52 protein-coding genes and 1 pseudogene (1 of these 53 cut by a window edge) are annotated in these 56,773 nt (G+C 71.5%); 30 read left to right on the forward strand and 23 right to left on the reverse strand.

Features of this window, described 5'->3' with window-relative positions; translation table 11 throughout:
* Positions 1-463 precede the first annotated feature (463 nt).
* The 3 genes from TR49_RS24150 to TR49_RS24155 all read left to right on the forward strand — a co-directional run bounded on the left by TR49_RS24150 (position 464) and on the right by TR49_RS24155 (position 3,125).
* Positions 464-2,404 (forward strand): glycoside hydrolase family 9 protein, encoded by a 1,941-nt coding sequence (locus TR49_RS24150; RefSeq protein ID WP_042385109.1) that lies wholly within the window; start codon positions 464-466, stop codon positions 2,402-2,404.
* A 68-nt stretch (positions 2,405-2,472) separates the two neighbouring features.
* Complete coding sequence (locus TR49_RS44380) at positions 2,473-2,619, forward strand: hypothetical protein (RefSeq protein WP_162484685.1); 147 nt, start codon at positions 2,473-2,475, stop codon at positions 2,617-2,619.
* A complete protein-coding gene (locus tag TR49_RS24155; RefSeq protein ID WP_042385110.1) occupies positions 2,616-3,125 on the forward strand; it encodes a DinB family protein in 510 nt (169 codons plus the stop codon). Before TR49_RS44380 ends, TR49_RS24155 begins: the two co-directional genes overlap by 4 nt.
* 22 nt (positions 3,126-3,147) lie before the next feature.
* Here the strand turns inward: TR49_RS24155 and TR49_RS24160 are convergent, their stop codons facing one another.
* The 5 genes from TR49_RS24160 to TR49_RS24180 form a co-directional block, all read right to left on the reverse strand.
* Positions 3,148-5,166: a glycosyl hydrolase family 28-related protein gene (locus TR49_RS24160; protein ID WP_052434591.1), complete on the reverse strand. Its 2,019-nt coding sequence runs from the start codon at positions 5,164-5,166 to the stop codon at positions 3,148-3,150.
* A 51-nt stretch (positions 5,167-5,217) separates the two neighbouring features.
* Positions 5,218-6,846 carry a glycoside hydrolase family 13 protein gene (locus tag TR49_RS24165; protein WP_042385113.1) on the reverse strand — a complete coding sequence of 543 codons (1,629 nt, stop codon included), beginning with the start codon at positions 6,844-6,846 and terminating at the stop codon, positions 5,218-5,220.
* Positions 6,847-7,005: 159 nt separating this feature from the next.
* Positions 7,006-7,896 (reverse strand): carbohydrate ABC transporter permease, encoded by an 891-nt coding sequence (locus TR49_RS24170; protein ID WP_042385115.1) that lies wholly within the window; start codon positions 7,894-7,896, stop codon positions 7,006-7,008.
* Between the two features lies 1 nt (position 7,897).
* Positions 7,898-8,842 (reverse strand): carbohydrate ABC transporter permease, encoded by a 945-nt coding sequence (locus TR49_RS24175; protein WP_042385118.1) that lies wholly within the window; start codon positions 8,840-8,842, stop codon positions 7,898-7,900.
* A gap of 109 nt (positions 8,843-8,951) precedes the next feature.
* Positions 8,952-10,382 carry an extracellular solute-binding protein gene (locus tag TR49_RS24180; protein ID WP_042385120.1) on the reverse strand — a complete coding sequence of 477 codons (1,431 nt, stop codon included), beginning with the start codon at positions 10,380-10,382 and terminating at the stop codon, positions 8,952-8,954.
* Positions 10,383-10,632: 250 nt separating this feature from the next.
* Here TR49_RS24180 and TR49_RS24185 point away from each other — a divergent pair, with 250 nt between their 5' ends.
* The 3 genes from TR49_RS24185 (at position 10,633) to TR49_RS40295 (ending at position 16,901) form a co-directional block, all read left to right on the forward strand.
* Positions 10,633-11,637: a LacI family DNA-binding transcriptional regulator gene (locus tag TR49_RS24185; RefSeq protein WP_042385122.1), complete on the forward strand. Its 1,005-nt coding sequence runs from the start codon at positions 10,633-10,635 to the stop codon at positions 11,635-11,637.
* Between the two features lie 163 nt (positions 11,638-11,800).
* Positions 11,801-16,087 carry a discoidin domain-containing protein gene (locus tag TR49_RS24190; RefSeq protein WP_042385124.1) on the forward strand — a complete coding sequence of 1,429 codons (4,287 nt, stop codon included), beginning with the start codon at positions 11,801-11,803 and terminating at the stop codon, positions 16,085-16,087.
* A gap of 319 nt (positions 16,088-16,406) precedes the next feature.
* A complete protein-coding gene (locus tag TR49_RS40295) occupies positions 16,407-16,901 on the forward strand; it encodes a DUF2690 domain-containing protein (protein WP_052434592.1) in 495 nt (164 codons plus the stop codon).
* A gap of 83 nt (positions 16,902-16,984) precedes the next feature.
* On the opposite strand, the gene TR49_RS24200 is transcribed toward TR49_RS40295, so the two are convergent.
* Entirely contained in the window at positions 16,985-18,178 is a 1,194-nt protein-coding gene (locus TR49_RS24200; protein ID WP_236653507.1) for an ROK family transcriptional regulator, read from the reverse strand.
* A gap of 147 nt (positions 18,179-18,325) precedes the next feature.
* Between TR49_RS24200 and TR49_RS24205 the strand changes: the two genes are divergently transcribed.
* From TR49_RS24205 to TR49_RS40300, 8 genes are all read left to right on the forward strand, one after another.
* Positions 18,326-19,801 (forward strand): APC family permease, encoded by a 1,476-nt coding sequence (locus TR49_RS24205; protein WP_042385129.1) that lies wholly within the window; start codon positions 18,326-18,328, stop codon positions 19,799-19,801.
* Between the two features lie 85 nt (positions 19,802-19,886).
* Positions 19,887-20,969 (forward strand): ROK family protein, encoded by a 1,083-nt coding sequence (locus TR49_RS24210; protein ID WP_236653508.1) that lies wholly within the window; start codon positions 19,887-19,889, stop codon positions 20,967-20,969.
* Positions 20,966-22,024: an SIS domain-containing protein gene (locus TR49_RS24215; RefSeq protein WP_052434593.1), complete on the forward strand. Its 1,059-nt coding sequence runs from the start codon at positions 20,966-20,968 to the stop codon at positions 22,022-22,024. The genes TR49_RS24210 and TR49_RS24215 overlap by 4 nt, the downstream gene beginning before the upstream one ends.
* A 256-nt stretch (positions 22,025-22,280) precedes the next feature.
* On the forward strand, positions 22,281-22,625 hold the full coding sequence (locus tag TR49_RS24220) for a luciferase domain-containing protein (protein ID WP_063770160.1): 345 nt from the start codon (positions 22,281-22,283) through the stop codon (positions 22,623-22,625).
* Between the two features lie 216 nt (positions 22,626-22,841).
* On the forward strand, positions 22,842-23,747 hold the full coding sequence (locus tag TR49_RS24225; protein ID WP_084725357.1) for an alkaline phosphatase family protein: 906 nt from the start codon (positions 22,842-22,844) through the stop codon (positions 23,745-23,747).
* Positions 23,748-23,750: 3 nt separating this feature from the next.
* On the forward strand, positions 23,751-24,941 hold the full coding sequence (locus TR49_RS24230) for an EfeM/EfeO family lipoprotein (protein WP_052434594.1): 1,191 nt from the start codon (positions 23,751-23,753) through the stop codon (positions 24,939-24,941).
* 2 nt (positions 24,942-24,943) lie between these two features.
* Entirely contained in the window at positions 24,944-26,206 is a 1,263-nt protein-coding gene (locus tag TR49_RS24235) for a Dyp-type peroxidase (RefSeq protein WP_042385136.1), read from the forward strand.
* Between the two features lie 347 nt (positions 26,207-26,553).
* Positions 26,554-27,285 (forward strand): rhomboid family intramembrane serine protease, encoded by a 732-nt coding sequence (locus TR49_RS40300; protein WP_052434595.1) that lies wholly within the window; start codon positions 26,554-26,556, stop codon positions 27,283-27,285.
* 22 nt (positions 27,286-27,307) lie between these two features.
* On the opposite strand, the gene TR49_RS24245 is transcribed toward TR49_RS40300, so the two are convergent.
* The 4 genes from TR49_RS24245 to TR49_RS24260 form a co-directional block, all read right to left on the reverse strand.
* On the reverse strand, positions 27,308-27,862 hold the full coding sequence (locus tag TR49_RS24245) for a DinB family protein (protein WP_042385138.1): 555 nt from the start codon (positions 27,860-27,862) through the stop codon (positions 27,308-27,310).
* Between the two features lie 12 nt (positions 27,863-27,874).
* Positions 27,875-28,210, reverse strand: coding sequence for an antibiotic biosynthesis monooxygenase family protein (locus TR49_RS24250; protein ID WP_042385142.1), 336 nt, complete (start codon positions 28,208-28,210; stop codon positions 27,875-27,877).
* 72 nt (positions 28,211-28,282) lie between these two features.
* Complete coding sequence (locus TR49_RS24255; RefSeq protein ID WP_042385144.1) at positions 28,283-29,014, reverse strand: thiaminase II/PqqC family protein; 732 nt, start codon at positions 29,012-29,014, stop codon at positions 28,283-28,285.
* Positions 29,015-29,124: 110 nt separating this feature from the next.
* Complete coding sequence (locus tag TR49_RS24260) at positions 29,125-30,159, reverse strand: methyltransferase domain-containing protein (protein ID WP_042385145.1); 1,035 nt, start codon at positions 30,157-30,159, stop codon at positions 29,125-29,127.
* A gap of 266 nt (positions 30,160-30,425) precedes the next feature.
* Here TR49_RS24260 and TR49_RS43990 point away from each other — a divergent pair, with 266 nt between their 5' ends.
* Complete coding sequence (locus TR49_RS43990) at positions 30,426-30,968, forward strand: NUDIX domain-containing protein (RefSeq protein ID WP_052434596.1); 543 nt, start codon at positions 30,426-30,428, stop codon at positions 30,966-30,968.
* 23 nt (positions 30,969-30,991) lie between these two features.
* Here TR49_RS43990 and TR49_RS24270 read toward each other — a convergent pair whose 3' ends face one another.
* A complete protein-coding gene (locus TR49_RS24270; RefSeq protein ID WP_042385148.1) occupies positions 30,992-31,909 on the reverse strand; it encodes an AEC family transporter in 918 nt (305 codons plus the stop codon).
* Between the two features lie 93 nt (positions 31,910-32,002).
* A complete protein-coding gene (locus TR49_RS24275) occupies positions 32,003-32,926 on the reverse strand; it encodes a helix-turn-helix transcriptional regulator (RefSeq protein ID WP_042385150.1) in 924 nt (307 codons plus the stop codon).
* A 40-nt stretch (positions 32,927-32,966) separates the two neighbouring features.
* Here TR49_RS24275 and TR49_RS24280 point away from each other — a divergent pair, with 40 nt between their 5' ends.
* On the forward strand, positions 32,967-33,839 hold the full coding sequence (locus TR49_RS24280; protein WP_042385153.1) for a sterol desaturase family protein: 873 nt from the start codon (positions 32,967-32,969) through the stop codon (positions 33,837-33,839).
* An 81-nt stretch (positions 33,840-33,920) separates the two neighbouring features.
* On the opposite strand, the gene TR49_RS24285 is transcribed toward TR49_RS24280, so the two are convergent.
* Complete coding sequence (locus tag TR49_RS24285) at positions 33,921-34,805, reverse strand: alpha/beta fold hydrolase (RefSeq protein WP_042385157.1); 885 nt, start codon at positions 34,803-34,805, stop codon at positions 33,921-33,923.
* Between the two features lie 57 nt (positions 34,806-34,862).
* On the opposite strand from TR49_RS24285, the pseudogene TR49_RS45790 reads away from it, so the two are divergent.
* Positions 34,863-35,274, forward strand: a pseudogene (locus TR49_RS45790) (class I SAM-dependent methyltransferase); the annotation flags it as partial.
* Between the two features lie 27 nt (positions 35,275-35,301).
* Here TR49_RS45790 and TR49_RS24295 read toward each other — a convergent pair.
* Entirely contained in the window at positions 35,302-36,966 is a 1,665-nt protein-coding gene (locus tag TR49_RS24295; protein ID WP_042385160.1) for an MFS transporter, read from the reverse strand.
* 231 nt (positions 36,967-37,197) lie between these two features.
* On the opposite strand from TR49_RS24295, the gene TR49_RS24300 reads away from it, so the two are divergent.
* The gene (locus TR49_RS24300; protein WP_042385163.1) at positions 37,198-37,596 is read left to right on the forward strand and encodes a nuclear transport factor 2 family protein; all 399 of its coding nucleotides are present in this window, start codon (positions 37,198-37,200) and stop codon (positions 37,594-37,596) included.
* Positions 37,597-37,604: 8 nt separating this feature from the next.
* On the opposite strand, the gene TR49_RS24305 is transcribed toward TR49_RS24300, so the two are convergent.
* Positions 37,605-38,171 carry a PadR family transcriptional regulator gene (locus TR49_RS24305; protein ID WP_042385165.1) on the reverse strand — a complete coding sequence of 189 codons (567 nt, stop codon included), beginning with the start codon at positions 38,169-38,171 and terminating at the stop codon, positions 37,605-37,607.
* An 88-nt stretch (positions 38,172-38,259) separates the two neighbouring features.
* Here TR49_RS24305 and TR49_RS24310 point away from each other — a divergent pair, with 88 nt between their 5' ends.
* Positions 38,260-38,862 carry a C39 family peptidase gene (locus TR49_RS24310; protein ID WP_369405337.1) on the forward strand — a complete coding sequence of 201 codons (603 nt, stop codon included), beginning with the start codon at positions 38,260-38,262 and terminating at the stop codon, positions 38,860-38,862.
* Positions 38,863-38,898: 36 nt separating this feature from the next.
* Here TR49_RS24310 and cynS read toward each other — a convergent pair whose 3' ends face one another.
* Positions 38,899-39,369: a cyanase gene (gene cynS / locus TR49_RS24315; RefSeq protein ID WP_042385167.1), complete on the reverse strand. Its 471-nt coding sequence runs from the start codon at positions 39,367-39,369 to the stop codon at positions 38,899-38,901.
* A gap of 41 nt (positions 39,370-39,410) precedes the next feature.
* Positions 39,411-40,004 (reverse strand): carbonic anhydrase, encoded by a 594-nt coding sequence (locus TR49_RS24320; protein ID WP_042385169.1) that lies wholly within the window; start codon positions 40,002-40,004, stop codon positions 39,411-39,413.
* A gap of 127 nt (positions 40,005-40,131) precedes the next feature.
* On the opposite strand from TR49_RS24320, the gene cynR reads away from it, so the two are divergent.
* Positions 40,132-41,043, forward strand: a complete 912-nt coding sequence (cynR, locus tag TR49_RS24325) for a transcriptional regulator CynR (protein WP_042385171.1) — start codon at positions 40,132-40,134, stop codon at positions 41,041-41,043.
* 12 nt (positions 41,044-41,055) lie between these two features.
* Positions 41,056-41,574, forward strand: coding sequence for a DinB family protein (locus TR49_RS24330; protein ID WP_042385174.1), 519 nt, complete (start codon positions 41,056-41,058; stop codon positions 41,572-41,574).
* 72 nt (positions 41,575-41,646) lie between these two features.
* Here the strand turns inward: TR49_RS24330 and TR49_RS24335 are convergent, their stop codons facing one another.
* The gene (locus TR49_RS24335; protein ID WP_052434599.1) at positions 41,647-43,512 is read right to left on the reverse strand and encodes a carbohydrate-binding module family 20 domain-containing protein; all 1,866 of its coding nucleotides are present in this window, start codon (positions 43,510-43,512) and stop codon (positions 41,647-41,649) included.
* A gap of 397 nt (positions 43,513-43,909) precedes the next feature.
* On the opposite strand from TR49_RS24335, the gene TR49_RS24340 reads away from it, so the two are divergent.
* The 4 genes from TR49_RS24340 (at position 43,910) to TR49_RS24355 (ending at position 47,945) form a co-directional block, all read left to right on the forward strand.
* Positions 43,910-45,208, forward strand: coding sequence for a YhgE/Pip domain-containing protein (locus TR49_RS24340; protein ID WP_042385176.1), 1,299 nt, complete (start codon positions 43,910-43,912; stop codon positions 45,206-45,208).
* 60 nt (positions 45,209-45,268) lie between these two features.
* Entirely contained in the window at positions 45,269-46,294 is a 1,026-nt protein-coding gene (locus tag TR49_RS24345; protein WP_042385178.1) for an LLM class flavin-dependent oxidoreductase, read from the forward strand.
* Between the two features lie 66 nt (positions 46,295-46,360).
* Positions 46,361-47,011 carry a DsbA family oxidoreductase gene (locus TR49_RS24350; protein WP_042385181.1) on the forward strand — a complete coding sequence of 217 codons (651 nt, stop codon included), beginning with the start codon at positions 46,361-46,363 and terminating at the stop codon, positions 47,009-47,011.
* Between the two features lie 139 nt (positions 47,012-47,150).
* Positions 47,151-47,945 (forward strand): hypothetical protein, encoded by a 795-nt coding sequence (locus TR49_RS24355; protein ID WP_042385183.1) that lies wholly within the window; start codon positions 47,151-47,153, stop codon positions 47,943-47,945.
* Between the two features lie 271 nt (positions 47,946-48,216).
* On the opposite strand, the gene TR49_RS24360 is transcribed toward TR49_RS24355, so the two are convergent.
* From TR49_RS24360 to TR49_RS24375, 4 genes are all read right to left on the reverse strand, one after another.
* Positions 48,217-48,657, reverse strand: a complete 441-nt coding sequence (locus TR49_RS24360) for a VOC family protein (protein ID WP_042385341.1) — start codon at positions 48,655-48,657, stop codon at positions 48,217-48,219.
* Between the two features lie 71 nt (positions 48,658-48,728).
* Positions 48,729-49,133 (reverse strand): helix-turn-helix transcriptional regulator, encoded by a 405-nt coding sequence (locus TR49_RS24365; RefSeq protein ID WP_084725375.1) that lies wholly within the window; start codon positions 49,131-49,133, stop codon positions 48,729-48,731.
* Positions 49,134-49,391: 258 nt separating this feature from the next.
* Positions 49,392-50,294, reverse strand: a complete 903-nt coding sequence (locus TR49_RS24370; protein ID WP_042385185.1) for an arylamine N-acetyltransferase family protein — start codon at positions 50,292-50,294, stop codon at positions 49,392-49,394.
* A gap of 337 nt (positions 50,295-50,631) precedes the next feature.
* Complete coding sequence (locus TR49_RS24375; protein WP_052434600.1) at positions 50,632-51,852, reverse strand: LLM class flavin-dependent oxidoreductase; 1,221 nt, start codon at positions 51,850-51,852, stop codon at positions 50,632-50,634.
* A gap of 193 nt (positions 51,853-52,045) precedes the next feature.
* On the opposite strand from TR49_RS24375, the gene TR49_RS24380 reads away from it, so the two are divergent.
* The 5 genes from TR49_RS24380 to TR49_RS24400 all read left to right on the forward strand — a co-directional run bounded on the left by TR49_RS24380 (position 52,046) and on the right by TR49_RS24400 (position 55,862).
* On the forward strand, positions 52,046-53,140 hold the full coding sequence (locus tag TR49_RS24380) for a hypothetical protein (RefSeq protein ID WP_042385187.1): 1,095 nt from the start codon (positions 52,046-52,048) through the stop codon (positions 53,138-53,140).
* Positions 53,141-53,254: 114 nt separating this feature from the next.
* Positions 53,255-53,674, forward strand: a complete 420-nt coding sequence (locus tag TR49_RS24385; protein ID WP_042385188.1) for a YciI family protein — start codon at positions 53,255-53,257, stop codon at positions 53,672-53,674.
* Positions 53,674-55,029, forward strand: coding sequence for an RNA polymerase sigma factor (locus TR49_RS24390; protein WP_042385191.1), 1,356 nt, complete (start codon positions 53,674-53,676; stop codon positions 55,027-55,029). The genes TR49_RS24385 and TR49_RS24390 overlap by 1 nt, the downstream gene beginning before the upstream one ends.
* A gap of 61 nt (positions 55,030-55,090) precedes the next feature.
* The gene (locus tag TR49_RS24395; protein WP_042385194.1) at positions 55,091-55,282 is read left to right on the forward strand and encodes a hypothetical protein; all 192 of its coding nucleotides are present in this window, start codon (positions 55,091-55,093) and stop codon (positions 55,280-55,282) included.
* Between the two features lie 151 nt (positions 55,283-55,433).
* Positions 55,434-55,862, forward strand: coding sequence for a hypothetical protein (locus TR49_RS24400; RefSeq protein ID WP_152627435.1), 429 nt, complete (start codon positions 55,434-55,436; stop codon positions 55,860-55,862).
* A gap of 79 nt (positions 55,863-55,941) precedes the next feature.
* Here TR49_RS24400 and TR49_RS24405 read toward each other — a convergent pair whose 3' ends face one another.
* Positions 55,942-56,773: the 3' portion of an MFS transporter gene (locus TR49_RS24405; RefSeq protein ID WP_042385203.1), read on the reverse strand. It continues 557 nt past the right edge of the window; the window shows 832 of its 1,389 coding nt (coding positions 558-1,389); the start codon falls outside the window, past its right edge; it ends in the stop codon at positions 55,942-55,944.

Genomic DNA, 56,773 nt, shown 5'->3' on the forward strand with positions numbered 1-56,773 from the left:
AGCGTGGGCCGACGCAGCCTGCGCAGGAGCGGCGGCCATGAGGGCCGAGACGCCGAGAGCGACGGCGGTGGCAGCGGCGGATATCGACGAGGTGCGCAACGTACAGCCTCCAGTGGGGAGTTCGGGCCTGTTCGCGGCACGTGCGCACGACGTGCGTGCCACCTGCGCGAACGCAATGACGTAGCGAGAAACCTCTGAACACCCCCTTAAGGGGTGTCAGCTGGCGAGAACGCTAGCGATGGTGTCCGGGGACTGACAAGGGATGGTCGCTGGATGAAATTCACGTTTACCGGCCCGCAACAAAGCGCCGCGTGCACCTTCACACCGAATGCGCAGCAACCCCTACGAACTGCCGGAAACGGGCTCAGGACTACCGCCCTCGGCGACCACAACACTTGACCCACCGTCAGGCCGGCTCTACCTTCAGCGCGGTAAGGAAACTTTCCTAACAGAGGAGCCGTCGATGCCCCACTCCCGCAGGCGTCGCCGCACCACCGGCCTCGCAGCGCTGGTCGTGAGTGCCGCCGTCGCCGCCGTGCCGCTCGGGCTCGGCGCGCCCGCCGCCGACGCCGCGAGCGCCGCGCAGATCCGCGTCGACCAGGCCGGCTTCCTTTCCGGCGAGGTCAAGCAGGCCTACCTGATGACCGGTGCCGCAGCCTCCTCGGTCACCTTCCACGTCGTCGACTCAGCCGGCGCGACGGTGCTCAGCGGCGCCGTGGGCGGCACCAGTCGGGGCTCGTGGAACAAGGCCTACCCGGACGTCTACCCGATCACCTTCTCGGGCCTGACGGCTCCCGGCACCTACCGGCTCACCGTCAGCGGCGACGCCAAGGCGACCTCCCCGGCCTTCCGCGTCGAGGCTCCCGCCGCCCTCTACGGCAAGCTCGTCACCGACGGGGTCGGCTTCTTCCAGAACCAGCGCGACGGATCCGCCGTCATACCCGGCGCACTCAAGCGTCAGCCGTCCCACCTGGACGACGCGCACGCCGACGTCTACGCCTGGCCGAAGTTCGCCGCGGGCGGCTCGGACACGATCACCGACGGCGACCTGAAGCAGATCGCCGGTCCGGTCGACGTCTCCGGCGGCTGGTTCGACGCGGGTGACTTCCTCAAGTTCACACACACCGCCGCCCTCGGCGACACCCTGCTGTTGGCCTCGCAGCGGGCCCTCGGCTCCGCCGCACCCGCGTCCCTCGACGCCGAGGCGCACTTCGGCGAGCAGTGGCTGGACAAGATGTGGGACCAGCCCACCAAGACGCTCTACCTCCAGGTGGGCATCGGCTCGGGCAATGCGGCGGGCACCTTCCACGGCGACCACGACCTGTGGCGGCTGCCGCAGAAGGACGACGGCGACACGGCCACCGCCGACCGCTACGCAGCCGCCCACCGGCCTGTCTTCGAGGCCGCCGCACCCGGCAAGCCCATCAGTCCCAACGTCGTCGGCCGCGTCAGCGCCGCCTTCGCGCTGGCCGCCCAGGTGGACGCGAAGAGCGACCCGGCCCGGGCCGCCGCCGAATTCCAGGCCGCCACCTCCCTGTACGCCCAGGCGAACACGGCGAGTCCGCCGAAGCCCCTCACCACCGCGCTGCCGAACGCCTACTACCCCGAGTCGACCTGGCACGACGACATGGAGCTCGGCGCCGCAGAGATCGCGCTCGCCGCGCAGGCACTGGACCGCAGCGCCGCGGCGTACCTCGGCCAGGCCGCCACCTGGGCCAAGGACTACCTCGCGAGCGACACCGGCGACACCTTCAACCTCTACGACACCTCCGCCCTCGCCCACGCCGACCTGCTGAAGGCGATGGCGGGAGCCGGGAACCCCTCCGGGCTCGCCGTCACTCCGGCCGCGCTGGAGGCCGACCTCAAGCGCCAGGTCCAGGCCGGCGCGACCAACGCGGGCAAGGACGTCTTCCACGCCGGCGGCGACTACAGCGACTTCGACGTCGACGCGCACACCTTCGGCTTCCTCACGACCGAGGCCCTGTACAAGCAGGCCACCGGCGACGCCTCCTACGACGCCTTCGCCACCGAGCAGCGCGACTGGCTGCTCGGCGCGAACGCCTGGGGCACCAGCTTCATGGTCGGCGAGGGCAGCACCTTCCCGGACTGCATGCAGCACCAGGTCGCCAACATCTCCGGCAGCACCGACGGCAAGGGCCCGATCGACGTCGGCGCGGTCGTCAACGGGCCCAACAACCCGAGCAACTTCACCGGCGGGCTGGGCGACTACCAAACCGGCATGACCGCCTGCCCTCCCGGTGGCGCCGACCCGTTCAACGCCTTCACCGGCCACAACAGCCGGTTCTCGGACGACGTCCGCTCCTGGCAGACGGACGAACCGGCCCTCGACATGACCGGCTCGGCCGTCCTCGGTGCGGCGCTCCAGGAGTCGGTCGCCCGGTGACCCCGTTGCCCCGTCAGTGCCCGGGTGTAGCGTCCGAACCGCAGTCACCTCGGAACGGAGGCACGCGGATGACCGGTACGACGACAGGCGCGGCAAAGGTGACGGCATCCCGGCGCGTCGAGGCTCCGCCCGCGGTGGTCTTCCGGCCGCTCACCGACCGCACACGGCACCTGGACACGCTGAAGCGGCTCGCGGCCCTGTGCGTTCCTGCGTGAACGCCGAACTCGAGGCCCTCAGGGGTGCGTTGGACCGCCAGCGTGCGCATGTCACCGGGGTCCTCGACGGGCTGTCCGAGGAGCAGCTGCGGCGTCCCGTGCTACCGAGCGGCTGGAGCTGCCTGGCGTTGCTGCGGCACCTCACTCTCGACGTCGAGCGCTTCTGGTTCCGCGGGGTGATCGCGGGCGCGCCCGCTGTGGCCGGAGGGCTCACAGCGGGCGCGCGGACGCACTGGTACGTGCCCGAGGGCATGGGTCCGAAGGAGGTGTTCGCCGACTACCGGGCGGCCGTCGCCCGCTCGGACGCCGTCCTCGCCACCGTCACCGCCGATCAAGAGCCGGCCGCCTGGCCGACGGGGATCTGGCCGACCTGGCGACTGCCCGACGTGCGGCACGTGCTGCTGCACGTGATCACCGAGGTCGCCTGCCACTGCGGTCATCTGGACGCGGCCCGCGAGCTCCTCGACGGCACCACCTGGCTCGGCGGCGATCCCTACGCCGGCTAGCCGGGCCGGCTGAGCCCAGGGGCTACTTCCAGGGGCTCGGCGCGGGTGGTGGAACGACCGTGGGGCGGTCGTCGCAGGTGATCGTGTTCGGCAGCTCCCACGGCGCGAGCCAGGCGCCGGTCGTCCCGCCGCCGGTGTTGCCGCCGAGGTCGGTGAGGGTGAACTCCGAGCCGAACGGGGTGAAGTGGAACGACCCGCAGTTGTTCACCCCGACGGCGCCCACGTTGCGGGCCACCACGTCCTGGAACGTGGCGCTGCCCGCGGCGCGGGCGCTCACCACGTCCGTGCCGGTGCCGTCGACACGGATGTGGCTGAAGTGCACATTGCTGATGCTGTACTGGTCCTTCACGCTCCAGTCCGAGACAAGCATGATCGCGTCGTAGGTGTTGTCCAGGAAGTCGTCCCCGGTGACCTGGACGTCCGCGTCGATGCTGTGCTCGAGTGCGTAGAGCCAGATCGCGCCCAGCCCGATCTTCCAGTTCAGCTCGAAGGTCCCCGCCCGGACGGTGGTGTTGTCCGCCACCGAGATCCGGCCCGCGAACGGCACCGCGCCGAAGCGGGTGCCGAGCTGGATCGCGCTGCCCTCGCGGATCGGGTCCGCGACCAGGTTCCCCGCCACCGTCAGATCCGAACCGCCGTACAGCGCGATGCCGTTGGCCAGCACCGGCGTCTGCACGGTGTTGTCCGCGACGACGTCGTGCGCGTCCGCGGCCGGCGCGGACCAGAGCGCGATCCCGTCGTCCCCGGTGTTCCGGACGAAGTTGTTCGCCACGACCGAGTTCGTCACGCCCCCGTGGAAGTTGATCCCGTCGGCGATCTGGTCGGCGATCTGGTTGCCGGTGATCCGCAGGTCGTTCATCGGCCCGTCCAGCCAGATGCCGACCTTGGTGTGGTGGATGTACAGCCCCTCGATCGAGGAGTCGCTGAGCGCACCGCCGACGCCGTTGACCTGGTCGGTGTCGATCCGCTCGCGTACGTCGCCTTCGATGGCGAAGTCCCGCAGGTGCACGTCGTGGCTGCCGCCCGCGGAGGCGTCCTTGCCGTAGAACCCGACCCCGGTGTGGATCGACCCGTCCGGAGCCGGGGACGACAGCGTCACCTGGTGGCCCTTGATGACGGTGTACCAGTTGCCCGCGCCCTGGATGGTGACGCGGTCGACGATGATGTGCCGGTTCACCTGGTACGTCCCCGGCGGCACCCAGACCGTCCGCCCGCTGCGCTGCGCGGCGGCGACGGCCGCGTCGAAGGCGTCGGCGGAGTCCTTGACCCCGGTCGGGTCCGCACCGAAGTCCCGCACGTCGAGCGCGTTCCGGGGCGCGGGCAGCGGCGGCGCGACGTGCTGCGTGTCCAGCACGTCGATCGTCGTGGTCGCGGCCGGGCTCCCCGCCGGGACCGCGAGCCGGATCACCTGCCCCGCACGGTAGGTGTGGTCGAGCAGCAGGCGCTGCTCGTCGTAGAAGTGGCTCGGCCGGAACGGCGTCGGGAAGACGGGCGCGGGCGTCGTCTGGTCCGGCACGCAGTCGCACTCGGTGGTCCACCAGTCCGGGTTCAGCGGGCCGGCACCGGGGTCGTTGCTGAACGGGTACTCGTTGTAGAGCCAGGCGTACTGCGAGGTCAGCGTCATGGTCTGCCGGTGGTGCCCGTCGACGCTGACGTCCAGCGGCGCGGTGACGCCGCCACCGCCCGGTGCGTCCGGGATGCTGTAGCGGACGGTGATGGCGTTGGTGTCGGCGGGCAGGGTGAAGTCGACGTACTGGCCCGGCCTCAGCGAGACGGCCTGACGGCCGGTCGCCTCGGACGCGAGGGTGTAGGGCGTCGTGTCGGGCGCGAGCACCGTCCCGTCGGTCCGCGCGTCGAACGCGTTCTGCTCGGCGAACCCGAGGTTCGCTCCGCGCCCCCGCAGCAGTGACGGATCGACTCCGGCCCGCGTCACCACGGGCTGCGGCCCCCGCACGGTGGCATGCGCGGCGCCGGTCCCTCCGACGGCGGCGAGCATGCCTACGGCGACGGCGAGGGAGAGTTGTCTCTTTCTGTGTGACATCGGTTGCCCTTCCTTGGAGATGGAGTTGCACTCACCCACGAGCGCAACTTCTCAGACCCTGAGCCAGACGGCCGTGTCGGCCGGGAGGACGGACTGACCGTGCAGCTCGTCGCTGGCCAGCAGCACGGTTCCGGTGAGGGGGAGGGCGACGGCCTCGGCGGAGAGGTTCACGACGCAGGCGAAGCCCTCCCCCCTCCGGAAGGCCAGCACCCCCTGTGGTGTTCCTTCCAGCCACTGGAAGCCGCCGTCGCCCAGCTCGCGTCGGAGTCGCAGCGCCTGGCGGTAGAGGGCCAGCATCGACCCCGCGTCAGCGGCCTGCGCCTCGACCGTGTACTCCTTCCATGCCTCCGGCTGCGGCAGCCACGGCACGCCGCTCCCGCCGGACGGCGAGAAGCCGAACGGCGGCTCGCTGCCCGACCAGGGGAGCGGGACCCGGCAGCCGTCCCGCCCCGGGTCCGCCGGGTTGCGACCCTTCCGCTCCCACATCGGGTCCTGCCGCAGCTCGTCGGGGATGTCCTCGACCTCCCACAGGCCGAGCTCCTCGCCCTGGTAGACGTAGACCGCGCCGGGGAGCGCCTGCGTCAACAGGGCCGCGGCCCGGGCGCGGCGCGTGCCGCGGGCGAGGTCCACAGGGCGGCCGTGCTGCCGGGCGTAGATCGCGAACGAGGTGTCCTCACGCCCGTAGCGGCTGACCACCCGGTCGACGTCGTGGTTGGACAGCACCCAGGTGGCCGGCGCGCCGGCCTCGCGGTGGAAGCGCAGGGTGTCGTCAATGACGCCGCGCAGCCGCTCCGCCTCCCAGGCGCACTCCAGATAAGGGAAGTTGAAGACCGTGTGCATCTCGTCGGGGCGCAGGTAGCGCGCCATCCTGGCGGCGTCCGGCAGCCAGACCTCGCCGATCAGGACGAGCCCGCCCCCGTAGGACTCGGCGACGCGCCGCCATGCGCGGTAGACCTCGTGGACCTCCTCGCGGTCGGTGAAGGCGTGCTCCTCGGGATCGCTCACGGGCAGGTCCGCATCCTTGACCAGCAGCGCGGCGGAGTCGATGCGGAAGCCGTCCGCGCCGCGGTCGAACCAGAAGCGCAGCACGCTCTCGAACTCGGCCCGGACATCGTCGTGCTCCCAGTTGAAGTCGGGCTGCTCGGGGGCGAACAGGTGCAGGTACCACTCCCCCGGCCGACCGTCCGGCTCGGTGACGCGGGTCCAGGTGGGGCCGCCGAAGAAGCCCTGCCACTCGGTCGGCGGGTCCTCCCCGTCCGTGCCGCGTCCCGGCCGGAACCAGAACCGCGCGCGTTCCGGGGAGCCCGGGCCTGCCGCCAACGCTGCCTGGAACCAGGGGTTCTGGTCGCTGGTGTGGTTCGGGACGATGTCGATGACGACGCGGATTCCGAGCCCGTGCGCCTGGCGGATCAGCTCCTCCGCGTCGGCCAGCGTGCCGAACAGCGGATCGATGGCGCGGTAGTCGGCGACGTCGTAGCCGGCGTCGGCCTGCGGCGAGGCGTACCAGGGGTTGATCCAGATGGCGTCGACGCCGAGCTCGGCGAGGTAGGGCAGGCGCGCGCGCAGCCCGGCCAGGTCGCCCACCCCGTCGCCGTCGCCGTCGGCGAAGCTGCGGGGGTAGATCTGGTAGATGGCGGCGTTCCGCCACCACGGGAGCTCGCGCTCTCCGGTTTCGGGCACGACGAACCTGCTTTCTGGAAGTCATCGAGATGACGTCATCGGTGAGGGGGAGCCGCCGTCCCGGCCCGCCCCCGGTCAGGGCGGGCGACGGGCCGGGACGACGGGGATCGCGTCGGACAGGCCCGGGCACCCCGCTGGACCTGGGCCCTGTCCGGCGGCCTAGCCCTTGAGGCCGCCCGCGGTGAGACCGGCCATGATGTTGCGCTGGAAGACCAGGAACAGCGCGATGGTCGGGATCGACGCCAGGAACAGGCCGGCGATCAGGGAGTTCTCCGGCATCGAGGTCGCCGCGGTGTTGACGCCGACGTTGAGCGTCTCGTGCGAGGGGACGGTGATCAGCGGCCAGAGGAAGTCCTTCCAGACCGCGACCACGCCGAAGATGGACACGACGCCGAGGATCGGCCGCGACAGCGGCAGCACCACGGACCAGAGCACGCGCAGCGGGCCGGCGCCGTCGATGGCCGCCGCGTCGAGGAGCTCGTTCGGGATCGAGTCGAAGAACCGCTTCAGCAGGAAGATGTTGAAGGCGTTGGCCACCGTGGGCAGCCAGATGACCCACGGGGTGTCCTGCAGGTTCCAGTGGACCAGCGGCAGGTCGAGCACGGTGAGGTACTGCGGGATGACCAGCGCGGCGGCCGGGATCATCATCGAGGCCAGCATCATGCCGAGGATCACATTGCCGAGCACCGGTCGCAGCTTGGACAGCGCGTAGGCGGCGGCGACGTCGAACAGCAGCTGGAAGAGCAGCGCTCCGCCTGCGTAGACGACGGTGTTGAGCAGCAGCCCGCCCATGCCGAGCCGGGACCAGGCCTCGGTGAAGGCGTGCGTGGCGGGATGGGTCGGGAAGAGCGTCGGCGGGGTGCGCACCAGTTCCTGGGAGGACTTGAAGCCGCCGGTGGCCATCCAGTACAGCGGGCCGACGAAGGCGATCGTCGTGACGAGCAGCACCAGCGCCAGCACGAGCCGGTAGAGGAGGCGTCCGCGTGGCTGGGCCAGCCGGACCGGGGAGACGAGCGTGCGGGTCGCGCCGGAGTGGGCGGCGTTCGTCATGTCACTCCTCCCGTCCGCGGCGTTCCAGCCACAGGTAGAGCGCCGAGAAGCAGCCGAGCACCAGCAGCATGATCACGCCGAGGGCGGCCGCGGTGTTGAACTTGTCGTAGTTGAACGCGTAGTTGTAGAGCAGGTAGACCACGGTGGTGGTCGATCCCTCGGGGCCGCCGCCGGTCAGCACGAACGACTCGGTGAACATCTGCATGGTGGCGACCACCTGCAGCATCAGCATCAGCGAGAGGATCAGCCGGGTCTGCGGCACGGTGACGTGCCAGATCCGCTGGAGCAGGTTGGCGCCGTCCAGCTCGGCGGCCTCGTATAGCTCGCCGGGGATGCCCTGCAGGGCGGCGAGGTAGACGAGCGTGGCGCTGCCCATGTTGCCCCAGGTCGAGACGAGCACCAGCGAGGGCATCGCGGTGCTCTTCGACGCCAGCCAGGAGGAGGTGGGCAGGTGCACCGCGTGCAGGATCTGGTTGAACAGGCCGTATCCGGGGTCCATGAAGTACTTGAAGAGCAGGATGCCGGCCACCGGGGGCAGCATCACCGGGAGGTAGACCAGGACCCTCAGGTAGCCCTGGGCGTGGCGGAACTCGTTGATGACGATCGCGGCCACGAAGGGCGCCGCGAAGCCGAAGAACAGGGCGATGCCGGTGAATTCCAGCGTGTTGCGCCAGGCCGTCCAGAACTCCGGGTCGGCGGTGATCTGCCGGTAGTTGGCGAGGCCGACCCACTGGGTCTCGCCGTAGTGGACCCGCTGGAACGACATCACGATCTCGCGGATCATCGGGTACCAGGTGAACAGCACGAAGCAGAGCAGCGCGCCGATCAGGAAGGCGTGGGCGCGCAGGTTCCGCACCAGCGAGCGGCGCAGGGCCGCGAACCGGTCGTGCGGTCCGGCGCCCGCCGCGTCGACGCGGGAGGGGCCGCGTGTCAGCGTGACAGCCATGGGTGACTCCTCGTCAAGTGCCTGAGCACTGGGTGTCGGCCGTCCGGCCGGACCGCGGCGGGGTTGGGAGGCGGTCCGGCCGGACGACACGTCACTGGTCGGCCAGACGTCACTGATTCGCGAGAATCTGGTTGGCCTGGGTCTCGGCGGTGGACAGCACCTGGTCCAGGTTGGCGTTGGGGTCGGTCATCGCCGCCGACATCGCCGTGTCCAGGACCTTGTACAGCTGCTGCGCCGCCGGGGGCTCGTTGACGCTGCTGGTCGGGTTGTCGACGTAGGGGCCGTAGTTGGACAGCGGCAGGTTGCCGTTGGTCTTCAGCGAGGACGTGATCTGGCTGATCTGCGGCGAGTTCGAGGCCCAGAAGTAGGGCTCCGGGATGGCGATCGCCACCGGGTCCTTGCTGGAGGCGGCGAGCGTCGCGGCCCGCGCGAAGTTGAACTGGCCCGCGTCGGGCGTCAGGTACTCGAAGTCGATCCAGGCGATCTCGGCCTTGATCTGGTTCGGGGTCTGGCCCTTCTTGAAGTAGTAGAGGTCGCCGCCGCCGAGGCTGTTGCCGGGGCCGGTGGCGCCGGGCATCGGGCCGAGGCCGAAGGCGTTCTTGTCCGCGCCGAGCACCTCGATCAGGTGCTTGACCACGTCCGGGGCGCCGATGAACATGCCGACCTTGCCGGTGGCGAGCGGTGGGAAGGCGTCGGCCCACTGGGTGACCGGCGTGGCGCCGATGCTGTGGTCGACGAACCGCATGTCGTGCAGGCGCTGCAGGACCTGCTTGCCCTGCGGGGAGTTGAAGGCGGCCTTGGTGCCGTCCGCGTTCACCATCTGGCCGCCGAGGCTGTAGAGCTCGGAGGTGAAGTGCCAGCCGCCGGTGTTGCCGCCGCTGTAGTCCTCGTAGCCGGTGATGCCGTTGCCGAGCGCGGCGATCTTCTTGGCGTCGGCCTGGAGCTCGTCCCAGGTGGTCGGCGGCTGGTCGGGGTTGAGGCCGGCCTTCTTGAACAGGTCGCGGTTGTAGACGAGACCGGTGGAGTAGTAGTTGATCGGCAGCGCGTAGGTCTTGCCGTTCGCGCCGAGGTTCTGCTTGACGCTCGGCAGCATGGTCGAGTAGCCGGGCACCGTCTGGTCGTTGACGTAGGCGCTGATGTCGGCGGCGTCACCGGAGTTGAGCGTCTGCTCCTGGTCGGTGAAGTACGCGTGGTACGCGCCGGTCTCGTCGTGGGCCTTGTACTCGGCGGTCTGCTGCGCGGGCACCTCGCACTGGCCCACGTAGGGCTTCGCGTCGACGGTGACGTTGGGGTACTTGACCTTGAACAGCGCGAGGTCGTCGGCGTAGTTGGCCTTGCCCGCCGCCTGGTCGGCGCCGGGCGCGCAGTCGATGGAGATGGTGACGGTGGCGTTCGGGTCGAGCGGCTTGCCGTCGGCCACTCCGCCGGCGGCGTTGCCGCTGCCCCCGGACGAGCCGCCGCTGCCGCAGGCGGCGGTTCCGAGACACAAACCTGCCGCGAGAGCGATGGCGGCGAACGTGCGCGATCTGTTCAGCATCATGCGTGCCCCATGGTCGTAGTGACGTGGTGGGTGGGGGAAAGCCGGCGTGTGAGGAACGTAGGCCGCCGCGCTGGCTTACGCAAGAGGTCGACGCAAAATTGAAAAGTCACGACTGCGCTTCGATGTGGCATGACCGCCACGGGAGCTCGCGGCCACCTACAAGAGCCACAGCATGGCCTTGAGCTGGAGTTTTGCGGAGCGCAAACTGAATCTTGCAATCGCTTGCCGGATCCTGCTCTACTCTTGCGCCATGAAGAGCAGACTCGCCGAGGTGGCACAGAAGGTCGGAGTCAGCGAGGCCACGGTCAGCCGCGTGCTCAACGGGCGGCCCGGCGTCTCCGAGGGCACGCGCAACGCAGTCCTGGCCGCGCTCGACGTGCTCGGCTACGAGCGCCCCAGTCAGCTGCGCGGCGAGCGCGCCCGGCTGATCGGCCTGGTCCTGCCGGAGCTGCAGAACCCGATCTTCCCGGCGGTGGCCGAGGTCGTCGGCGGCGCGCTGGCCCAGCGGGGCTTCACCCCCGTCCTGTGCACCCGCACCGCGGGCGGCCTCTCCGAGGCCGACTACGTCAACATGCTGCTCGACCAGCAGGTTTCCGGTGTGGTCTTCGCCGGTGGCCACTTCGCCGAGGCCGACGCCCCCCACGAGCACTACACGCGCCTGCGCGACCGGGGCATCCCCGTCGTACTGTTCAACGCCGCCGTCGAGCACCTCGGCTTCCCCCAGGTCTCGACGGACGACACCGTCGCCGTCGAGCAGGCCTTCGCCCACCTCGCCGCACTCGGCCACGAACGCATCGGCATGATCGTCGGCCCTGAGGACCACATCCCCTCGCAGCGCAAGCTCGCCTCCTTCGCCGCGCAGTGCGCCCGCGCCGGCCGCGAGGCCCTGCCGGACCAGGTCGCCCACGCCCTCTTCGCCCTCGAAGGCGGCCACGCGGCGGCCAGCCGCATGCTGCGCGCGGGCGTCACCGGCATCATCTGCGGCAGCGACCCCCTCGCCCTCGGCGCGATCCGCGCGGCCCGACGCGCGGGCCTGTCCGTCCCTGGCGACGTCTCCGTGGTGGGCTTCGACGACTCGGCCTTCATGAACTGCACGGAACCGCCGCTGACGACGGTCCGTCAGCCGATCGAAGCACTCGGCCGTGCGGCCGTCGCGCTGCTGGTCAACCAGATCGAGGGCGCGACGGTGGCGGCGGAGGAGCTCCTGTTCGAACCCGAGCTGGTGGTCCGCGGCTCGACCGGGCCGGCCCGCTAGGGGTGTTTGCCGCTTCCATTGACGGCATGCGCTCACGTCTGTAACTTCCTGGCGAAGCTTTGGAAATCTGCGACAGATTCGCGGAAGACCATCGCCACCAGCGAGGGGGCCCGGGTCAGGGGCGCGGCTCGCCTCGGCGTCCGTTCACAGGAACCGAGGGACGATGAACCACGCAAGAACGCGCGCGCCGGCGCTGCTCGCCGTGCTCGCCACGCTCTTCGCACTGCTGCTCGGCACAGCCCTCGCTCCCGCCCACGCCGCGGGAAGCAACCTGGCCGCGGGCAGGAGCGCCAGCGCCTCCAGCGCCAACGGCCAGTACGTCGCCGCGAACCTCAACGACGGCGACCAGTCCAGCTACTGGGAGAGCGCCAACGGCGCCTTCCCGCAGTGGGCCCAGATCGACCTCGGCTCGGCGACGAGCATCGGCCAGGTCGTGCTGAAGCTCCCGAGCGGGTGGGGTGCCCGGACCCAGACGCTCAGCGTCCAGGGCAGCACCGACGGAAGCACCTTCGCGACGATCGTCGCGTCGTCGACCTACACCTTCGACCCCGGCACCGGAAACACCGTCACCATCAACTTCGGTGCGACGAGCACCCGCTACGTGCGGGTCAACGTCACCGCGAACAGCGGCTGGAGCGCCGCCCAGCTCTCCGAGTTCGAGATCTACGGCAGCTCAACCGCGTCCACGAACCTCGCCCTCGGCAAGACCATGAGCGACTCCGGACACACCCAGAACTACGTCGCCTCCAACGCGAACGACGGTGACGCGTCGACCTACTGGGAGTCCACCGACAATGCCTTCCCGCAGTGGCTGCAGGTCGACCTCGGCGCGTCCGTCGCGGTCGACCAGGTCGTGCTGAAGCTGCCGCCCTCCACCTCGTGGGGTGCGCGCACCCAGACGCTCGCCGTCCAGGGCAGCACGGACGGCAGCAGTTTCAGTGACCTCGCCGCCTCCGCCGGCTACACCTTCGATCCCGCCACCGGGAACACGGTGACCATCAACTTCAGCCAGGCGACCACGCGTTACGTGCGGCTGAAGATCACCGCCAACACCGCCTGGCCCGCCGGCCAGATCTCCGAGTTCGCGGTCTACGGCCCCTCCGGCGCCGCGCAGCCGCCCGCCGCGCCCACCAATCTGGCCTACTCGCAGAACGCCGCCGGGGCCGTGACGCTCACCTGGACGGTGTCCACGAGCAGCGGCGTGACGGCGTACGACGTCTACGCGAACAACACGCTCCTGACCTCCGTCCCGTCCACGGCGACGACCTACACCGACAATCCGCCGACCACCTCCACCGTCACCTACTTCGTCCGCGCCCGCGACGCGGCGGGCGACCAGTCGGCGAACAGCAACAGCGTGACCCGGACCGGCGCGTCGGCCACGCCGCCCACCGCGCCGAGCAACCTCGCGTACACCCAACCGGCCTCCGGGCAGGTCGCGTTGACCTGGTCTGCCGCCTCCGACCAGGTCGGGGTCACCGGATACGACATCTACCGCAACGGCAGCAGGCTCGCCTCCGTGAGCGGTTCGACGCTGACCTACACCGACTCCGTCGCCGACACCCTGACCGTCTCCTACGACGTGACGGCCACCGACGCCGCGGGGCTCGAATCCGCCGCGTCGAACACGGTCACCCGGACCGGGTCCGGCGGAACCTCCACCGATCTGGCCCTGCACAAGCCGATCGACGGCACGGCGTACACGTACACCTACGCGCCCGCCAACGCGAACGACGGCGACGTCACCACCTACTTCGAAGGATCCTCCTACCCCTCGCAGCTGACGGTGCATCTGGGGGCCAACGCCGACCTGTCCTCCGTCGTGGTCAAGCTCAACCCGGCCTCGGCGTGGTCGGCGCGCACGCAGACGATCGCGGTGCTGGGGCGTGAGCAGAGCTCCTCGACGTTCACCACACTGGTGGCCGCCACGTCGTACTCCTTCGATCCGAGCGGCAACCAGAACACCGTCACCATCCCCGTCTCCGGCCGGGTCGCGGACGTGGAGCTCTCGGTCACGTCCAATAGCGGCGCGCCCGGCGGTCAGGTGGCCGAGCTCGAGGTCTACGGCACCCCGGCGCCGAACCCGGACCTGACGGTGTCCTCCAGCTCGTGGTCGCCGTCCGCGCCGGTGGAGACGGACTCGGTCACCGCGTCCGCCGTGGTGAAGAACGGCGGCACCGCGGCCTCGGTCGCGACCGACGTCGGCTTCTATCTGGGCACCACCAAGGTCGGCTCGGCCACCGTCGGCGCGCTCGCGCCCGGCGCGACCCAGACGGTCTCCGCGAACATCGGCACGCAGAGCGCCGGAAGCTACCAACTGACCACCAAGGTCGACGAGTCGAAGAAGAACTTCAACCTGACCGCAGACCAGAGCTACACGAACCCGGCCAACCTCACGGTCGCCCCGGTCCAGTCCGCCGACCTGGTCGGCACGCTCTCCTGGACGCCGAGCAACCCGGCCGCGGGCAACACGGTCAACTTCACCGCCACGGTGAAGAACCAGGGCACGATCGCGACCACGAGCGGCAGCCACGGCCTCACGCTCACGCTGCTGGACGCGACGGGCACGACCGTCACCACCCTCACCGGCTCGGTCAGCGGCTCGATCGCGCCCGGGGCCACAACGTCGCCGATCAGCCTCGGCTCGTGGACGGCGGTCAACGGCAAGTACACCGCGCACCTGGTGCTCGCCGCCGACGCGAACGAGCTGCCGGTCAAGCAGCCGCATCTGACCAGCGACACCCCCTTCTTCGTCGGCCAGGGCGCCAACATGCCCTACGACTCCTACAAGTCCACCGCCGGCGTCCTCGGCGGCGCGGCCGCGATCGTCGGCCCGAACCGCACCGTCGGCGACATCGCCGGTGAGGCCACCGGGCGCGAGGCGGTGACCCTGGACACCACCGGCGACTCGGTCAGTTGGACCTCGCGCGAGGCGACGGACACCTTCGTGCTGCGCTACTCCATCCCCGACGCCCCGGGCGGCGGCGGCACCAACGCGACCCTGGACCTGTACGCGAACGGCAAGCTGGTCCAGCCGCTCAACCTCACCTCCCACTACGCCTGGCTCTACGGCTCGGAGACCAGCCCCGGCGACAGCCCGAGCGCCGGCTCGCCGCGCCACATCTACGACGAGTCCAGCTTCCTGCTCGCGCAGTCGTATCCGCAGGGCACGGTCTTCACGCTGCAGAAGGACGCGTCCAACTCCTCCCAGTACGCGATCGACTTCATGAACCTGGAGCAGACCTCCCCCACCGCCGACCCCGACCCGACCCACCTGGTGGTACCCGGCGGCTTCACCCAGACCGACGTCCAGAACGCCCTCGACAAGGTGCGAATGGACACCACCGGCACCTGGACCGGCGTGTACCTGCCCGCCGGCCAGTACGCGATCACCGGTCGGCTCCAGGTCTACGGCAAGCCGGTCAAGGTCGTCGGCGCGGGCGTCTGGTACAGCCAGTTCGTGGCGCCACAGAACCAGACCGACACGGACACCGGCTGGGACCTCCAGACCGGCGCCGGCGGCTCGACGTTCACCGGTTTCGCCTGGTTCGGCAACTACACCACCCGCCAGGACGGCCCCGGCCACACCTGGGACCTGCGGAACATGTCGAACATCACGATCGACAACGTCTGGATCGAGCACAACGTGGTCGGCGTCTGGGGCGCCTCCAACGTGCAGAACTCCACCTTCACCAACATGCGCATCCGCGACACCATGGCGGACGGCATCAACCTCACCAACGGCAGCCAGGGCAACCTGATCTCCAACGACGAGGCACGCAGCACCGGCGACGACAGCTTCGCCCTCTTCGCGGCCCAGGACCAGAACCCGGGCGGCAAGCTGGAGAACAACACCATCCAGAACGTCACGGCGATGACGCCGTGGCGCGCGGCGGGCGTCGCGGTCTACGGCGGTGGCGGCAACACGATCCAGAACTTCACCGTGTCCGACACCCTGTGCTACTCGGGCCTGACCATCTCCTCGCTCAACTTCGGCTACGCCTTCGAGGGTTTCGAGTCGTCACCGCAGACGGTCGTCAAGAACTTCTCGTTGACCCGGGACGGCGGCCACTTCTGGGGCCAGCAGGTCTTCCCGGCCCTCTGGGCCTTCTCGGCGACCCAGCCGTTCCAGGGCATCCGCGTCAGCGACGCGACCATCACCGATCCCACCTACAGCGGCATCATGTTCCAGACCGACTACTCGGGAGGCAGCGCCCTCGACCCCGTCACCGACACGGTCTTCACCAACACCACGATCACCGGCGCGCACGCCGACAACGACGCCTACGGCACGGGCAGGTCCGGCTACGGCATCTGGGCCAACCCCCTGCCGGAATCCGGCCAGGGCCCGGCGGTCGGCTCGGTGACCTTCAACCACCTGGTGGAGAACAACGACGACGTCAACATCCAGAACACGACGTCGACGTTCACCATCACCGTGAATCCGTAGCTCTCACCGACCGGTTGACCACGCGCGGGCCCCGACCTCGGCCGGGGCCCGCGCTTTCATGCCTGACCTGCGGTCATCGTGATCGATTCGCCACCGGACCGTGACGCGGAATCTGGACATGCAAGGAAATGTCTCCCCAGTGCTCCCGGATATCTGATGACCCGTCGGTATTTGCTGGCAACCCGTCAGAAATACGAGCCGCGGCGAAGAGGAATGGAGTTTCCCGTACACCATCAATGTGGGCTATCGTCTGCGCCGGGCTGCCCCACTCCTCTTTCCTGGCACGGAAACCCGAGCAATACCAAGCAAAGGAACACGCATGTCCGTGAAGCTCAACCGCGCCGTTCGCGGCCTCGTCGTCGCCGCCGTCATGGGTGCCGGTCTGATCGGCGCCACCGGAAGCGCGAACGCCGTCGGGACCACCTACACGGGCCAGGACCCGATGGCGACCGGTTGCGCCAGCGACGCCACCACCATGGAGAGCGCCACCGTCATGAGCCCGATCGGCGGCGGGGCCATGGGCACCATCGAGCTGCGCTACAGCGTCAGCTGCCACGCGGCCTGGGCCCGGCTGACCCTCAACGCCCCTGCGGGCGGCACCACCTGCGGCACCCACTGCCCGGCCTGGGGGCCGAACGAGTACACCGCCGTCATCCACCGCAACACGGACGGCGTCGAGGAGAAGGTCACCATGAGCGACGGCCAGACCAGCGTCTGGACCAACATGGTCGACGACGGCGGCGTCACCTCGTTCGCGCAGTCGACCATCAAGATCACTTCGAACACCTCGACCGCCACCACCGCCTCCTACTGAGGCGCAGCTCTGCCCTCGCGCCCGGAGCGCGGATGACGGCGGCCCTGACACACCTCACGGTGCGTCAGGGCCGCCGTCGTTCCTCAGCCCGCGCTGGTCGCGTGGCGTTCGAAGACCGCCGCCTGGGCGACGCGAAGGGCGGAGGCGATGGCGCCGAGGAGGACCGCGTCGTCGCCGAGGGTGCTCGGGGCGACCTCCGGGCGGAGCGGGGTCATCCGGGCGAGGGCGTCGCGGACGGGATCGAGGAGCAGGTCCGCGCTGTGGCCGACGCCGCCGCCGAGGACGACGAGGTCGGGGTCGAGAACGGCGGTGACCGCGGCGACGACGAGGGCGAGGCGCTCGCCCTCGCGGGCCACGGCCTCCTGGGCCCGCGGGTCGCCCGCGCGGGCCGCGTCGAAGACGTCCTTCGCCGTCGGGGCGTCGCGCAGGCCGAGCTCACGGGCGGTGCGCACGATGGCGTCGGCCGCGACCGCGTCCTCCAGCGTGCCGCGTCTGCCCGCGGCGGCCGTGGCGGCGTCCGGCGAGGTGAGCGAGAGCGGCAGGAAGCCGATCTCCCCGGCCGCGCCGTGCGCGCCGGTGAAGAGTTCGCCGTCGGCGACGACGCCCATGCCGAGGCCGGTGCCGACGAGGACGTAGACGAAGAGGCGGCTGTCCTGGCCCGCGCCGAAGGCGTACTCGCCGAGGGCGGCGAGGTTGGCGTCGTTGTGGAGGGACAGCTCGGGGCCGCCGAGTTGCGCGCGCAGCTGCTGGACCAGGCCGGCCCTGCCCCAGCCGGGCAGGTTGACGGCGTAGCGCACCCGGCCCGATCCGGCGTCGAAGACGCCGGGGGTGCCGACGGCGGCGTGGACGACCTGGTCGGCGCCGACGCCGGCCTCCGCGAGGGCGCGCTTCGTCGCCGCGGCGACCGCGTCGGCCACGGCGTCGGCCGTCTCGCCCTCGTTGGGGACGTCGACGCGGGCCTGGATGCGGCCCGCGAGATCGGCGACGGCGATGCGCAGCCGGGCGCGGCCGATGTCGACGCCGAGGACGTAGCCGGCGGTGGGGTCCGGCTCGTAGAGCACGGCGCTGCGCCCGCGCTCGGGGACGATCGTGCCGACCTCGCGCACCAGGCCGCCCTGTTCCAGCGCAGCCAGCGCGCTGGAGACCGTCGGCTTGGACAGGCCGGTGTCGCGCGCGAGTTGGGCGCGGCTCGCGGCGCCGACGGTGCGCAGGTGTTCGAGCAGCAGCAGCTCGTTGTTGCTGCGCAGTCGCGTGCGGCTCCAGGGTTGCTCGTCCACGGGCTCCAGCTTCTCGGGTGGTTCAGCCTCGGTCGTCGGCCCTCAACTCTAGACAACTGTGATCGCCCGGAGGCTTGACGGCACTAGTAAAGGAATTTAACTTTACAAGCCCCACCCCACTCTCGCAGCTCCCCACGGAGGCCCCCGATGTCCGACCCGGCCGGATCGCCCGGACTGTCCAGAAAGGTCGGCCTGTTCCAGGCGACCGCCATCAACATGAGTCAGATGTGCGGGATCGGGCCGTTCGTCACGATCCCGCTCATGGTCGCCGCCTTCGGCGGGCCGCAGGCCGTCATCGGCTGGATCGCGGGCGCGATCCTCGCCCTGGCCGACGGCCTGATCTGGGCCGAGCTCGGCGCCTCGCTCCCGGGCTCCGGAGGCACCTACGTCTACCTGCGCGAGGCGTTCCAGTACCGCAGCGGCAAGCTGATGCCGTTCCTGTTCGTCTGGACCGCCATGCTCTTCATCCCGCTGATCATGTCGACCGGCGTCCAGGGCCTGGTGCAGTACCTCGGCTACCTGTTCCCGAAGCTCACCACGGGGCAGGGCGACATCGTCGGCGTCGGCGTGGTGGCGCTGGTCGTGCTGCTGCTCTGGCGCAAGATCGAGAACATCGGCAAGGTCACCGTCGTGATGTGGGCGGTCATGATCGTCTCGGTCGCCGCCGTCATCCTGGCCTCGTTCACGCACTTCCACCCGTCGCTGGCCTTCACCTGGCCCGCACACGCGATCCAGCTCACCCACGGCGCGTTCTGGATCGGCTTCGCCTCGGGTCTGACCATCGGCATCTACGACTACCTCGGCTACAACACCACCGCCTACATGGGCGCCGAGGTGAAGAACCCGGGACGGGTCCTGCCGCGCTCCATCATCTGGTCCATCGTCGCCATCATGGCGATCTACCTGCTGCTGCAGATCGGCGTCCTCGGCGTGATCCGCTGGCAGGACATGCTCGACCCGAACAACGTCGCCTCCCAGTCGGTCGCCTCCGCCGTGCTGGAGAAGACCTTCGGCAAGACCACCGCCGACGTGGTCACCTGGCTGATCCTCATCACCGCCTTCGCCTCCGTCTTCACCGGTCTGCTCGGCGGCTCCCGGGTGCCCTACGACGCCGCGCGCGACCAGGTCTTCTTCAAGTCCTTCGCCAAGCTGCACCCCAAGCACAACTTCCCGGTCCTCGGCCTGCTCAGCATGGGTGCCATCACCGCGGCCGGCTTCCTCTTCGCCCGGCACATCGGCAACACCGCCACGCACCCGCCGCTCGGCATCCTGATCACCCTGCTCACCACCGTGATGGTGATCATCCAGGCGCTCGCCCAGATCGCCGCCGTCACCGTGCTGCGCAAGCGTCAGCCGAACCTGGCCCGCCCGTACAAGATGTTCCTCTACCCGCTGCCCAGCGTCGTCGCGGGCATCGGCTGGCTGGTCATCTACGGCTACGCGGACAAGGCCAACCCGGGCGTGCACCCCATCGAGTGGTCCCTCGGCTGGGTCGCCCTCGGCGTCGTCGCCTACCTGATCTGGTCCCGCGTGGAGAAGGTCTGGCCCTTCGGCGAGAAGCAGATCCGCGAGCAGTTCCTCGCCGACCAGCAGGCCGCCGAACTCGCCGGTTCCGCCACCTGATCCACCGAACCACCGAACCCGCGGGCCGGCCGGGGCACGCCTTCCCGCCCCGGCCGGCCCGCACCCGAGGAACACCCTGATGCCCGTGACGCCGCAGGACCCCCCACCGCTTCCCCACCCCTACGAGACCTCCGACCGCACCCACACCTCCGACCGCACCGAAAGCCCCGACGCGGCGCCGTCCGACGACGGCGCTGCCGACGAGGCGCCGCGCACGGTCATCGGCATCGACTTCGGCGGCACCAAGACCGAGCTCGCCCTCGCGGACGCCCGCGGCCGCCTGCTCGCCCGCGAGCGCCTCGACACCCTTGCCGAACACGGTCCCGACCAGACCTTCGCCCGCACCGCCGAGGCCGCCCGACGCCTGGCCCGCGTGTCGCGCGAGTGCCACGGCACGACCGTCTCCGCCTACGCGGCCGTCGCACCGGGCATCGTCCAGGCCGACCGGATCCTGCTCACCCCCAACCTCCCCGGCTGGGAGAAGCTCGCCCTGTCGGCGCGCCTCGCCCAGGAGTTGGACACCCCCTCGGTCGCCGTCGCCAACGACGTGCGGGCGGGCGCGCTCGCCGAGCTGCGCTTCGGCGCGCTGCGCGACGCGGACCCGGGCCTCTACGTGAGCCTCGGCACCGGCATCGCGGCCGCGCTGACCGTCGGCGGCGGGGTGCTCGCCGGTGCGCACCAGGCCGCCGGGGAGATCGGCTACGTCAACCCCGGTGGCGCGCCCGTGGACGCCGTCGCGTCCGGACACGCGCCGCTGGAGGAGTTCGTCGGCGGCAAGGGCCTCGGAGAACGGGCCGCCGAACTGCTGGGTCGCAGCGTCAGCGCCGCCGAGCTGTTCCGCAGCCCCGATCCGGCGGCCCGCGAGCTGGTCGAGCACACACTGACCGTGCTGGCCGTCACCCTCGCCAACCTCTCCGCCTTCGCCGACCCGGCACGGATCGTGCTGGGCGGCGGCATGATGGCCGCCGCCGAGGTGATCCTGCCGACCCTGGAGCGCCTGATCGGGGGCGCCACCCCGTTCCCGCCCGAGCTGCGGCCCGCCCGTTTCCTCCGTGACGCCTCGCTGCACGGCGCGGTCACGCTCGCCCTCGACAGCCTGCACCAGCGTCGCCGCCCCGACGGCGGCAGCCGTCCGCGTCCCACCGCACCCCTGGGAGCCCTTCGATGACGACCACCCAGCTCGCCGCCGCCCCGGGCGCGCGCATGGAGGCCGAGATGCGCCAGCAGCCGGAGGTGCTGGCCGCGCTCGTCGAGCGCTGGCCCGCGCTGACCGCCCAGGTCGCCGCCCTGACCGACGGCGTGCCGCCGCTCGGCGTCGCCTTCCTCGCCCGCGGCTCCTCCGACCACGCGGCCCTCCTCGGCCGCTACGCGGTGGAGCTCGGGACGGGCCTGCCGACCTGCCTGGTCGCGCCGAGCGTGGCCACCGCCTACGGCAGGGTGCCCGAGGGCTTCCGGGGCTGGCTGCTGGTCGCGCTCTCGCAGTCCGGCCGCACGCCGGAGATCGTCGACCTGGCCCACCGCTACGCCGCCGCGGGCGCGCGGGTGATCGCGGTGACCAACGACGGCGGATCGGCTCTGGCGGACGCGGCCCACCTGTCCATCGCCCTGGAGGCGGGGCCCGAGGTCGCGGTCCCGGCCACGAAGACCGTCACCGGGCAGCTGCTCGCCGTGCTGGCCGTCGCAAGCGGGCTCGCCCCCGAGGGGCCCGGCGGGCTGACACGGACGCAGGCAGGCGAGCTCCCACAGGCGGTGGCGCGGGTGCTCGCGGACGCGGAGGGCGCGGAGCGCGCCGCGCGGTTGCTCGCCGAGCACGACCGGCTGGCGGTCGTCGGGCGGGGCGCCTGCTATCCGGCGGCGCTGGAAAGCGCGTTGAAGCTCCAGGAGACCACCGGCCTGATGGCGCACGGCTTCTCCACGGCGGACTTCCGCCACGGACCGATAGCCGTCTGCGGCCCGGACGCCCCCGCGCTCCTCCTCGCGGGCTCGGGCCCGGCGGACGCCGACACCCTCGACCTCCGCTCCACGCTGGCAGCCCGTCGCGCCCCGACCCTGCTGGCCGGCGTCGAGCCCGAGGCGGACCTGTCCTGGCCCGCGCTCGGACACCTCGGCGAGTGCGTTCCGGCCACCGTCCGCGGCCAGCAGCTGGCCCTGGCGACCGCGCGGCGCCTCGGTATCGACCCGGACCAGCCGGCCGGCCTGAACAAGGTGACCATGACCAACTGATCGCCCGTGGGGTAGGCGACGAGAGATCCCTCTCGTCGCGTCGCGGACACCGTCGGGAAACCGGGCGCTCACAGGTCCTCCACGCGCCCGCCGTGTGCAGTAGGCTCAAACCAACACTGCTCACGGCGGGCGCAAGGATGTTCATATGTCGGCTGCGGAACGCGCCAGGGAACAACTCGTCGACTGGCCCGATCTGACGTCCGGTCAATCCTCTTGTGGGGTAGGTACATCTCTCTCCTCGGGTGGCCGGGAGATCGTGCACTTCCACACCGGCCCGCAGACCGACGTGCAGTTGACCCCGGCCGCCATCGCGCGCCTGGACGAACGCCTGCGCGAGTCGACGGCGGTCCGCCTCCACCCCGACTCCGGGTGGGTGACGGTGCTGGTGGAGTGCGACGCGGACATCGACCTGCTCGCCACCCTGGTCAGCGTCGCCCTCCAAGCCAACGCCGCGCAGCACCCCGCTCCGGTGCCCACGCCGTGCAACTTCCAGCGCACGACGATCCTTCGCCCCGAGACGGAGCAGCGCGCCTCCGAGCCACGCCGCGCCCTCCTCGGGCTCCGCCGCCGCGGCATCATCCGCCCCGGCCACGCCGCCTGAGCCCGGCACACCCTTCGACCCGGCCGAGCGGCCCTTTTCGACACGACTCCCGGGGCAGGGAGCGGCGCTGGGAGCGGGCCTGACTCCCAGGCGCGGTCGGCAACAGTTCACCAACGTGACGCGGACTCGTCAGCTCTATGGCATCTGCCGTGGAAAGCATGCACGCTGACAGGTAATCCGAGCATGCACGATCACCTCGCCCCGGGAGTGAACCCCATGCGTCCGAAGTCCCGCCTCGCCCTCGCCGCCGCCGTCACGGCCGCGACCGCCGGGATCGCCGCTCTCTCGCTCGCGCCGCAGGCCGGCGCACAGACCGCCGCGCCCAAGGCCGGCGCCGTGCACGCCCAGCTCGCGGCCTCCGCTCTGCCGACCTACTCGCACGTCGTGGTCGTGATGGAGGAGAACCACGCCTACAACGAGATCATCGGCAGCAGCTCCGCCCCCTACATCAACTCCCTGGCCAACGGCGGGGCGCTGATGACGCAGTCCTTCGCGGTCACGCACCCGAGCGAGCCCAACTACATGGCGCTCTTCGCGGGCAGCACCTTCGGGCTCAGCTCCGACAAGTGTCCCGTCAGCGAGGGCACCACGGCCAACCTCGGCTCTGAGCTGCTGGGCGCGGGCGACACCTTCAAGGGCTACTCCGAGGGTCTGCCGAGCACCGGCTCGACGACGTGCAGCTCCGGCGCGTACGCCCGCAAGCACTCGCCGTGGATCAACTTCAGCAACGTCCCGGGCTCGGACTCGGTGGCGTTCAGCGCCTTCCCGTCCAGCTCCAACTACGCGAGCCTGCCGACCCTGTCGTTCGTCATCCCGAACCTGAACGACGACATGCACGACGGCACCGTCGCGCAGGGCGACACCTGGCTGAAGAACAACATGTCCGCCTACGCCACCTGGGCCAAGGCCAACAACAGCCTCCTCATCGTCACCTGGGACGAGGACGACTCCTCCGAGAGCAACCAGATCGCCACGATCTTCTCCGGCGCGAACGTCGTCACCGGCAAGTACAGCGAGAAGATCAACCACTACAACGTCCTCTCCACGCTGGAGCAGATGTACGGCCTGGCCAAGACCGGCAGCGCCGCCAACGCCACGCCCATCACCGACATCTGGGGCTGAGCGTTGACCGCTCGTCCCCTGCTCCGCCGTCCGCTGCTCGCCGGGGCGCTCGCCCTGGCGGTGGCGGGCGGCGCCCTCGGCGTCACGCTCGCGCTCGACGGCTCCGCCGAGGCCGGACCGGCGACGCTCGCCGTCACCGTCGACAAGCACGCCTGCGGCGCGCCGCCGGCGCGGCTCCCCGCCGGGCCCGTCGACTTCGAGGTGCGCGACGGCGCGGCCACTTTCGTCAGCGTCTACGTCACCGACCCCACCGGAGCCCGCGCCTACGCCGAGATCCGCTGGCTCGGCCCCAACCACGCGCTGCCCCTGTCCGCCTCGCTGGCCGCAGGGCGGTACGCGCTGCGTTGCGTCTTCTCCGACGGCCCGGTGCTGACCTCGTCCACCGTCGTCGTCAGCGGCTCCGCGACGGACACGGAGACCGGATACCCGCCGATGGCCAGCCAGGAGCTGGAGCAGCCGGTCACCGCCTACCGCGCCTACGTCGCGGCCGCGCTGCCGCACCTGCTGGACGCGGCGCGCACCCTCGACACCGATGTCGCCCGCGGGAACCTCGGAGCCGCGCGGACGGACTGGCTGCCGGCGCACCTGGCCTACGAGCGGCTCGGCGCCGCGTACAACTCCTTCGGCGACTTCGACGGCGACATCGACGGTCGCCCCGACGGCCTTCCCGGCGGCGCGGACGATCCCGGCTGGACGGGCTTCCTCGCGATCGAGCACGCCCTGTGGCACGGCGCCCCCGCCGACAAGGTCCGCCCGCTGACGCGGAAGCTGGTCACCGACGTCAACGGGCTGATCGCCGACTTCCCCAGTGAGGACATCGACTCCGAGGACCTGCCGCTGCGGGCGCACGAGATCCTGGAGAACGCCCTCCAGTTCCAGCTCACCGGCCAGGAGGACCAGGGCTCCGGCACGACGCTGGCCACGCTCGACGCCAACGCGCAGGGCACCGTGGAGGTGGTGTCGCTGCTCGCCCCGCTGGTGCGCGACCGCGACCCCGGGCTCGTCGAGACCCTCGACCAGGGCCTCGCCACGCTGCGCGGCCAACTCGCCGCTGCCCATGGCAGCGCCGCGGATTGGCCCGCGGCCTCCTCGCTCGACCGGACCACGCGCGAGCGCCTCGACGGTGTGCTGGGCGCGCTGCTGGAGCAGCTCGCCGCCCTCCCCAACCTGCTCAGCCCGCGGAACGGAGCCTGACCATGAGCGACCCTCAGCTCTCCCTCGGGCGCCGCGGCTTCCTGCAACGGGCGACGGCGGGCATGGTCGGCGCGGCGGCGCTGGGCGCGACGGCGGCGGACTCCGCCCGCGCGGCCTCCTCGTCGGCGTCGGTCTCCTCGTCCGGCTCGGGGCGGGTCATCCCGTTCGAGGGTCCGCACCAGTCCGGCATCCTCACCCCGCCGCAGGCGGCCGCGAGCTTCGTCTCCTTCGACGTGATCGCCCCCGACCGGGCGGCGCTGCGGGAGCTCTTCGCCGTACTGACCGACCGCGTCCGCCTTCTGACCGCGGGCGGCTCGGTCGCGGCCACCGACCTGGCCTCCGCGCCCGCCGACAGCGGCACGCTCGGGCCGGTGCTGCCCGCGGACGGACTGACCGTCACCGTCGGCGTCGGGGCGTCCCTCTTCGACGAGCAGCGCTACGGCCTCGCCTCGCGGCGACCCGCCAAGCTGACGGCCATGCCGGTCTTCCCGGACGACGACATGGCCCACTCGACCGAGCTGCACGGCGACCTCTCCCTGCAACTGTGCGCGGACTCGCGCGACACCGTCGCCCACGCACTGCGGGACATCGCCAAGCACACCCGTGGCGCGATCCAGGCCCGCTGGAAGATCGACGGCACCCACTCGGCCCCCCGCCCGAGCGGCACCCCGCGCAACCACCTCGGCTTCAAGGACGGCATCGCCAACCCCGACACCACCAGCGGCGCCGTCACCGACGCCTTGGTGTGGACCCACGGCGGCCGCGACGGCGAGCCCGCGTGGACGGAGGGCGGCTCCTACCAGGTGATCCGCATCATCCGGATGCTCGTCGAGTTCTGGGACCGCGTCTCCCTGGACGAGCAGGAACGCATGATCGGCCGCCGCCGTGACTCCGGCGCGCCCCTGGACGGCTCCGCCGAGACCGACATCCCCGGCTACAAGGCGGACCCCGCAGGCCTGTTCACCCCCATGGACGCCCACATCCGCCTGGCCAACCCGCGCACCCCGGCCACCGCCTCCCAGCAGATCCTGCGCCGCGGCTACAACTACGAACGCGGCCTCGACACCGACGGCAACCTCGACCTCGGCCTCGTCTTCTGCTGCTACCAGCAGGACGTCTCCCGCCAGTTCGCCGCCGTCCAGTCCCGCCTCGCGGGCGAACCCCTGGTCGACTACGTCTCCCCCACCGGCGGCGGCTACTTCTTCGCCCTCCCGGGCGTCCGCAACCCCCACGACACCTTCGCCTCCGGCCTGCTGGCCGAGTAGCACGCCGCGCGGAGCGCCGTCCGGCGCGACACTCCTCCTCGGGCGCGCTGTCCGTGCGCGGCAACGGAGGAGCAGACATGACCGGCCGTCAGTTCGGCGATCGGAGTGTCGACGAGGCCCGGGCCGTGCTGACTCCGGCCCGGCAGGACTCGCCCTGGCAGCGCGCCCTCGGCATGCGTCCCCGGTGGGTCTGTTCGGATCCAGGTGATCGCGGGCGCGCGCGTGTGGCGGGTCCGGCTGGTCGGGTGACGTCTGTCATGCCTGATCCGTTATCGCCCGCGCTGGCACGGCGGCGCACGCGGACGGGATCATGGCTCCACAAGCAGAACTGCAACGGGGGAACGACGATGTCGCCGCACGAGATCGAGTTGTACGCCTGCGCCGCCGCCGTGGTCACGGCAGGGCTGCGGGCGCTGGTGCTGGTGGGGCCGGCGGACGGGGGCGCGGGAGGACGGGCGGTGAGCGGTGGGGTGCAGCCGGGTGAGGTGCTCGCCGCGGTGCGGGCCGCGTCGGCGCGGCGGCCGCGGCCGTGGGTCGCGCTCGGGCTGTTCGCGGTCATGGCCGTGATGGCCGTGGTCCAGTACGCGGCGCCCGCCGTGGTGGGCGACCTGATGCGGCAGCCGGGCGCGCTGTCCGACGGGCAGTGGTGGCGGGCCGCGACCGCGCTGCTGGTGCAGTCCTCGGGTGCGGCCCAGATCGCGTGCAACCTGCCCGCGCTGCTGGTGGTCGGCGTGGTGGCCGAGTCGGTCCTCGGCGGGTGGCGGACCTTGGGCGTCTTCCTCGTCTCGGGCGTCGCGGCCCAGACGGTCAGCCTGGGCGGCTGGGCGCCGCGCGGCGGCGGGGACTCCGTCGCCGTCTGTGGTCTGGTGGGCGCCCTGGCGGTCGTCTGCCTGCTGCGGGGCGGCGACTTCGGACGGACCTTCAAGGACAGCCCGCTCGTCCTGCTCGTCCCCGCGGCCGGCCTGTTCCTCTGTGCCATCCGCAACAACCACGGCGTCGGCCTCGTCGTCGGCTGCCTGCTGGGCCTGGTGCTCAGCGTCCGCACCCGGGCCGGTCTGCCCCGGCCCGCAGCGGCGTAGGCACGGGGCCGGCCGGGCCGCTTCAGGCCCGGCCGGGGCCCAGGCCGTGGGCGCAGAGGTCGAGCAGGAGGGCGATCTCCGCGCCGTGGTGGGCGCACTCGTCGATGGCGTGGGTGGTGAGGGAGAGGTAGCTGTCGTCGGCGTACGGGCCGGCCACGGGGCCCATCGGCGCGACCAGACGCGCGTCGCCGAGGGAGACGACGTGCGCGCGGAACCGCGCGAAGTCCTCGGCCAGGGCGGCGATCGACTCCTTGGCCGTGGCGGGCCAGAGCTGCTGCTCGACGTCGGTCGCCGGCTCCTCGCCGAAGAGGCGGCCGTAGCCGCGCAGGCAGTCGGACCCGATGTGCCAGGCGCGCCAGGCGATCGTGGTGAAGGGCGCCCGCCCCGGGGTCTCCTCCGGCCGGTCGTCGGCGCGGGAGACACCGTCCGCGCCCACGCGGACGGTGCGGCAGTCCGGGACGGGCTCCCACAGGTACTCGGCGTCCGTCATGCCCTCGAGTCGCGCCAGAACACGGTCCCGGACCTCGTCGAAGGTCATCAGGACGCCGTCGGTCACGGGGTTCTGGCGCTCGCTCATGGACACCGCTCCTCAGTCACGTTGGAAGGAGTACCCGCGCTCGACGCGGGCGACCTCGACCGTGTAGCTGTCGTACCAGCGCTCCCGGCCGAGGCGTTGGGCCTCCAAGTGTTCCGGATGCGCCTTCCATGCCGCCACCGACTCGGCGTCGGTGTAGTAGAGGACGACGAGGTCCTCACCCCTCCCGTTGGTCATCGACTCACGGCCCAGGTATCCCGGCTGTGCGCGCCCGAGTTCGCCCATGCGGCGGTCCATCTCGGTGTATCCGTCGAGGTCCTGGCTGAGGCGGCTGGTGATGATGACGGCGTAGTACGGCGGTTCCGGGCGCTCGAAACAGGGGTCGGCCATGGTGGGCGTGCTCCGTTCGGTCGGGCACGGGACGGGCCCGTGGTGGTGACGTGCGAGCTGCTGCGGGCCGCCTCACTCGGCCGGGTCGGCCCGATCGGCCAGATCCGCGAGGGTGTTCCAGAACATCAGCTCGTAACTCTGCAACAACCGGCCGTACTCGAAAACGTCCCGCCCGTCGGTGCGCTCGGCGGACGCCGACGACGAGGCCTGCCACTGCGCCACAACGGCGAGAGCGGGGGCATCCGCGTCCGGATCCGGCGCGGTCTCGGATCCGGCGTCGGACCCGGTGTCCGGCACGGCGAAGAAGTCGAAGAACGCGCAGGCCTCGTCCGCGAACCCGTAGTGGTCGCGCAGCGCGCGGGCTGCGGTGGCGCAGTAGCCGCCCCAGGCGGAGAAGTTGGCGGTGAGGGCGAGGACCACGCCGACCGGGTCGCCGTTCAGGGCGAGCCAGGCGAGGTACGCGGGGTAGGCCTGGCAGCCGGCGAGCGGGGCGCGGGCGCGCAGCGCCGCGTCGTCGAGGCCGCAGGCGTCCGCGAACGGCGTCAGCAGCGCCAGCGCCTGGCTCTCCCCGGCGGCCAGGTCGGCGAAGTACGCGCCTGCGGGGGTGTCCGCACAGCGGGTGGCCAGGGCGAGGAAGCTGCGCCGGTCGCTCGCGATGATGCGCCGCTGCTGCGCGGCGAGTTCGCCGAGCACGCGCAGCGGCGCGCTTCCGTCGGCGATCCTCCCGATCAGCCGGTTGTCCCCGGCGTCCGGCGCCAGTTCGTCCCGGACCCGGGCCAGCAGCCCCGCCGCGTCCTGCGCCATGGAGTACGCCCCTCACCTCGGTACTGCGTCCACGCACCGTCTACGTAATCACAGGTGGGGCCGGACGGACGAGAGGCTGGCCGGGGTACGCCCGGGAGCTGCCGGCAAGGTCACTCGCGCGACGCGGCGACAACATGGACCGTCACCGATGCCAGGAACGGACCGGCGGCCAGCGCGTCCAGCCATCCCTGTGCCGCCTCGGCCGTCAAGTAGCCTGCCGTGACCGCTCGTTCGGCGTTGCGCTGGAAGCCGAGGACGCGGTCGGCCTCCGCCGCGTCGCGCAGCGCGGAGGTGACCGGCACGACGGCGTCCACCGCGAGCCCCGCCTCGGTCGCGCGCCGGGCGAGCTGCCGGCCGACCACCGCGTTGCGGATGATCCGGTCCACGACGTGCCGGGTGTAGGCGCGCGAGGCCTCCAGGTCCGGATGGTCGAACACCAGCGTCTCCCAGTCGGGTTCGGCCAGCACCACGCGCCCGCCGGGACGCAGCACCCGGGCTGTCTCGGTCAGCACGAGCGCCGGGTCGGCGGCGTGCTGGAGGACCCGGTGCATCCAGACGCGGTCGACGCAGGCCGACGCCAAGGGGAGCGCGTGCGCGTCGGCGCCCAGGAAGGCGACTCCGGACCGCTGACCGTGCCGGGCGCGCGCGTCGGCCACCATCCGCGGCTCCCGGTCGAGGCCGAGGACCCGGCCCGACGCGGTGACGGCGCCGGCCAGCAACGGCACGTCGCCGCCGGGCCCGCAGCCGACGTCGAGGACGGTCTGGCCCGGCACGGGGGCGAGCGCCCGCACCATGACGTCGCGGTAGGTGTGCAGGGCCTCGACGCCGGAGAGGCGTCGCTGGTAGGCCACCCGGTCCGGCACCGCCGCCTCAAACATGCGCTGGGTGACCAGCGCGGTGGCGTGCAGCTCCCGCTCCAGCACGGCGCGCCCTGCGTCGGTGAGCCGCAGCGGGCGCTGCCGTCCCTGCATCTCCAGCGGCTCGATCAGGCCCTTGGCCTCCAGCCGCGCCAGCGCGCTGGACAGGCTGCCGCGCCCGAGGCGCTCACCGGTCACCTCCTTGACGGCGGTGTTGACGGCGTATCCGTGCAGGGGCCCGCGCGCGAGGGCGCACAGGATCAGCAGTTGGGCGTCGGCCGTCTGCATCGCGGGCCCTCCTCCGCTTCCACTTTCAGGGGACGTCGTCGCAATGGCACGCGGCGCGTGCTATCCGCGTCGTAGTATGCCGCCAAGGCTGCGCTCCCGTGAACCGGCCCGGCTCCGCGAAGGGACGACATGAAGGCCTCCGGCCCGCTGCACGCCCTGTATGCCCGACGGCTGCGCAGCTTCGGCGCCCGCGAGCGCCGCCACGGCGGCTGACGACGCGGCGGCGTGCCCCGTCCACGAACCGAACCACGCAAGGAGTGCTGCCGGTGTCCTCATCCGGATCCGCCGAGGTTCCCGCCTACCTGTGCGAGATCGCACGCGCCTTCCCCGCGGTCTCCTCCGTGGTCACCGACCCGGACGGCCGGGTCCTGCTGGTGCGCAGCCGCAACCGCGAGCCGTGGGGCTGTCCCGGCGGCGTCACCGATCCGGGCGAGACCCCGGAGCAGGCGGCCGAGCGGGAGCTCGCCGAGGAGACGGGCCTGCGGCTGCGCGCCGGGCGGCTGCTGCACGTGGCCTGGGCCTCGGGCGACGGCGGCGATCTGCTGAACATGCCGGGCGTCCAGTTCTACTACGACCTGGGCGCGGTCCCGCTCCCCCACCCGCCGCTGCGCCTCCAGCCGGACGAGATCCGCGACGCCGCGTGGGTCGCCCCGGACGACCTCTCCGCCTACACGGGCGAGCTCCGCGTCTCCCGCATCCTCGCCGCCCTGGCGGCTCGCGCGGGTGAGGAGGTCCGCCTCCTCTCGGCCACCCGCGCCGAGCTGGACGCCGACGCGGCCGCGTTCACGGCGCGACGCGACCGGCACTAGCCGTGTGGCTCGGACCTGCCCGTCTAGGGTTTCAGCAGGGCCGCCGTCACGGCGAGGGTGCCGAGGGAGAAGACCGTGGTCACGATGACCACACGGCTTGCGAGCGCCTCGCCGACGCCGTACTCCTGCGCGAAGATGAAGGTGTTCTGCGCCGTCGGCAGGCCCGCGCAGACGACCACCGCCAGCAGCTGGGCGGGTGTCAGGTGGAGCAGCAGACCGAAGCCGAGGGCGACCAGCGGCTGGACGGCCAGCTTGAGCGCGGTGATCACAGCGGTCTCCGCACGGGGCACGCGCACCGCCGAGTCGCTGTGCAGGGAGGCGCCGAGCGCGACCAGGGCCACGGGCACGGCCGCCGCCGCCAGCAGGTCGAGCGACCCGGAGACGGCCTGGGGCACGGGGAGACGGGCGGTCGACCACACCACCCCGAGAGCGGAGCCGAGGATGACGGGGTTGCGGACCGGCAGGCTCGCGATCCGGCGCAGCCGCACCCGGCCTGCCGCGTCGCCGTGCCGGTCCAGCGCGACCAGGATGACCGGCGTCACCAGGAACACCTGGAACAGCACCACCTCGGCCAGGAACGAGACGGAGTGCAGCACCTGTTGGGCGATCGGGATACCGAGGTTCGCCGAGTTCACGTAGCCCGCGGCCATGCCCCACACCGGCCGCTCCCCCGCCTTGCGGTGGTGGAGCCTGCTGACGCCGAGCCACCCTGCGCCGATCACGACGGCGGTGCTCGCACCGAAGGCGAACAGCGACCGGTAGTCGTAGCCCGCCACCGGCGTCACCGACAGCTTCGCGAACAGCGCGGCGGGCATCGCCAGATGGAACACGAAGCGCCCCAGTGCCGAGGCCGCGCCCTCCCCGAGCAGGCCCCGCCGTCTCGCCGCGTACCCGAGGGTGGTGAGGATCCAGATCGGTACGAACGCGCTCACCAGGCTCACGCCGTCACTCTAGACGAGCGGTTCCGCGGTTCGGCCGCAGCTCAGGAGAGGCAACAACTCCGTCGGCGCAGTGCCGGAGAAGCCCAGTCGCGTTCAGCGTGCCTCGGGCTGCCGATACCGGGAGGGCGACATGCCGGTCCAGCGCCGGAACGCCCGGGTGAACGCGGACGGCGTCGCGAACCCGAGCCGGGCCGCGATCACCGTCACAGGCAGATCGGGCATGGCGATCATGCCCAGGGCCCGCTCGCGCCGGAGGGAATCGGCCAGGGCCGCGAACGACGTGCCTTCTCCTTCCAGGCGCGATTGCAGCGTCCGGGTGCTGACCGCAAGCGCCCGCGCCGCATCGGTGAGTTCTGTGACCCCGTCGGCGAGCAGTTTCCCCACGGCAGCCGCCCACGACACCTGCCGGTGAGTGGCCCGCCGCTGCGCGTACGGCCGCAGCATTGACCGCACGACTGGATCGGCCTGGACGATCGGAACGCTCAGCGCGGCTTCGCCGAAGAGACATACGTCGGCGCGTGCGGCGAAGACCACGCGCCCGAACAGGGCGTCGTAGACGCCCGGATCGACGGGAGCCGGCCGCCGGAACCTGACCTCGGCAGGGGCGGCCTGATGCCCGGCCAGGCGTCGGACCGTCCGGCACAACAGGGCGAAGACCGCGTCCACCGTGTCCGGATGTGAAGGTCCGCCTTCTGCGGACAGTACCGAGAGCGACACGCCCCTGGACGTCCGCGCCACGTCGATTCGGTCCCGGTCGAACATCGGATGGAACAGGCAGAGGTCGTCGAGAGCGGTCCGGACGTCCGGGCTGTTCAGCATGATCGGCCCGAGCAGCCCGCCGAGGGCCGTCGTGTCCGTCCATGCGGCGAACTCCAGACCGGGATGCCACACACCCGCACGCTCCAGCAACTCCCACGTCTGGTCGGGCGATACCGCGGCGACACCATGGGCGGCGCCGAACGCGAGGACCTGCGCGGCCATCGGATCCGCGTCCGAGGACAAGTGGTTCGCGTTCACGGGGCAGCGGGGTCCCTCGTAGAAGTCGGAGCATGGCGACATGGAATTGGACAAGCCGGCGAAGCCGCTTCTCACCTACGGAACATATCCCACACTCGCTCTCGTCACCGGCGCGGGGATCTGGGCGGCCCTCCGCGGGAGCCTCAGCAGTGATGCGGCGATAGGCCTGCTCACTGGCATCACCATCGTGGTCGTCTTCGCAGTCGAGCGAATCAACCCGCTGCTGGACCGCTGGTCCATGACCAGGCGCAGCCTGGTCGAGCGCGATCTGCCGTTCATCGGACTGGCCGTGGTGGTCGAGCAGGTCGCCACGGTGGGTGTCTCGCTCGTCGCCGCGGCGGCCGTGCCCAAGGACGGGTTCGGCCTGCTCGGACGAGCGCCGCTCGCGGCGCAGGCCGTCTTCGCGCTCCTCGCGCTCGACCTGCTCTGGTATGCGTATCACCGCGCCGCGCACACCTTCTCCCGGCTGTGGCGCGTCCACGGCCTCCATCATTCGCCCTCGCAGCTCTACGTCCTGATGCACCAGGTCTTCCACCCACTGGACCTGCTGGTGTCGCGGTTCGTCATCTCGCTGGTCGTCTTCAAGTTCACCGGCATCGGCCCGGAGGCGGCCTTCATCGCCATCGCCGTGCTCGGCCTCCAGCAGACGGTCAGCCACGTCAACAGCGACCTACGAACCGGCTGGCTGAACTACGTCCTCATCGGAACCGAAACCCACCGCTACCACCACGCCGCCGAGGTGCGCGGCAACTTCGGATCGGTCGTCCCGGTCTGGGACATCCTCTTCCGGACCTTCGTCTACGAGCCCCGCCGCATCCCGGACCGGATGGGTCTTGACGACCCCGGCTCGTACCCGGATCCGAAGCGCTTCCACGCCGCCCTGGCCTGGCCGTTCCGGCGCGCCACGGCCTGAACCGTGTCTCGGGGCACAGCGAGCGGTGTCTGTCCACCGTCTCCGGCCAGGCGCATGCCGGCCGGTCCACCACGGGAGCGGTCAGGCCAGTCGGCTCAGCCAGGCGTAGGCGGCGGCCTTGTTGTCGTCCTCCACGGTGGAGTGGTCCTCGTCGTCGGAGAAGGCCGCCACGATGCCGGGGACGTTCGCGGCGAGCCAGTGGCCGTTCGTCACGGGCACGTTCCGGTCGCGGACGCCGTGCCAGAGGCGGACCGGGACCTTGATGTCGGCCACGTCGAAGCCCCAGGGCGTCAGGGTGGCCACCCAGTCGTCCCAGTAGCCGTCGTCGCCGCCACCGAGCGCGTCGCGCACCTCGGCGGCGAGGTGCGCGGCGACCTCGACGCTGTGCGCGACGTCCGTTCCGGCCAGGTCACCCCAGCGCCGCATCCAGCCCTCCGGTTCGGAGCAGACCGCGAGGAACCGTTCGGTGTCCTGCCGCCAGTGCTCGCGGGCGGCGGGGCGGTCGGTGAAGAACAGCTCGACCTCGCGGCGGTGCTCGGCGGGCCATTCCCCGCAGAAGTCCAGGCCGGGCGCTCCGTACGGGGCGAAGGACGCGAAGACCGCCGCGCCGGTGACCAGCTCGGGCAGCAGCGCCGCGCAGGCCAGCGCGTACGGCCCGCCACCGGAGAAGCCCCAGACCCCCAGCCGCTCGATCCCCAGTGCGTCGGCGACGCACCGCACTTCGGCGACGATGTCGGCCGCGCACCGCCCTGGTCGCGCGGGCCGCCCGCCGTACCCGGGCCGGTCGAAAGCGAGCAGGCGCAGGCCGAACCGCGACGCCGCCAACTCCGCATCCGGCCGGAACAGCCGCCGCGACCCGGGACTGCCGGGATGCACCAGCACAGCCCTGCCGTCCGACGGACCGGAGTCCTCCACGCACAGCGCATCGCCGTCCGGGCCTGCCACCACATGACTCCTGGCCTCCATGCGCCGCGATGCTACGGGCGGCCCTGCCGCCGTGTCGCGCGCATTTCGGTGCGAGCCGACACGTTCGACGACGTGGTCGCGGCCCTGGTGCGGCACTGCCTGGAGGACTGGGGTCCGGCGCCGGCCGAGCTGCGGCGCGTGCTCAAGCCCGGCGGCCGGCTGATCGCGTCCGTGGACCACCCGTTCGCCATCCAGCTGATGCACCGCCAGGCCGGCCGCGAGGACGAGTACAGGTACTTCGACACCACCAACTGGGTCGAGGAGTGGACCTTCGGCGGCCAGAGCGCCCAGGTGAGTCTCTGGCACCGCCCGCTGCACGCGATGACGGGGCCTTCACGGCGGCCGGATTCCGATCACGGTCATCAGTGAGCCCGAGCCCGATCCGGCCGCCCGCGAGGTGTTTCCCGACGTCATCGCGGCCAAGCCGCGTTTCCTGTGCTTCCTGTTCTTCGTGCTTCAGGCCGACTGACCGCCGCTCCGCAGCAGCCGGGCCCGGCTACTCGCTGAGCGCCGCCAGCTCCCGCTCCACCGCCACCGCATGGGCCTCCGCGTCCTCGCGGGCGCGGCGCGGGCTCCAGCGGCCCGTCATGGTGAAGACGAACGGGAGGAAGACGGCCTGACCGGCGAAGCAGATCCACCACCAGGTCTGCCACTGACCGGGGCCGTCCTTGGCGGCCTTCTGGACCTGGGTGCCGTACGTCCGCAGGATCGTCAGCTGCGGCTGGGCCTTGGCCACCGTCTGCAGGTCGGCAGGGCTGACCTGCTGGGTGGCCTGGGCCAGCAGGGTGGGCGGGATCGCGTTCGGCGGGTACTTGGCGAGTTCGGCGAAGAGCTGCGGGTGGGCCTGGACGATGGCGAGCGCGGGACCCGCCTCGGCCTGGGCCGCGGCGACCTGGGAGCCGTGCTCGACCAGCGGGGTGACCGCGGTGACGACGACGGGCACGAACGCGGCCGAGACCGCCACGACGATGCGGATGATCCAGCCCCACACCGCCAGGCCCGTCGCCGTCGCGGCCGGGTTGTGCTTCTCCACCGTCTCGGTGAAGCTCGCCATCCACGGCGCGTAGGCGACGCCGCTCAGCACGCCGACGGCGGTGCACAGCGCGGCGAAGGTGTAGTAGCCGGTGGTGGGTTGGGTCGCCCTGGTGGCGAAGACCGCGGTCGCGGCCATGCAGCCGAGCGCACCCACGATCATGAACGGTTTGCGGACCCGGAGCCGGTCCGAGAGCAGGCCGACGGCGACGAGCGCGATGGCGTTCGGCGCCCAGTACCAGTTGGCCAGCGCGTTGGCGCGCTGCTCGCTGTAGCCGAAGGTCGTGGCGAAGTAGACGACGAAGTTGCCCACCGCGGCGAAGTAGAAGAGCAGGAAGACGCTGATCGCGAAGGCCGAGCCGACCACGTCCAGCCGCATCATCTGCCGCCAGTGTCCCTTGACCTGCTGTTCCGGGTCGATGCCGGCCGCGCGCGCCTCGACCAGGGCGCGGTCCCGCAGGCTGACCATGATCTGGTCGCGCAGCCGCGGCGAGAGCTCGCGCAGGCCGAACAGCGCGAGGACGAAGACCAGCAGACCGGCGTAGCCGGAGTAGCGCAGTTCGTCCTGCCAGGTGGCCGAGTCGAGCGTCGCACTCGTGACGCTGGTGACCACGAGGCTGCCGATGACCGGGCCCATGGTCCAGTAACCCATGGCCGTGGCACGACCCAACTGCGGGGAGAAGTCGCGGATCAGCGCCGGCGTGGCCACCAGCACGATGCCCTCGACGAAGCTGACGGCCGCGAACAGCACCAGGTAGGCGGTCTGGTTCGGCGCGGCGGGCAGGCCGACCACCAGCAGCAGCGAGGCGACCAGCAGCCCGTAGACGACGAGGTTCGCCCGCCCCCATCGGTCCGCGAGCCCGGCGACCAGCGAGGCGAAGGCGCCGACGGCGTTGCCGATGACGCTGATCCAGACGAAGTCGCGGAAGGTCATCCCGTAGTGCTGGATGATCGAGGTCGCCACCGCGTACTGCACGTAGAGCTCGTAGTAGAGCACCACGGTGGTGACGACCACGATCCCGAGATACAGATAGCGGCGCGCCGTGTCGGGGTAGTGCGGGAGTTCTCTTCGCCAGAGCCTGGCCAGCGGGTTCGGGGCGGTCTCGGGAACGGACACGGTCGCGGTCATGCAGGGCCCTCCTCGTCGCCGGCGCGCACGCCGGGCGTGCGGTCGGATGAATTTCGAGTCGCCATGAATGGAAATTCGGCACACCTACCGGTCGGTATGGAGGAATGTAGGAGTCCACCCCCGGTCGGTCAATGCCTCGCGCAGATTCCCGTCCCGGCCTGCCGTCGACACCCGCGACCCGGCTGGTTAGGCTCGGCGGGACTATTCAACTTGTTGCCTAGGAGGTCGACCGTGCACCCGTTCCGCGCAGCCGTGGAGTCCCGCGACACCGACGCGCTCGAGGCCCTGCTGGCCGAGGACGTCGTCTTCACCAGCCCCGTCGCCTTCAAGCCCTACCCGGGCAAGGCCATCACGGCCGCGATCCTGCGCGGCGTCATGCGGGTCTTCGAGGATTTCGAGTACGTCCGCGAGATCGGCGCCCCGGACGCGCGCGACCACGCCTTCGTCTTCAAGGCCACGGTGGACGGCCGCGAGGTGCACGGCTGCGACTTCCTGCACTTCGACGAGGACGGCCTGATCGACGAGTTCACCGTCATGGTCCGCCCGCTCTCGGGCGCGCAGGCGCTGGCGGCGGCGATGGGAGCGCAGTTCCCCCGGATCGAAGCGGAGGCGCTCGGTTCGCTGGGCTAGGCCAAGGGCTAGGCCCTGTCCGGCGATCGGCGTCGTTCGAGCACCGCGAGGACCTGCTCGCACCAGCGGAGGTTCTCGCGCTCGAAGGAGAGGCCGCGCATCAGCGTCAGATACGGACCGACCCGTGCCGCCGCGGCCAGGTACTCCTCCTCGAAGCGACCGTCCAGCAGCCGGGCGCGCAGCCGCTCGTAACGGGCCACCTTCTCCTCGGCCAACGCCCTGCGCGCCTCCAGCGCGGCCCGCACTCCCGACGCGTCGCCCGCGTCCACCGCCTGGACCTGGACCAGGAGTTCGTCGCGGACGGCGCCCGGACGCGGCGCTTTCGCGGTGAACGCGCGCAGCTCGGCGCGACCGGCCTCGGTGAGCGAGAACAGCCGCTTGTTGGGCCTCCGCTCCTGCTCCACCACGCGGGCCCGGACCAGGCCGTCCGCCTCCATGCGGTCGAGCTCCCGGTAGAGCTGCTGGGGCGTGGCCGCCCAGAAGTTCGCCACCGACGCGTCGAAGCCCTTGGCGAGGTCGTACCCGGAGGCCTCGCCCTCGAGCAGGGTCGCCATGATCGCGTTGCGCAGTGCCATGCGGGGAGGATAGTCAACTCCGCGACCATATGTCCCACGCCGCGCCCCCGCGCCGCCGCCCGTGGGCGGCGTCCGGCAGACTCGACCCGTGACGATCGCCGCGCCCACCGTGCCCTACTTCTCCCAGTTCGCCTCCCCCGACCTTGTCCCCGAACTGATCGCGCGGACGCTCGCGGCCGAGGACGATCCGCGCTGGGCGGCGTCGGGTGCGGCCTCACCGCAGGAGTACGCGTGGTGGTGCCGACGCGTCTGCGGAATGGCGTGCCTGCGCATGGCGCTGGTCCACTGGCGCGGCGACGCACCCGGCACGGTCGAGCTCGCGCACGAGTGCGTCGCGGCGGGCGCGTACGTCGTGGACGGAGAGCAGGTCGAGGGCCTGATCTACGCGCCGTTCGCCGCCTACGTACGCGAGCGCTGGGGTCTCGGGGCAACGGTCGAGACCGCGCTCGAACCGGCGGACGTGCGGGCACACCTCGCCGCCGGCCGGCTCCCGATGCTCTCCGTGCACCCCTCCCTCCGCACCCTCGACCCCGAGCCGCCCGCCAGGGGCGGCCATCTGGTCCTGGCCGTCGGCCATGACGACGAGGCGCTGTATGTCAACAACCCTCAGGCTTCCCCGGCAGCCGGCACTACGCCCGGGTGCCCTGGCCCGACCTGGACCGCTTCTTCGCCCGCCGTGGCGTCGTCCTGAGCGCCCTCGCCTGAGCCGGCCGGTCGGCGGGACGGGTCAGAAGGGCCTGGTCGGCAGGTACTTGCCGTCCAGGGTGATGACGGCGCGCTCGCCCCCGTCCGGGTCGGCGACCTTCTTCACATCGAGCTTGAAGTTGATCGCGGAGATGATGCCGTCGCCGAACTGCTCGTGGACGAGGGCCTTGAGAGTGGTGCCGTAGACCTGGAGCATCTCGTAGAAGCGGTAGATCGTCGGGTCGGTGGGGATGCCGCCGGGGATCGAGCCGCGGGTGGGGACGGTCTGCAGCAGCAGGGCCGCGTCCTCGTCGAGGCCGAGCAGTTCGGCGACCGCCTTCGCGGAGCCCTCCGGCAGGGCGTGCTGGCCAAGGACGGCGGCCGTGGTGAAGGCGACCGACAGCCCGGAGGCCTCGGCGATCTGCTGCCAGGAAAGGTCCTTGCGGGTCTTGGCCTCGACCGCGGCGGCGGCCAGCAGCTGGCGGGCGGTTGGGTCGAACTGGGCGTGCAGCATGGGAAGTTCCTCTCGGTTGTGGTTCGTTTGATGTACGGGCGTCAGGCTACGTGCGACACGGGGGACCCACTCGTCCGGACGTCCTCGACGCGGCCGGTGCCGATGTCGAAGACCCAGCCGCGCAGCGTCACGCGCCGCTCCGCCAGGGCGCGGGCGACGGAGGGGTGGGTGGCCAGGGTCGCCAGCTGGGCGAGCACGTTCTGCCGCACCAGGGCCGGGACGTCCCCGGCTGTCGCGGTCCGGGCGACCGAGGCGTCCGCGAGCCGCAGCCAGTCGGCGACCGCCGGTGATCCGCTCAGGTCGTGACCGTGGGCGAGGGCGGTCATCGCGCCGCACGCGGAGTGGCCGCAGACCACGATCTCCCGCACGCCCAGCACGCCGACGGCGTACTCGATGCTCGCCGCGACGCCGTCGGCGCCCGGGCTGTAGGGGGGGACGAGGTTGCCGGCGGTACGGACGACGAAGAGATCGCCGGGCTCACACCCGGTGATCAGCTCCGGGACGACGCGGGCATCCGAGCAGCCGATGAACAGCGTGTGCGGGGCGTGGTGCGCCGCCAGGCGGGCGAAGAGCTCCTTCTTCTCCGGAAGGACGTCCCGCTGGAAACGCGCGACACCCGCGGCGAGGTCATGCATGGAATCACTGCCTTTCGTGACGGCCTGCCCCGTGGGGCCCGACCAGATCCACCCTGCACGACCTGCGCATATAGTGTCCAAGACGCAATCACCATGATCACCATTGGTGATGTCTATAGTTCTGTTCATGGCCCTGGAACTGCGTCATCTGCGCTACCTGCTCGCCGTCGCCGAGCACGGCAACTTCACCCGCGCGGCCGAGGAACTGCACATCTCGCAGCCGACGCTCTCCCAGCAGATCAGGCAGCTGGAGCGAACCCTGGGCACGCAACTGCTGGACCGCACGGGCCGCACGGTGCGCCTCACCGACGTGGGCCAGGCCTTCGCCGGGCACGCCCGCGGCGCACTGCGGGACCTCGCGGCCGCCGAGCAGGCCGTCCACGACGTGCAGGACCTCTCCCGCGGGCAGCTGCGCCTGGCGGTCACCCCGACGTTCACCGCCTACCTCGTCGGCCCGCTCACCGCAGAACTCCACGCCCGGCACCCGGGCGTCACCCTGGCCGTGCGGGAGACGACCCAGGACCGCATCGAAACCGGGCTGCTGGCCGACGAGTTCGACCTCGGCATCGCCTTCCGGGGTCGGCACCTGCCCGGCATCACCGCCACCCCCCTCTACACCGAGACGCTCACCCTGGTCACCGGCGCCCGCCACCCCACCGCCGACCTCGCCGCTCCCCTACCGGCACGGGAACTGACGCACCAGCATCTGGCCTTGCTCAGCGGCGACTTCGCCACGCGCAGTCATATCGACGGCTATCTCGCGCAACACGGTGTGCGCCCGCGCATCACCGTCGAGTCCAACTCCGTCCAGGCCCTGACCGAGGTCGTCCAGCGCACGCCGCTCGCCACCGTGCTGCCCGACGCCGTCACCCACGACCACCCGCGCCTCAGCCCCGTTCCGCTCGATCCGCCACTCCCGCCCCGGACCGTCGCCCTCCTCGAACGCGGCGAGGCCTACCGGAGCGCCGCCGCCCGCGCGTTCACCCGCATCGCAGGTGACCTCGTGCACACTCGCGGCTATGCACCCGCCCCGCAGTGAAAGACTGCGACCATGACTTCCTCGTTGCCCGAACCGGACCAGCAACTCTCGGATCCCGGTGAGCTGTTGCTGGACTATCTCGACTACTACCGGTCGGTGGTCGGCGCCAAGCTCGAGGGCATGTCCGACGCCGAACTGCGCGCCAGCCGGCTCCCTTCCGGGTGGAGCCCGATCGAGCTGCTGAAGCACCTCGTGCACATGGAGCAGCGCTGGCTGCGCTGGGGCTTTCGGGGCGAGCAGGTGTCCGCGCCCTGGGGTGATCGCGGGCCCGCGGACCGCTGGTCCGTCGGCCCGCAGGAGACGGCCGCCGACCTGCTCGCCGCGCTGCACGCGGGCGGCGCGTACACGCGCGCCGTCGCGGCCGGCACACCACTGTCCGCGCCCGCCGCGGTCGGCGGCCGCTTCGCGGACAACGGCACCGCGCCGCCGACCCTGGGCTGGATCCTCTTCCACGTCCTGCAGGAGTACGCCCGTCACGCGGGCCATCTGGACATCGTCCGGGAGCTCGCCGACGGCACCACGGGCGAATAGCGCGCCTCCTACGCGGAAACGTCCGCCACCCCGCGCGGCGCGGGGCGGCGAACGTTGCTGCGTGCAGGGGTCTTACCAGGTGTCGTTCAGGCTCCCGCTGCCGGACGCGCCGGTGGTGAAGGAGTGGTTGTTGCCCGGCTCCCAGGTGATCGAGCCGTCCGAGTTCTTGAGGATGTACTTGTACTCGACGTCGGTGTTGGCCGGCAGGGTGACCGTGCCGCGCCACACCGGGTAGCCGGACGAGGAGAGCGGGATCGCCTGGGCGGTGTTCCAGCTGCCGAGGGCCGGGATCGAGCCGACCAGGTAGACGTTCTGGCCCCAGCTCGTCGTCTCGTTGACGCCGAAGGACTCACCGACCGTGCCGGAGGCGGCCGTCGGCAGGTAGAGCGCCACCGCGTCCATCGCCGGGACGGTGACCGTCGCGGTCCCGTTCGTCGCGACCGTGACGGTCGAGCCGGAGCACGCGCCGGTCGAGGGGGTCAGGTTGCCGTGGATGACGTCGCAGTAGTTCCCGGCCGGCAGGCCCGTCTCGACGGTGACGGTCTTGGCGCTGCTCTCGTTGTTGATCGCGATCCAGCCCCGGTCGCCGCGGCTGAAGGCGATGAAGTTGGTGCCGTCGTCGTACCAGTTGGCCACCGACTGCCCGGCCACGGCGTTGTGCCAGCCGACCATGTTGGCGACGCCCTGGTTGCGGTCCGTGCAGAACCAGCCGTTCGAGCAGTCGGTGTTCGTCACGAACCCGTTCGCGTCGGCCGGCGGCGAGTCGTCGCTGTTCGTCCAGTCGAAGCTCGCGTAGACCTGCGGCACGTCGTAACCCCAGGCCAGCTCGTAGAGGTTGGCCAGGATGTAGTTGGCGCCGGACTTGTAGTTGAGGGTGCTGCCGTCGCGCTCCGTGTCGTGGTTGGTCACCATCGAGGTCGAGGCGGACGGCGGCTCCAGGCCCCAGCTCTGGCCGAAGGTCTTGAGGTTGGCGATGTTCCCGGTGAACTGCGCCTTGAGGTCCTGGGCGTAGGTGAACTCGATGACGCTGCCGTTGGACTCGAAGGCCGCGGGCTGCAGCGAGCCGTTGCTGCTGCCGGGGATGACCTCCTGGTAGACGTAGGGCCGGGTGTTCGTCCAGGTGGTGTTGTGCACCTGGGCGAGGATCGCGGTCATGTCCGCCTGGTTGATGTGCTTGGCGGCGTCCATCCGGAAGCCGTCCACGCCGTCGGAGACGAGGCTGTTGAGGTAGCCGGCCTCCTGCTGGCGCACGTGCGAGGTCTCGGTGGCGAGGTCCTCCAGGTTCGACAGGTCGCAGTCCTGCACCTGGGTCTGGTTGTTCCAGTCCTGGATGGACAGGTCCGAGTTGGGGCAGGTGCCCGGGTACTGGTGGAAGTCGGAGCTGCTGTAACCGGGCTGGGAGTAGCTCTCGGTGGACGAGTTGAAGGTGTCGCCGCCGTAGGAGTCGGTGCTGGTGTTGTTGTTGCCCGCCATGTGGTTGAGCACGGCGTCGGCGTAGACCTTGACGCCCGCGTTGTGGCAGGTCGTCACCATTGAGGCGAACTGCGCGGCGTTGCCCATGCGGCTGTTCAGGTCGTAGCCGATCGGCTGGTAGACGTCCCACCAGGCGTGGGTGGATCCGGCTAGCCGGATGGAGTCCTCCGGCGGGGCGACCTCGACGGCCCCGTAGCCCTTGGGGCCGAGCACGTTGGTGCACTCGCTCGCGACGGAGGTCCAGTTCCACTCGAAGAGGTTGGCGATGACGTCGCCGCCGCCGGGCGCGGCCGCGGCGTGCGCGGGCGTGGCCTGCAGTGTCAGCGGCAGCACGGCGCCGGCGAGCAGGGCGCCGACACCGGCCCAGCCGGCCTTCCGGCGTGGCGCGCGGCGCGGTATGTCCATCGCCGCGGTGTCCTGTCCCGGCCGCGGTCTCGACGGGACGCGCTTCTGGATGCGCTTCATGGGCTCTCTCCTTGCGCACGGCCCGGCCGCGGACGACCGGGAGCCGGGCAGCACGACGCGAGCGCGTCGTCGCGCCGGAGGGAACCGGAGGCCGTGGGGAGCCAGGGGGTGGGTGCGCGACGGTCGGCCACGACCTGTCCCCGGCTGTGACCGCCCGCCGCGTACGTGACCTTCTCGCGGCCTTGATGACGGCGTCAATAACCCCGTGGAAATTCTTACGGCAAGTTTCGGCAACAGCTTTCTACGGCCTGCGGCGACCTGCGGCCATCCGGGTGTTCCCCGCGCCGCAGCGCCGTACCGCGGCCACCGCGCGCCGATCAGCGGAGATCATGGGCGCCGGACCGGGTCCGGACCCGACATGACCGGACCCGGTCGGACCCCGAACCTGAGGAGCGCCATGGCCACCGCAAGCTCTCCCCGGCCGCCCACGCGGGGGGCCCGCGCCCTCACGCTCGTCCGCAACGGCCGGCTGTGGCTGATCCCGACGATCCTCTGCGCCCTGGTCGCGCTGTTCCTCTCGCTGCTCTACATGGGGGGCATCATCGACCCCAACGGTCACCTGCACCGGCTGCCCATCGGCCTGGTGAACGAGGACCAGGGTGCACCGCCGCCCGGCCAGACACAGAACGTCGGCACCCAGATCGCGGCCGCCATCCCGGCGCAGACGCCCGGCCGGACCGTCCAGTGGCGGCCGCTGACGGCGGCCCAGGCCCAGGACCAGCTCTCCTCCGGAAAGATCTACGGGGCGCTGGTCGTCCCCAAGGACTTCACGGCCTCCATCGAGGCGCTCGGCACCGCGAAGGCGACGGCGCTGCCCACCCTCACCGTGCTCACCAACCCGGGCCTGGGCAGCCTCGGGTCCTCGCTCGCCGCGCAGATCTCGCAGAGTGCCGCCCACCAGGCCTCCCTCAGCATCGGCAAGCAGCTGTCCCGGTCCGCCGCCGCCCAGGGCGCAGACGCGACCACGCAGACGCTGCTCAGCGATCCCGTCTCGGTCACCACCCAGCAGGGCCATCCGATCCCCTCCCACAGCGGGCTGGGCCTGAGCGCCTTCTACTACACGCTGCTGCTGGTGCTCACCGGTTTCCTGGGGGCCAACATCGTCCACAACGGCGTCGACTCCGGCCTCGGCTACGCCGACACCGAGCTCGGCCCCTGGCACAGCCGGCGTCCCACCGTTCCGATCAGCCGGACGCAGACCCTGCTGCTGAAGATGACCATGACCTCGTTCATCGTCATCCTCACCACCACGCTGGTCATGATCGCCACCATCGCGATCCTCGGCATGAGCGCCACACACCTGCCGCTGCTCTGGCTCTTCTCCTACTGCGCGAGCCTCGCCGTGGGGCTGGGCGTGCAGGCGATCAACGCGGCCTTCGGCGGGATCGGGCAGCTGGTGGCGATGTTCGTCTTCATCGCGCTGGCCCTGCCGTCCTCCGGGGCCACGATCCCGCTGCAGGCCGTCCCGGGCTTCTACCGCTTCCTCGCCGTCTTCGAGCCGATGCGCCAACTCAGCGACGGGGTCCGGGCGATCCTCTACTTCGACGCCCGCGCCGACGCCGGCCTCGTGCGCGCCTGGATCATGATCGCCATCGGCTGGGCCGCCGCCCTCCTCTTCGGCTTCGGCATGACCCTCTACTACGACCGCAAGGGGCTCCACCGGCTCACCCCGCAGCCGGAGCGAGACCCGGCCTGACCGGTCGACGGCGGCGGCCGGCGCGGGAAGGCCTCGGGGCTCCGGCCGGTTGCTCCTGGTGTGAACTCACCACTGACGCTCTCCCTGCTGGACCGGTCCGTGCTGCGCGAGGGGCAGACCGCCGCGCAGGCACTGCGCGACACCGTGTCGCTGGCGCGCTACGCGGAGGGGCTCGGGTTCCACCGCTTCTGGGTGTCCGAGCACCACGGCGTGCCCGGGATCGCCGGATCGGCGCCGACGGTGCTGGCCGCGGCCGTCGCGGGGGCGACGTCGCGGATCCGGGTCGGGACGGGCGGGGTGATGCTGCCCAACCACCGGCCGCTCGTGGTGGCCGAGCAGTTCGCGGTGCTCGGGTCGCTGTTTCCCGGACGGATCGACATGGGCCTCGGCCGCTCCGTCGGCTTCACCCGCGCCGTACAGGAGGCGCTCGGGCACACCGTGCGGGACGCGGACGACTTCCCCGAGCAGCTGGCCGAGCTGCTCGACCTGATGCGGGGCGAGGGCGAGCGCCGTCCGGGCGTGCTCGTCCAGCCGGCGGACGGGCTGCCCGTGCCGCCGTTCGTCCTCGCGCTCGGTGCGGGCGCGCGGATCGCCGCCGAGGCGGGCCTGCCGGTCGTGGTCGGCGGTGTGCACGACCGCGCGCGGCTGCTGGCGGCGGTCGCCGAGTACCGGGACGCGTTCAAGCCGTCGCCCTGGCGCGACGAGCCGTACGTCGTGGTCGCCGCACCGGTCGCGGTCGGCACGACGGCCGAGGAGGCGCGGGAGATGCTCGCCGCCGAGTCCTGGTCGCTGGCCCGCGCCCGCACGCTCGGGGCCTTCCCGCCGCTTGCCCCGCCCGAGGCGGTGCGCGCGGCGCCGATGACCGCGCGGCAGCGCTCCCTCTTCGAGCAGGCCCGGGCCGGTCACCTCGCGGGCACCGAGGACGAGGCGCGCGAGGCGCTGCACGAGCTGGTCGCCGCCACGGGCGCGGATGAGGTCCTGGTCACCGCCAGCGCCCACAATCCGGCCCTGCTGCGCGCCTCCCTCGCGGGCCTGGCTCGCGTGGCGGGACTGGCAGGCCCGCCGGGGGCCGACCCAACAGATTGAGCACAAGAACTATTGATGTCCTCATGTATCCTCGGAGGGCAGGACCAGAAACAGAGGAGCAAGACCGTGCGCGTCGAGATCTGGGGCGACATCAACTGCCCGTGGTGCTACATCGGCAAAGCCCGCTTCGAGAAGGCGCTGGCCGCCTTCCCGCACCGGGACCAGGTCGAGGTCGTCCACCGCTCGTTCGAGCTTGACCCGCAGGCCCCGCACGAGCCGCGCCCCGTGCTGCCCGCCATCGCCGCGAAGTACGGCATCAGCGTCGAGCAGGCGCGCCAGGCAGAGGAGCGGATCGCCTCCCACGCCCACGGCGAGGGCCTTGCCTACCGGGGCGCCGAGCGCGACGTCGCGAACAGCTTCGACATGCACCGCCTGCTGCACTTCGCCGAGGAGCACGGCCGCCAGGAGCAGCTTCTCGAGCTGCTCTACCGCGAGAACTTCGACGGCGACACCTCCCCCTTCGCCCCGGGCCGGCTGCTCGCCCTCGCGGTCGAGGCGGGCCTCGACGAGCGGCAGGCCGCCGACGTCCTCGCCGACACCGACGCGCACGCCGACGCCGTCCGCGAGGACGAGGCCACGGCCGCGGCGCTGGGCGCCACCGGTGTGCCGTTCTACGTCTTCGACCGCCGCCTCGGCGTCTCGGGCGCCCAGCCCCCGGCCGCGTTCAGCTCCGCGCTGGAGCAGGCCTGGAGCACCCGGGCCGTGCCGCGGGCCTGAACCGGCGGGGCGATCCCGCAGCGATGGTCCACCCGCTCCCGGCAGCGCGCGTCACCCGGGCGGCCTCACCTCGGTTGTGGCGGCCCGGCGCCTGGCCAAGGCTGGGACGAAGGCGCGTGCGTCCGGATGAGGTGAGGATGTGCTGACGGCGAAGAGCGTGTTCCAGGAGATCCTGGACAACGACGAGGCGTTCCGACTCTTCTGCTCGATCGCGGCGAGCGGCGAGGCGCAGGGCGGCTGGGAGAACGGCCGCATCGCGGCGCTCCTGCCGGAGAGCCTGGGCTACCTGGCCCCGCGCGTCGCCCGGCACGGGGCCGACGAGGACAAGCACGGCCGGATCTTCAACGCACTGCTGCACAAGCGCGGGCTCGCACCGGTGCCGGTGCCGCCGGAGGCCGACTACACGATGATCCTGGAGCGCCAGGGCATCGGCCTCTCCCATCGCAAGCTGAGCGCCGACAAGCCGCTCGACGAACACGACGTCGTCGCCTACCTGGCCCACAGCCGCGTCACCGAGCAGCGCGCCGGCGAGCAGATGCGGATGCTGGTCCGGTACTTCGGCGACGACCAGGACATCGGCAAGGCCGTCCGCATGATCTCCCGGGACGAGGACAACCACCTCGCCTACTGCCACGAGGAGCTGCTCCGGCTCGCGGCGGTGGGTCGCGGCCGCGAGATCAAGGACCTGCTCGACCTGAGCGCGGCCGCCGAGATCCGCGTCTACCGTGACGTCAGCCTCGCGGTCATGGGGCGGATGGCGGAGCTGCTGCGCTGGCCGAGGGCGAAGGCGGCGGCCGTCGGCGCGGGCATTCACGGGATGTACGCCGCGGAGCGGCTCGGCGGCTGGTACCGGATGGTCAGCCTGCGGATGCCGGAGCACCTTGGAGCGCTGGACGGGCCCGTACCGGCTCCGGCTGCGCCCGAGTTCGCCTGATTCCGGTCCGCTGAGCACGGCTGGGAACAGGCGGGTCCCGCCGGCGTCACGCGGTTCGCTCCCGGACGACCCTTGTGCGGGCGGCGAAGCCGGTGCACCCGCTCGATTCGCCAGGTTTCGCCGCCCCCGCGCTACTCCCCCACACCCCTGGACGACGCACCAGGCTGGTGATCGTGAAAGCGAACGAGAACACGCACCAGCTGCCCGTCCGCCTGCCCGCCTCCTTCGTGCGCTGGTGGCTGGCCGACTCCGCCCAGGAACCCCAGCAGACTCAGGCCCAGTCCCTGTCCAGGTCCAGCTCCGCACGGCGCTGCGTGAAGGAGAACCAGTTGCCGGAGTCGTCACGGAAGATCGCCTCGGTCCCGTAGGGCCGCTCCTGCGGCTCCTGCAGGAACGCCACCCCGCGGGCCTTCATGGCGGCGTAGTCGGCGTGGATGTCGTCCGTGGCGAAGACGCCCGCGCCCAGAACGCCCTTGGCGACGAGCTTCTTCAGTTCCTCCGCCGACTCCGGGTCCAGGGCGGGCGGGCCCGGGACCATCAGGGTGATCTCCAGGTCCGGCTGGTCCTTGGCGCCGACGGTGAGCCAGCGCATGCCGCCCTCGCCCATCGTCATGTCCGTGCGGACCTCCAGCCCCAGCTTCTCGGTGTAGAACTCCCTGGCCCGGTCGTGGTCCAGCACCCAGACGTTGGCGATGGACATGCCCTTGATCACGACGGTCTCCTCGGTTCCGGCGGGGCGCATCCTCGCCCCGCTCCTGACCACCACCGTAGGGAGGTCGGGGCTCAACAGGCTTCTCCGGAATTGCGCTCCTGCCCGCGTGCCTGCCCGGGTCCCTGGAGGGCCTTGAAGCCACCGTGCCAAAGGAGGGCGTAGCAACCGGGGACGAGCGCGCTCCCCTGGTCCAGGTGGCGGGCCCGGTACGCGCTCGGGGCGAGGCCGGTGTGCTTCTTGAAGCTCGACGAGAAGGTGCCGAGGCTGGTGAAGCCGACCAGGGCGCAGATCTCGGTGACGGAGAGGTCCGCGGTCCGCAGCAGCTCCTCCGCCCGCTCGATCCGCCGGCGGCTGAGGTACTGCCCCGGCGTCTGTCCGTACACGGCGCGGAAGACGCGGATGAAGTGGTACCGCGAATAGCCGGCCGCCCCGGCGACCGCGTCCAGGTCGATCGGCTCGGCCCAGTCTCGGTCCATGGCGTCCTTGGCCAGGCGCAGCCGGCGCAACTGCGCGAGCCGGGCGCGCTGCGCCTCGGACGGCCCGCCGGACGGGTGGTCGGTAGGGCTCACCCTTCGATCGTGACACGGCGCACCGACACCTCAACTGGCGCAGATCGCGGGCCGGGTGGCCTCCGACTCCGGGCCGGCACGCCGAGGCGGAGCAGACCTACCGGCTGGGCATGTCGGCAGCGCAGACGCCCGAGGTCGCCACCGTCCTCGAAACCACGCACCGAGTCACTGGCTCCCGGCCGACTGCTGCTTCGCTCGCCACTCCGCTCCCGCGCGCTGGATGCGGTCCCACAGGGCCGCGCGTTCGGCGTCATCGATGGCCGACAGATCCAGGTGGAACACGTCCGTTGCGAGCTTGAACAGCTCCTCAGCGGACTCGAGGAGCCGTGTGGTGCGCCGGCCGGCCCCCTCGTCGCGGGTGAACTCGTCGTCCAGCACGAACTCGGCGCCGCCCGCGTCGCGGCGGAAGAGCTCGAACCACATGACGTAGGGAGACTGCGGCGACGTCGACAACTCGATGTGGCAGCTCATGAAGTCCTCCCACCTGGCCGGTGCCAGGGTGAAGTCCATGCTGTGGAACGTCGTCTGCGCCGGATCGGTGCAGAACCGCCAGGCGTCCGGGCCGATCTGCGGTAGCGGCTGCAGCTCGAAGCGGAAGGGACCCTGGATGTGGACGCCCTCCCGGAGCGGGATGGGCTCGTGGTGCGAGTTGGCCAGGCCGACGTCGACCGACCAGCGTTCGCCGTCGATCACGACGGTCAGGGCCATGTGCGTGGCGTATTCGTCGGCGGACGCCTTGGCGGTCGCAACGGAGCCGTTGATCTGGCCGCGATGGACGGTGACGTCGTACCCGAGGGCGGTCAGCAGCTCGCTGAAGGCGTTGTTCAGGTTGAAGCAGTAGCCGCCCCGGCCGGCCAGGATACGGGCGACGGACTCGGCCGGGTCGATGCCCTGCGGGCGTCCGAGCTGGATGTCGAAGTTCTCGAAGGCGATGAGCTCGACGTGTGCGCGGTGAAGCCTGCGCAGAGCGTCGAGCGACGGAGCGCCGAGGGACTCAGGGTCGTCGACGCCGAGCTTGGCCAGGTAGGGCGCGACCCAGGCGGGATGATCGTTCGTCTTCGAGGTCATGGCTGCGAACACTAGTGCAGCGCCACGTGGATCCCGCAGGGATTTAACGCGGCGCCGCACCGGTGCTCCGAGCGCGAAGGTGCGCCGGGTTGCGGGCGGTCTGTCAGAGCAAGGCAGCGCCGCCGGTTGATCTTCTGCGGGCTTCGGCGGTAGTCGCGAGGGCGTCTTCCGCCGTGAATTGCGCCGTCCCGACGGCAGCTGGCGCGACACCGTCTTCTACGCGATGCTCAAGGATCAGTGGCCCGCGGCGAAGGAACGACTGACGGCCGGCTCGCTGCGGGTTGAGCCCGCCGGCTGCCGGGCGCAGCCGACACGGCTGCGCCCGGGGGCGCCGGGCTCAGTCCTGCACCGGAAGGATCGCGCTGAGCGGTAGCACGGTGTGCCTGAGGTCGGGGTCGACGGGGTTGTTGAACGGCGGGTACTTGGGCGCGCCCGCGTTCCTGCGGTAGACCTCCGTGGAGATCTCGGGGCTGCGGTCGAACTCGGGGATCACCCGGTCGCCGAAGAGCTCGACCATCTCCAGGTGCTCCTCGAAGGTCATGCCGCCCGCGAGGCCGAAGACCAGCTGGTCGCAGCCGACCCGCTGGTAGGCCTCGACCTGTTCGCAGACCTCGTCCGGGGTGCCGCAGAGCAGGTAGCCGCCGGCGATCAGCTCGTCCAGCAGCTCCTCGCCGCCGAACGCGCCGAGGTTGATGGGCGGTTCGGGCCAGGTGATGCCGTCGGCGGACTTCGGCATGGTGTCGTGGTAGAGGTTCACCAGCGTCACGATGTAGGCGTTGCCCGCCGACAGCGCGATCTCACGGGCCCGCTTGCGGTCGTTGAGGCAGACGACCGCGTTCGTCATCATCACGTTGTTGTTCTGGTAGTCGCCGAGGATCTCGACGGGGTTCTCCGCCGCCTCCTTGTAGGCCTCGATGCGGCCCTTGAGGTTGTAGATCGGCTCGAAGTTGAAGGCGATGGCGCCGATGCCGAGCGAGCCCGCCTTGGCGAAGGAGGGCGGGTTTCCGCAGGCCATCCAGATCGGCGGGTGGGAGTGCCCGTAGGGCTTGGGCAGGATGTTGTGCGGGGTCGGGACGGTGAAGTGCCGTCCCTCGAAGGAGTAGTCGTACTGCTCCCACATCCGCACGATCTCGCGGGAGACCTCGTCCCATTCGGGCTTGGTGGAGTCCGTCTGAAGGATGTTGAACGACTTCAGCTCGTGGGAGCCCGCGCCGCGGCCGGTGCCCCACTCGAAGCGGCCCTCGGTGATGTGGTCAAGCATGGCCGCGCGCTCGGCGAAGCGGACCGGGTGCTCCTTGCGCGGGGAGAGCGAGTTGATGCCGGTCCCGAGGTGGATCCGCTCGGTGCGGGCGGCGACGTAGCCCATGACGACCTCGGGCGCGGACATGTGGCTGTACTCGGTGAGGGAGTGGTGCTCCCCGAACCAGACGAACTTCCAGTGGTGCTTGTCCGCCTTGATGGCGATCTCCATCTCGCGGCGGAGCGCGAGATGCTCCGAGGCCCGGTCGTGCGCGGCCGGGCCGGGGATGAACCCGTTGACGAAGATGCCGAATTCCACGGGGGGTCCTCCTGGCTGTGACGGAGTGTGCTGCGCCGCAAGAGCATCTGACTATCCATCAGATTTTGCGACAAGGCAACGGCCACGGGCTCTCGGCTCTCCCCCGCCGAATCCCTGCCGCCGTGGCGCGCAGGGGTGGATACTCCTAGCCACGGGGAGATCGGTCCACGCGCTTCGGGGGAACGGGGACGCGATGAGCATGATGATCTGGTGGGGTGTCACCTCACGTTCGCTGCACCGCCTGAGGGCGCGGGCACAGCAGGGGTGGCGCCGGGCGGTGACGGGGGTGCTCGGGGCCACCGCGACCGTGCTCGTCGTGATCGGCGCGGAACACCACACCGCGCATGCCCAACACCTGTGGATGGCGAGCGCGGTGCCCTTCGCCGTGGCCGCCGTCGGCTGGCCGGTGTGGCGCGCGCCGGAGGAGGGCCTGCCGGACGCGCTGCGCCTGCGTGAACGCAGCCGGCGGATCGGCCTGCGGGCCACGTCGGTGCCCGGCTTCGGCGCCTCCGTCGGCCTCGTCGTCCGTCTGGGAGCGCACGGCGCCCTCGCCCACGACAGCGGTGTCGCCGCGCTCTGGGCCGTGGCCCTCGCCCCCGTCCCGGTCCTCGCCGAGAGCGCGCTGTGGGGCGTCGCCCCGCGTCGGCTCCGGCTCCAGGTCCGCACCGCACGACTCGCCGAGGCGGTACGGGATCTGAACGCCGAGAACGGGCGGGTGTCCCAGCTCGACTTCGACCCCGACCGCGGCTACGCCGGCGCGCCCGTTCCGCGGCGGTCGATCGCGCCCGCCGGAGACCCGGCGGCGGCGTGCGAGGCACGGCCTTCCCAGGGACTGGCCACCTCGATGCTGGGCCTGCAGCTCGTCAGCCGCGCCCACCGCACCTGGATCCAGGAGTCCTCGCTGCGCTGGGACGGGACGACGCTGACCCTGACCGACGGCCGCCGGAACGTCGTGACCGTCCGGCTCGACGCGGCCGAGCAGGCCGGGCGCGGACGCCTGGCGGACCGCCCCGTCGAGATGGCCTGGCTGCACGGGCAGAACGTCGGCGAACCGGGCTCGGAGATCCGCATCCTGCTGCTGGACTCCTCGAGCCGCCGCCTGCTGACCATGCCGGGCCTGGGCTACCTGGACACCGACGTGGCCCAGGTCGCCACGGCGTCGGGCCTCCGCTTCTCCTCGCACAACTGGGTCGGCGCCCGGTTCGAACTCCCCTGGCGCCGCCTGTGGATGCGCGTCTTCCCCCGCCGTCGCGGGCATGTCCGTCTGCGGATGGCCCGTCGGCTCTGAGCGCCGGGACGGATCCGGAAAGATTCTCCGTCGGCCGTGTCGATCCGCGGCCGCGCCGTTCGACCTGGGGTAGAGAGGGTCGAAGGGCGACCCTCACCGGTCAAGGAGGCCGAGATGGCGAAGTACATGCTGATCATGCGGAACACCGACGAGTCGCTGGCGAAGATGATGGGGACGCCTTTCGACCAGATGCTGGAGACCGTCGGCCGTTTCAACGAGGAGCTGATCAAGGCGGGCGTGCTCGTCGCCGCGGAGGGGCTGGACGATCCCGGCCAGGGCGTCGTGGTCGACTACAGCGGGGAGACCCCCGTGGTCACCGACGGGCCCTACGGGGAGACGAAGGAGCTGTTCGGCGGCTTCTACCTGATCGACGTGGCGTCGAAGGAGGAGGCCGTGGAGTGGGCCAGGCGCATGCCCGCGATCCCCGGTTCGAAGTGCGAGATCCGGCGAGTGCCGGGGATCGAGGAGTTCCCGGCGGACAACGAGTGGATCGTCAAGGAGCGCGCCTGGCGTGAGCGGACGGGCCAGCTCTGATGCCACACCCCGGCGCCGGTCCCTCCGACGCCTCCTCGCACGCCGCCTCGGAGGCCGCCTCGGGCGGCGCCGAGGCGGCGCGCCGTGCCGTCGAGGCCGTGTGGCGCATCGACTCGGCGCGCATCGTCGGAGCGCTGGCCCGTTACACCGGCGACTTCGAACTCGCCGAGGACGTCGCCCAGGAGGCGCTCGCGGAGGCCCTGGTCGGCTGGGCCCGCGACGGCACGCCCGCGAACCCGGTGGGCTGGCTGCTGGCGACCGGGAGGCGGCGCGCCATCGACGCCTTTCGCCGCCGTTCGGCCCGCGACGAGCGCTACGCCCAGCTGGCCGGCCGGCTCACCGAGGGCGCGACGAGCTCCGGCGCGGTCGACCCGCCCGCCCTGACGGACGATCTGCCGTGGGATCCGGACCGGATGGAGGACGACGTTCTGGCACTGATCTTCATCGCCTGCCATCCGGTGCTGTCACCGGAGGCCCGCGTCGCGCTGACGCTGCGGGCGGTGGGCGGGCTCACCAGCGAGGAGATCGCGCGGGCGTTCCTGGTGCCGGTCCCCACCGTGCAGGCGCGGATCACCAGGGCGAAGAAGACGATCGCGGCGGCGCGGGTGCCGTTCGAGCTGCCGCCCGCCGAGGAAAGGCGCGAGCGGCTCGGCGGGGTGCTGAGCGTCCTGTACGTGATCTTCACGGAGGGGTCGACGGCGACGTCCGGCGACGCGCTGCTCCGGCCCGACCTGGCCTATGAGGCGATCCGGTTGGCGCGCATGCTGGCCGCGCTGCTGCCCGACGAGCCGGAGGTCCACGGTCTGCTCGCGCTGTTCGAGCTCACCGCCGCGCGGTTTCCCGCCCGCACCGGCCCCGGCGGCGAGGCGGTGCTGCTGGAGCACCAGGACCGGCGGCTCTGGGACCGCTCGGCGATCCGTCGCGGCCTCGCCGCGCTCGGCCGCGCCTCGGCCGCCGGGCGCGGACTCGGCCCGTACGGGCTGCAGGCCGCGATCGCCGCCTGCCACGCCGTCGCCCCGTCGGTCGCGGAGACCGACTGGGACCGCATCGTGCTGCTCTACGAGTCGCTGGGACGGGTCGCACCCTCGCCGGTCGTGGAGCTGAACCGCGCGGTCGCGGTCGCGATGGGCCACGGCCCGCAGGCCGCGCTCGACCTCGTCGACGACCTCGTCGTCTCCGGCCGCCTCGCGGGCTCCCACCTCCTGCCGGGCGTCCGCGGCGAACTCCTCACCCGCCTCGGCCGCACCACGGAGGCGCGCACCGAACTGGAACTCGCCGCCCGCCTCTGTACCAACGCCCAGGAGCGCGCGGTGCTGCTCCGCAAGGCCGCGGCACTGCCGCGCGACGACGCCTGAGCCCGCCCGGATCACCCCGGACCGCCGCCACAGCGGTCCGAGCTGAGGCGGACTGACCGACGTGCAGCGCCGCGAACCGGGCCCGCTCGCCGCCCGGGTGCCGACGCGGGAGGCGCCGGGCGCGGAGCCGCCCCAGCCGGTGATCCACAACGACCGCGCCCGCGTGCAGCTCGGCTGGAAGCCGCGCGCGGCGGCCACGACGATCGTCGAGTCCGCCGAGAGCCTGCGCGACCTGGGCCTGCTGACGGGCTGACGAATCCACCACCTCGCCACGCCGCGCGGAAACCGCCTGTTACGGCGGACGGCGCACCCTGCGCTAGCATCCGCGCGGGGAGGCAATCATGGGGAAGCTACGCATATCGAGCAGAAGCGCACTGGGACGGGCCGGCTTGGCGCTGGGCGTCGTGGGTTTCGTCGCAGTCGGTTTCGAGGGAACCAGCTGGGTGCTGGGCAAGGTCTTCGGCTCCTCGCGGAGCTCCACCGGCGGGACCAGCGCACCGGCTCCTCGGGGCTCGTCGTCGAGCAGCCCGAGTGCCGTCGCCTCCGACGCGCCGTCCGCCGTGGTGCAGGCCTTCTGCCAGGCGATCAACACCCATGACCTGCGGCACGCGTGGGCCGATCTCGGCGGCAGGAACATGGTTCCGTCGTGGGAGAAGTTCGACGCGGGGTTCGCGGACACGTCCGCCATGTCCTGCCTGATCGGATCCGTGCAGGGCGAGCGGGTCACGTTCAGGATCGTCGCGACCCACTACGACCGGACCACAGCCCGGTTCGACGCCGTGTACCGGGTCGAGGACGGGGTCATCACGTCAGGCACGATGAAGCCGGCCTGACCCGGGTCGCCCCCCGGGGTCCGGAGAGCGCGCGTCGACGCGCGAACGGTCCGGACCCCGGAGCGACCGAGCGGGCGCCTCAGGCGCGGACCGGTCGGGCGGCCGGTTCGCGGGGGCGGCGGGCGGCGGGGATGTCCGCCGCGGCCTGCTGGAGACCGACGCCGCGCGTCTCCTCCGCCCACAGGATGCTGACCAGCAGGCCGAGCGCGGTCAGTCCGGCCGCGATCAGCATGGTGGGGCCGATGCCGAGCCCGGTCAGCGAGAGCGGCAGCAGGTAGGTGCCGACCGCCGCGCCGATACGGCTGACCGAGGTGGCGAAGCCCACGGCGGTGGCGCGCACCGAAGTGGGGAACAGCTCGTTGGGGTAGGTCCAGTCGAGCACGTTCGGGCCGCCGCACAGGAACGCGTAGGCGCAGAGCGCAGCCAGGGCCAGCAGCGAGGGAGCGGCCGGCCACACGCCCAGGAAGACCAGCGGCACGATCATCAGCGCGAAGGACCAGACGATCACCGGTCGGCGCCCGCGGGTGTCGATGGCGCGCAGCGCCGGGTAGCAGCCGATCAGGAAGACCAGGCTGATCAGGCCGGTGCCCAGGGTGTCCATCACCGTCCCGCCGGGGAGGCCGAACGCGCCCAGGATGGCGGGGCCGAAGGTCAGCATCGCGAACAGCGGCGCGACCTGGCAGAGGAAGAACAGCCCGCAGAAGAGGGTGCGGCGGCGGTAGCGCGCACTGAAGAGCACCCGCAGCGAGCCGGAGTCCAGGCGCTCGCCGTCCGTCGGCTCGCCGGCCAGCAGGTCCTCGACGGTCACCTCGGCGCCGAGGTGCTCGCGCACCAGCTCCACGGCCTCCGCGCCGCGCCCGTTGCGGGCCAGCCACAGCGGCGACTCCGGCGAGCCGCGGCGCACCAGCATG

The sequence above is a fragment of the Streptacidiphilus melanogenes genome, from assembly GCF_000787835.1.
Lineage (GTDB): Bacteria > Actinomycetota > Actinomycetes > Streptomycetales > Streptomycetaceae > Streptacidiphilus > Streptacidiphilus melanogenes.

Excerpts from the sequence above, each read along its gene's own strand:
- TR49_RS24150 (WP_042385109.1), top strand. The coding sequence starts at position 464 with ATGCCCCACTCCCGCAGGCGTCGCCGCACCACCGGCCTCGCAGCGCTG.
- TR49_RS44380 (WP_162484685.1), top strand. The coding sequence starts at position 2,473 with ATGACCGGTACGACGACAGGCGCGGCAAAGGTGACGGCATCCCGGCGC.
- TR49_RS24160 (WP_052434591.1), bottom strand. The coding sequence starts at position 5,166 with ATGTCACACAGAAAGAGACAACTCTCCCTCGCCGTCGCCGTAGGCATG.
- TR49_RS24170 (WP_042385115.1), bottom strand. The coding sequence starts at position 7,896 with ATGACGAACGCCGCCCACTCCGGCGCGACCCGCACGCTCGTCTCCCCG.
- TR49_RS24175 (WP_042385118.1), bottom strand. The coding sequence starts at position 8,842 with ATGGCTGTCACGCTGACACGCGGCCCCTCCCGCGTCGACGCGGCGGGC.
- TR49_RS24180 (WP_042385120.1), bottom strand. The coding sequence starts at position 10,382 with ATGATGCTGAACAGATCGCGCACGTTCGCCGCCATCGCTCTCGCGGCA.
- TR49_RS24185 (WP_042385122.1), top strand. The coding sequence starts at position 10,633 with ATGAAGAGCAGACTCGCCGAGGTGGCACAGAAGGTCGGAGTCAGCGAG.
- TR49_RS24190 (WP_042385124.1), top strand. The coding sequence starts at position 11,801 with ATGAACCACGCAAGAACGCGCGCGCCGGCGCTGCTCGCCGTGCTCGCC.
- TR49_RS40295 (WP_052434592.1), top strand. The coding sequence starts at position 16,407 with ATGTCCGTGAAGCTCAACCGCGCCGTTCGCGGCCTCGTCGTCGCCGCC.
- TR49_RS24205 (WP_042385129.1), top strand. The coding sequence starts at position 18,326 with ATGTCCGACCCGGCCGGATCGCCCGGACTGTCCAGAAAGGTCGGCCTG.
- TR49_RS24215 (WP_052434593.1), top strand. The coding sequence starts at position 20,966 with ATGACGACCACCCAGCTCGCCGCCGCCCCGGGCGCGCGCATGGAGGCC.
- TR49_RS24225 (WP_084725357.1), top strand. The coding sequence starts at position 22,842 with ATGCGTCCGAAGTCCCGCCTCGCCCTCGCCGCCGCCGTCACGGCCGCG.
- TR49_RS24235 (WP_042385136.1), top strand. The coding sequence starts at position 24,944 with ATGAGCGACCCTCAGCTCTCCCTCGGGCGCCGCGGCTTCCTGCAACGG.
- TR49_RS40300 (WP_052434595.1), top strand. The coding sequence starts at position 26,554 with ATGTCGCCGCACGAGATCGAGTTGTACGCCTGCGCCGCCGCCGTGGTC.
- TR49_RS24245 (WP_042385138.1), bottom strand. The coding sequence starts at position 27,862 with ATGAGCGAGCGCCAGAACCCCGTGACCGACGGCGTCCTGATGACCTTC.
- TR49_RS24250 (WP_042385142.1), bottom strand. The coding sequence starts at position 28,210 with ATGGCCGACCCCTGTTTCGAGCGCCCGGAACCGCCGTACTACGCCGTC.
- TR49_RS24255 (WP_042385144.1), bottom strand. The coding sequence starts at position 29,014 with ATGGCGCAGGACGCGGCGGGGCTGCTGGCCCGGGTCCGGGACGAACTG.
- TR49_RS24260 (WP_042385145.1), bottom strand. The coding sequence starts at position 30,159 with ATGCAGACGGCCGACGCCCAACTGCTGATCCTGTGCGCCCTCGCGCGC.
- TR49_RS24280 (WP_042385153.1), top strand. The coding sequence starts at position 32,967 with ATGGAATTGGACAAGCCGGCGAAGCCGCTTCTCACCTACGGAACATAT.
- TR49_RS24285 (WP_042385157.1), bottom strand. The coding sequence starts at position 34,805 with ATGGAGGCCAGGAGTCATGTGGTGGCAGGCCCGGACGGCGATGCGCTG.
- TR49_RS24295 (WP_042385160.1), bottom strand. The coding sequence starts at position 36,966 with ATGACCGCGACCGTGTCCGTTCCCGAGACCGCCCCGAACCCGCTGGCC.
- TR49_RS24305 (WP_042385165.1), bottom strand. The coding sequence starts at position 38,171 with ATGGCACTGCGCAACGCGATCATGGCGACCCTGCTCGAGGGCGAGGCC.
- cynS (WP_042385167.1), bottom strand. The coding sequence starts at position 39,369 with ATGCTGCACGCCCAGTTCGACCCAACCGCCCGCCAGCTGCTGGCCGCC.
- TR49_RS24320 (WP_042385169.1), bottom strand. The coding sequence starts at position 40,004 with ATGCATGACCTCGCCGCGGGTGTCGCGCGTTTCCAGCGGGACGTCCTT.
- cynR (WP_042385171.1), top strand. The coding sequence starts at position 40,132 with ATGGCCCTGGAACTGCGTCATCTGCGCTACCTGCTCGCCGTCGCCGAG.
- TR49_RS24330 (WP_042385174.1), top strand. The coding sequence starts at position 41,056 with ATGACTTCCTCGTTGCCCGAACCGGACCAGCAACTCTCGGATCCCGGT.
- TR49_RS24335 (WP_052434599.1), bottom strand. The coding sequence starts at position 43,512 with ATGAAGCGCATCCAGAAGCGCGTCCCGTCGAGACCGCGGCCGGGACAG.
- TR49_RS24340 (WP_042385176.1), top strand. The coding sequence starts at position 43,910 with ATGGCCACCGCAAGCTCTCCCCGGCCGCCCACGCGGGGGGCCCGCGCC.
- TR49_RS24365 (WP_084725375.1), bottom strand. The coding sequence starts at position 49,133 with ATGGACCGAGACTGGGCCGAGCCGATCGACCTGGACGCGGTCGCCGGG.
- TR49_RS24370 (WP_042385185.1), bottom strand. The coding sequence starts at position 50,294 with ATGACCTCGAAGACGAACGATCATCCCGCCTGGGTCGCGCCCTACCTG.
- TR49_RS24380 (WP_042385187.1), top strand. The coding sequence starts at position 52,046 with ATGAGCATGATGATCTGGTGGGGTGTCACCTCACGTTCGCTGCACCGC.
- TR49_RS24385 (WP_042385188.1), top strand. The coding sequence starts at position 53,255 with ATGGCGAAGTACATGCTGATCATGCGGAACACCGACGAGTCGCTGGCG.
- TR49_RS24390 (WP_042385191.1), top strand. The coding sequence starts at position 53,674 with ATGCCACACCCCGGCGCCGGTCCCTCCGACGCCTCCTCGCACGCCGCC.